Genomic DNA, 57,041 nt, shown 5'->3' on the forward strand with positions numbered 1-57,041 from the left:
CTACCGTCGGGTGGCTCCCCTGGATGGGACCACTGTCGCGCAACACCTCCCGGCAACTCGCCTGCGACTGCCTGCTCACCGCCATCGTCATGGACGAGAACGGCTCCCCGATCAACCTCGCTCGCACCGCACGCACCGTCACCGCCAAACAGAAGAAGGCGCTCATCGCCCGAGACCACACCTGCGCCTTCCCCGGCTGCGGCAAACCCGCCGCCTGGACAGAAGCGCACCACATCCGGCACTGGGCCGACGGTGGCCCCACCGACATGAACAACCTCGTCCTCCTGTGCGGATTCCACCACCGACTCCTCCACCACAGTGACTGGGAAGTATTCATCGGCGTCGACAACCACCCATGGTTCATCCCACCCGCCACCGTCGACCCGTACCGACAACCCAGACCATCCCACGCCCGAGCAGGCCCCCACATCGCCTGACCCGCGCACCACACAAGCCCACAGACGACCCCAGCCCCGCACCGAGAACACGGTGCGGGGCTGGAAGAGACTGTCGTGCAGCTAGTTCGACGAAGATCCGTCAGCTCAGCGCCGCCAGGTTCGCAACGGATTTCTTCACATCGGTATCGAGTGCTCGCGCCACCACCGATCCCACCGGACCGAACAGCACACCCCCGCCGAACTTCGCATCGAGCGTCAGCTCCGATCCACCCTCGGCCTCACGTACATGGACCGTCAGCGAGATTCGCACTCCACCCTTACCTCGGCCGGACATCTCGATCAGCTTGGGTTCGTCGTACTCCGTGAAGGTCCAGTTGATCGTGTTCTTGAAGCCCTTCACCTTCACCAGTGACTCCACTTCGGTGCCCTTGCCGACCTTCTTGGGCGGTGGGCTGCACCATCCACCGTGGATGGTCATCCACTCGTCGAACCGATCGAGTGCGGAAGCTTTGTCCCACGCACCCTGCGGATTCTCGGGCATCTGTACTGAGACACTGATCGTCGCCATAAGAAAAGAGCCTGTCACAACTCCCCCGCATCTTCAGACGGCGGCCGTTAACCTGAGACGATGGCCACCCTCGAGATCGATGGTCGCAAGGTCTCCGTCACCAACCTCGACAAAGTGCTGTTCCCCGAAACGGGGACCACCAAGGGCAACATCATCGAGTACTACATTGCCATCGCGCCTGCGATGCTTCCTCACCTCGTGGGCCGAGCGGTGACCCGTAAGCGTTGGCCCAACGGCGTGGACCAGTCGTCGTTCTTCGAGAAGAACCTCGCCGCCTCCGCACCCGACTGGCTCGATCGGCGTTCGATGCAGCATTCCGACCGCGTCGTCACCTACCCATTGTTCTCCACTGCAGCCGATCTGGCCTGGCTCGGTCAACAAGCGGCCATCGAGGCGCACGTGCCACAGTGGCGGTTCGACGGCACCGAAGCCGGACCGGCCACCCGCATGGTCTTCGACCTCGATCCCGGTGACGACGTGGATCTCGCGCGATGTGCCGAAGTAGCCTGCGAGATAAGGGATCTGATCGGCGATATCGGGATGACCGCATATCCGGTCACCAGCGGCAGCAAGGGAATCCACCTGTACGTGCCGCTCGAGAAACCGCTGTCGACCTCCGGCGCGTCCACGGTCGCCAAACGTGTTGCCACGCTGCTCGAAGAGCGCTCGCCGGACCGGGTCACGGCCACGATGGCGAAGGCGAAGCGAACCGGGAGGGTGTTCGTGGACTGGAGCCAGAACAACGGCAAGAAGACCACGGTCGCCCCGTACTCTCTCCGTGGACGAGCACTCCCCACGGTCGCGGCGCCACGCACCTGGGACGAGCTGGAAGCATGGGGGCTGCAACAACTTCGATTCGAAGAGGTCCTCGAGCGATTCCAGGATTTCGGCGATTTTCTCGCAGAGCTGGACCCCACCGTCGACTCGGCACCCGAAAGCAGTTCTGCCACGGACAAACTCGTCAAGTACCGCAGCATGCGTAGCGCCGACAAGACCCCCGAACCGATACCGGCCGCCACCGAACCGCAGGGCAACAACGACACGTTCGTGATCCAGGAACACCATGCCCGACGGCTGCACTACGACTTCCGACTCGAGCACGACGGCGTCCTGGTCTCGTGGGCCGTCCCGAAGAACATCCCGGTGGACCCGAAGCAGAACCGGCTGGCGGTACACACCGAGGACCACCCACTCGAATACGCGTCGTTCTCCGGTCGGATACCCAAGGGCGAGTACGGCGGCGGTGACGTCTCGATCTGGGACAGCGGAACCTACGAACTCGAGAAATGGCGAGAGGACGAGGTCATCGTCGTTCTGCACGGAAAGAAGGCGACCGGGCGCTTCGCCCTGATCCGCACCAAGGGCAATCAGTGGCTCATGCATCTGATGAAGGACGCACCCGACAAGCCCGAGCCCAAGAACATCTCGCCGATGCTCGCCACCGCGGGCGACATCCTCGATCTCCCGGACGACGAGTGGTCGTTCGAGGGCAAGTGGGACGGGTTCCGCATCATCGCAGAACTGACGCACGGTTCGATGACGCTGCGCACGCGAAGCGGTAACGACTACACCGAAAAGTTCGGCGCACTACAATCTTTCGCAGATGACCTGGCCGAGCACGACGCCATCGTCGACGGAGAAGTCGTGGTATTCGACGACGACGGGGTCAGCAGCTTCGAGAAACTGCAGAACGCCACCCGTGACCAGATCCGATTCATCGCGTTCGATCTGCTTCACCTCGACGGCACGTCACTGCTGCGCAAGAAATACTCGGATCGACGACGGCTGCTCGAACTACTGACCACCGGACTCGACTCGGTGCTGGTGCCACCGCGGCTGACGGGGACCGCTGCGGACGCCATCGCCGAAAGCAGAGAACGAGGCTGGGAAGGCGTCGTCGCCAAACGAACCGACTCCGTCTATCAACCCGGCAAGCGCGCCCACACCTGGATCAAGCACAAGAACTGGCGGACTCAGGAGATCGTGATCGGCGGGTGGCGTCGGGGGCAGGGTCGTCGTTCCGGTGGGTTCGGCTCACTCCTGATGGGCATTCCCGACGGGGACGGATTGCGATACGTAGGGCGCGTCGGAACCGGGTTCGACGACCGTGCGCTCGATACGCTCGCTGCCCTCCTCGCGCCACTCGAGGCGTCGGACAGTCCCTTCTCCTCGGTGCTGCCCGCGGCCGATCGGAACGGAGCGGTGTGGGTCGAGCCGGTGCTCGTCGGCGAGGTGCGGTACTACGAGGCCACGGAATCCGGCCATCTGCGGCATCCGAGCTGGCGCGGTCTCCGCCCGGACAAGGAACCGAAGGCAGTGCATCGGGAATGACGAGAAATGCCTCGGGCGAAAAACTTGGACCCGGTCGGAAAAACCAGGATAGGTAACGTTCGGTTGCCATAAAATGAGCCGATGCGTACCGTTGCGCCCATCGTTTCCGGGGGGAGCGTAACAACTCGAGCATCATCAGCTATAACGGTTTGCGGGCCGGCTCTACGGGGGCTTGCCAGATCGCCGCAGCGCTCGTCGCTTCGGTTCAGGCACGGAGGGGTTTACCACATGCGGGTTCTCAAGTTGGCAGGCGCTGTCAGCATGACTGCGGTTGCAGTTCTGTGTTCGTCACTCGTCGGCGCAGGTCAAGCTGCTGCTGCGCCGCTGTACCCGACACCGATCGCCGACGGCTTCTACGCACCGCCAGCCGATCTCGATGCGCTCGCTCCGGGCGACGTGATCTCCAGCCGCCCGATGCCACCGCCGCCCGGATTCTTCGGCGTGGACGTGTGGCAGTTGAAATTCCGCTCCACCAATTCGGCCGGCGATCCCATCGCCGCAATCAATACCGTGTTGGTTCCACAAAACAAAGCACCGAACGGCCCTTTACTTTCTTACCAACACATCATCAATGCACTCGGTCTCGAATGTGCACCTTCACAAGCGCTCTGGACCAACGATCCCAATTTGATGATTCGTGAGGCGCCCGCTCTGAACGCAGTACTGCAGCGCGGGTGGACGGTCGTCATCGCCGATCACCTCGGACCCAACAGCGCATACGGTGCCGCCAAGCTCGGCGGGCAGATCGTGCTCGACAGCATTCGCGCCACTCAGCGCTTCGATCCCATCCAGGTTCAGCAGAGCCCCGTTGCGTTGGCCGGCTACTCCGGCGGCGGAATGGCCACGGCATGGGCAGCCGCGCTTCAGAGCGACTACGCGCCCGAGCTGAACATCGTCGGCAGCGCGAACGGTGGCGCTCCGATGAACCTCGAGCGGATGGCCCGCGATCTCGGTTTCGCCCCGCACCCCATGTTCGGTCTGGCGTTCGCTGCCGCGCTCGGTATCGAACGCGAGTACCCCACCCGCATCCCGATCAGCTCTCAGCTCAACCCGCTCGGCAAAGAGATCGAGAACAAGATCCAGAACGGGTGCACCAACGACATCATCGCCGCGGGCGCGGGTAAGAGCGCCATGGAGGTCGCAGGCACGCTGGACCTGATCAACAGTCCGGAAGCGATCGCCGCCGTCAACGACAACAGCGTCGAGCTGTATCCCGGTGTACCGAAGGCACCGTACTTCGAGTGGCACAGCCCCACCGATGCGTTGATCCCGGTCAGCGCCATCGACAACACGATCGCCCGATACTGCCGCGCCGGAGTGCTCGTGACCGAGGTGAAGGTGCCCAGCAACGATCACCTGACCGCTGCCGTACTCGGCCTGCCACAGGCCCTCGAGTGGATCGACCAGCGATTCGCGGGAGTGCCGGCCACGACCAACTGCTGATCGCGCCGCCCGACCCCCTTGCACATGATCGACGCATCGGTGGGTCGGTTAGGCTAACCTCGCTAAGTTCAGTAGCGAGGAGATCACATGAAGAAGACCGTCCAGCTCGTGGCCGCCGGTGCGTCCGTCCTGGCTCTGGCAGCGGGCTGTTCGTCCGATGCCGACACCGACGCATCCGGTGGCCCCGGTAGCGCCGCCGGCTTCCCCGTCACCATCGAGCACCGTTTCGGTGAGACCGTTATCGACGCCGAACCCACCCGTGTCGTGACGATCGGCTTCAACGAGCAGGACTTCGCACTCGCGCTGGGCGTCAAGCCCGTCGCGACACGCGGCAACCTGAGCTACGACTACCGACAGCGCCCGTGGGCTCGAGCAGCCCTGGGCGGAACCGAGATTCCCGAAGTCGGCAGTACCGACCTCGAGCTGGAGCAGATCGCGGCGCAAGCACCCGACCTGATCCTCGGCCCGTACTCCTTCATCGACCAGGGCCAGTACGACACCCTGTCCGGGATGGCCCCCACGATCGCCGACATCGGCGGCTACGACGACGTACCCGCCGCAACCTGGCAGCAGGAGTTCGCCGTGGTCGGCGAAGCCCTCGGCAAGTCGCAGGAAGCCCAGGATCGAACGGCCGAGCTGGAGCAGAAGTTCGCCGACACCGAAGCCGCGAACCCCCAATTCACCGGCAAGTCACTGTCTCTCGCGTTCGTCATGGACGACGGCAGCTACCTGCTTCTCGGCAAGGACGACATCCGCGCCCTGTTCTTCACCGACCTCGGCTTCGAGATTCCCGACGCCTCCGAGACCATCAGTGCGGAGAACCTCGATCGACTCGACACCGACGTCCTCGTCATCGCCGGCCAGAGCCGCGAGCAGCTGCAGGCCAACCCTCTGCTCGCCGCCCTCGACGTCGTCCGGCAGGACCGGACCGCCTACATCGGCTCCTTCAGTACGGACCTACCCTCGGCCCTCGGATACTCGAGCCCACTGTCGCTGGACTACGCGATCGACGGATTCACCCCGATGCTCGCCGCCGCAACCGACGACGACCCAGCAACCGTGGTCCCGGACCCGGTTTCGTAGGGTCACTCCGCAGGCTCCGATCCCGGCTTCGCAGGCTCACTCCGCCTGTGCGAATTGCGTCCGATGCAGCTCCTCGTAGCGGCCTCCTGCTGCGAGGAGCTCGTCGTGGGTGCCGCGCTCGGCGACTCTTCCGTCCTCGATCACCAGGATCACGTCCGCAGCTCGGATGGTCGACAGCCGGTGCGCGATGACAACCGACGTCTTGCCTTCCAGCGCCTCGGCCAACGCGGCCTGCACCGCGGCCTCCGACGTCGAGTCCAACGATGCCGTTGCCTCGTCGAGGATGACCACTCGCGGCTGTGCGATCAGCAACCGCGCGATCGTCAGACGCTGACGCTCACCACCGGAGAGTCGATACCCGCGCTCGCCGACGACGGTGTCCAGACCGTCGGGCAGGGAGCGCACGAGGTCCGCGAGCCGCGCCCTCGAGAGCGCATCCCACAGTTCGTCGTCGGTGGCGTCGGGACGCGGCAGCAACAGATTCGACCGAATGCTCTCGTGGAACAGGTGCCCGTCCTGGGTCACCATTCCCACTGTGCCGCGGACGGATTCGGCCGTCAGGTCCCGCACATCGACGCCGCCGAGCCGGACCGAGCCGCCGTCGACGTCGTAGAGCCGTGCGATCAACTGCGCGATCGTGGACTTGCCTGCACCGGATGTGCCGACCAGCGCGACCATCTGGCCGGGTTCGGCTCGGAACGACACACCGTGCAGAACCTCCTCTCCCCCGCGCGAATCCAAGGTGGCGACCTCCTCGAGCGAGGCGAGCGATACTTTGTCCGCGGACGGGTACGCGAACCTGACATCATCGAGTTCGACGGCCACCGGTCCGGGCGGTAGCGCTGTCGCGTCGGGCTTGTCGGCGATCAACGGAACGAGGTCGAGGACCTCGAATACTCGCTCGAAGCTCACCAGTGCGCTCATGACCTCCACGCGGGCGCTGGCCAGCGCGGTCAGGGGTGAATACAGCCGGGCCAACAGAAGTGACAGTGCCACAACCGAACCCGGGTCCAGAGTCCCGCGGAGGGCGTAGAAGCCGCCCAATCCGTACACCACGGCGAGCGCCAGTGCCGAGACCAGTGTCAGCGCGGTGACGAACACCGTCTGCACCATGGCACTGCGCACTCCGATATCGCGTACCCTGGCCGCCCGGACCGCGAACTCGACCGATTCCTGTTCGGGATGCCCGAACAACTTCACCAGGGTTGCTCCCGGTGCCGAGAAACGCTCGGTCATCTGCGTACTCATCGCCGAATTGTGCGCTGCCGCTTCCCGTTGCAGCCGCGCGAGGCGTCGACCCATCCGGCGCGCAGGAAGTACGAACACCGGCAGCAGGACCAGTGCGAGAAGGGTGATCTGCCAGGAGATTCCGATCATGACCACCAACGTCAGTACCAGGGTCACGAGATTGCTGACGACACCGGACAGGGTGGTACTGAATGCGCGCTGCGCTCCGATCACGTCGTTGTTGAGTCGACTCACCAACGCACCGGTGCGGGTTCGCGTGAAGAATGCGATCGGCATCCGTTGCACGTGGTCGAACACTGCCGTCCGCAGATCCAGGATCAGGCTCTCGCCGATGTTCGCCGAGAGCCATCGGTTGACCAGACCGACCGCAGCGTCCACCAGAGCGATCCCTGCGATCGCCGATGCAAGCAGGACCACCACGCGTAGCTCTCGCCCGTCGACGATCGCATTGACCACCCGCCCCGCCAAGACCGGTGTGGCCACTGCAAGAACGGCCAGAGCCACGCTGAGCATCAGAAACCCGCCGAGTGCGCGGCGATGCGGTGCCGCGAACGTCAGGATCCTGCGGGCCGTCTCCTTCGAGAACGACGACTGGGTGTCGGGCCTGTTCATCGTGCGATACATCTGATTCCAGGCGGTCATCTCCATGCTCATCCCACCAACGTAGAACCTCGACACGACTCGAGGTCAAGCGCGGCACCCGAGACCGACGGGAGGGGCAGGCGGCCGAGCCACCTGCCCCTCCCACGACGATCACCGCGGCGCTATGCCGCAGCAGTTGCCGTCGCCGGCTCCAGCGCGAGCGCGAGAATATCCGCGACGTCGGTCATCGGACGAACATCCAACGCCTCCAACACCTCTGCGGGTACGTCGTCCAGGTCCGGCTCGTTGCGCGCCGGAATGAACACGGTCTTCAGTCCCGCACGCTGCGCAGCCAGCAACTTCTGCTTCACCCCGCCGATCGGCAGCACCCGACCGTTCAACGTGACCTCACCGGTCATGCCGACATCCGAGCGCACCGGACGCCCGGTGGCCATCGACACCAGGGCGGTCACCATCGTCACACCGGCCGAAGGACCGTCCTTCGGCACCGCGCCCGCCGGAACGTGCACGTGAATTCTCCGATCCAGAGATTCCTGCGTGACGCCGAATTGCGCTGCGTGCGAGCGCACGTAGGACAGAGCGATCTGTGCGGACTCCTTCATCACGTCACCGAGCTGGCCGGTGAGCTCGAGCCTGGAGTCGCCTTCGGTCGCCGCGGCCTCGATGAACAGCACATCTCCGCCGAGTCCGGTGACCGCGAGACCCGTTGCCACTCCTGGTACTTCGGTGCGCTCGTGCGCCTCGGGTGTGAACCGCGGGCGACCGAGGTACGGCACCAGGTCCGGCTCGTCGATCTTCAGGACACCGGTGGTGCCCACCAACTTCGTCGCCACCTTGCGAAGCGCCTTGGCCAGCAATCGCTCGAGTTGCCGCACACCCGGCTCACGGGTGTAGTCGGCCGCGATCTTGCGCAGCGCGGCGTCGGTGACCGTCACCTCCTCGGATGTGATTGCCGCCCTGTCCATCTGACGGGGAAGCAGGTAGTTCCGGGCGATGACGACCTTGTCGTCCTCGGTGTAGCCGTCGATGGTCACCAATTCCATGCGGTCGAGCAACGGCCCGGGAATCTGGTCGATCACATTGGCGGTAGCGAGAAAGACCACGTCGGACAGGTCGAGGTCCAGATCGAGATAGTGATCACGGAACGTGTGATTTTGAGCCGGGTCCAGCACCTCGAGCAACGCAGCACTGGGGTCGCCGCGATAGTCCGAGCCGACCTTGTCGATCTCGTCCAGCAGGACAACCGGATTCATCGATCCCGCCTCGCCGATGGCCCGCACGATCCGGCCCGGCAGCGCGCCGACGTAAGTACGACGGTGCCCACGGATCTCGGCCTCGTCACGGACGCCGCCGAGAGCGACACGTACGAACTTCCGACCGAGTGCACGTGCGACCGACTCACCGAGTGAGGTCTTGCCGACTCCGGGCGGACCTGCGAGCACCATGACGGCACCGGACCCACGCCCACCGACCGACTGCAGTCCACGCTCGGAGCGACGGGCCCGGACGGCCAGGTATTCGACGATACGATCCTTCACGTCGTCGAGTCCGTGGTGGTCGGCATCGAGAACCGCACGCGCCGAATCGATGTCGTTGTTGTCGGTCGTGGTGTTGTTCCACGGCAGATCCAGCACGGTATCGAGCCAGGTGCGGATCCAGCCCGACTCGGGGCTCTGATCGCTGGCCCGCTCGAGTTTGCCGACCTCACGCAGCGCCTGTTCGCGCACCTTCTCGGGTAGATCCGCTGCCTCGACGCGGCCGCGGTAGTCGTCGGCACCGTCGGGCTCGTCCTCGCCGAGTTCCTTGCGGATGGCCGCCAACTGCTGCCGGAGCAGGAACTCCTTCTGAGTCTTCTCCATGCCCTCGCGGACGTCACCGGAGATCTTGTCGTTGACCTCGACTTCGGCGAGATGAGCCTTGGTCCACTCGATGAGTGAGGTCAGACGCGTTGCCACGTCCGGGGTTTCGAGAAGGTCCCGTTTCTGCACGTCGGTGAGGTACGACGCGTAGCCGGCCGTGTCGGCGATCGCGCCCGGGTCGGTGAGTTTGTTGACCGAGTCGATCACCTGCCACGCATCTCGGCGCTGCAGCATCGCAACGACGAGTTGCTTGTACTCGGCCGCCAGGGCTTTGAGGTCGTCACTCGGGGGCACATCTGCAACGGTCTCGGCCTCGACCCACAGGGCGGCACCGGGTCCGCTGACTCCGTGGCCGATGTGCGCGCGGCGCGTGGCCTTGATGACAGCGGCCGGGCGGCCGTCTGCGAGGCGTCCCATCTGCACGATCGTGGCGAGGACTCCGTATGCGGCGTAGCGGTCCTCGAGACGCGGCGCAACGAGCAGCGTGCCGTCGTTGCTCGCCTTTGCGGCGTCGACGGCGGCACGCGCTGCCTCGTCGAGTTCTACGGGCACCACCATGCCGGGCAGGACGATCGGGTCGGTCAGGAACAGTACGGGGACACGAACGGTTTCGGTCACTTCTCCTCCAAAGGATTGAGCTATAGAGGCTCAACTTCGAAAGCAGTAGTGATGTTCCCGCCGATGTTCCTTGTTCTCCGTGGGCAGAACGCCGACCGCCCCGCACCGGTTACTTCAGCGCGCTGACCAGCTTCTCCGCGAGGGGACGCGTCGACGCCGGGTTCTGACCGGTATACAGGTTCCGGTCGACGACGACCTTCGGTGCCCACGCGTCGGTGGAGTCGAACTTCGCGCCGTTCTCGCGCAACCGGGACTCGAGCAACCACGGGGCCTTGTCGGCGAGACCTGCTTGGGTCTCCTCTTCGTCGGTGAATCCGGTGAGCTCGTACCCGTCGAACGCCCAGGTTCCGTCGCTGCGGACGGCGGGGAGCAGGGCGGCAGGCGCGTGGCACACCGCGGAGACCACCTTGTTGGAGTCGAGGAAGTCGATCACCAGTGCCCCGAAGCTCTCGGAGACGGCGAGGTCCTCCATCGGCCCGTGACCACCGGGCACGAAGACGACGTCGAAGTCGGACGCCTTCTGCTCCTCCAGCTTTGCGGGCGAGGACAGGATCGACTCGATGGAGGCGAGGTAGCTCTTCTGATCCGCCACCTTCTCCTCGTCGCCGCCGTTGGCATCGACGGCCAAGCTGCCTTCGTCGACGACCGGAGCCTTACCGCCCGGCGTCGCGACCGTGATATCCCAGCCTGCGTCGACGAACGTGCGATGGGACTCGACGAGCTCCTCGGCCCAGTACCCGGTGGGGTGCTTGCTTCCGTCGTTCAGGGTCCAGTGGTCGGCAGCGGTGACTGCGAACAGCAATGTTGTCATGGTCGAACAACCTCTCGTCGTCGGTATCTGGTCCTGCATGCCACGCGGGAGCCCGATCGAAACCCTCACCGACTCGGAGTCGAACCGATCACCACGACGGCATCGAGTGCCTCGGATTCGTCGATGCGACCGGTGAAGCCGGCGTCGACTACAGCTCGTAGCGTCGAATGTGCCAGTGCTGCACTGGTTTCGATGAGGAGGTAGCCGCCGGGAGCCAGCCACTGCGGCGCACCGACCGCGACCCGACGATGAATCCCGGCACCGTCCGAACCACCGTCGAGCGCGATGTGCGGCTCGTGGATGCGCGCCTCTCGTGGCATCAGCCCGATGTCGGCCGTCGGAACGTAGGGCGCGTTGACGACGATCGCGTCGAATCTGCCGCGCATCTCCGGCGGCAGGGCGTCGTACAGGTCGCCGCGATGTACGTGACCGACCGGTGCCGTGCCCACGCCTGCGGCGACATTGCGCGATGCACACCGAACCGCCACCGCGTCGACATCGGCAGCATGCAACTCGGTGACACCGTCGACCGACAGGCCTATCGCCCCGGATCCACAGCACAGGTCCAGTAACACCGAAGGATGCAGCGCTGCAGCACATTCAACGAGAAATTCGGTTCGCCGGCGAGGTACGAACACGCCCGGTTCGACGGCGATGCGCCGACCACAGAACGCGACCCAGCCGACGACATGCTCGAGCGGTTCGCCGGCGACGCGGCGTGCGAGCATTGCGGTCAGCTCCGCCGGGGTCGACGCGGACTCGACGAGAATGTCTGCTTCCTCGTCGGCGAACACGCATCCGGCTCTGCGCAGCGAGGACACCACCTCGCCGTACTCGAGTTCCGACATCGACCGTGCCTTCCGGAGTGCTTTCCGCCCGCCTGCCCGCCCGCTGAAATACTGTAGTCCGGTATGTCGCACGACAGGACGAACTGGGAAGCCGCTGTCCGACGGATGTGCTTGGCCCTGCCCGAGACCTACGAGGAGCAGGCATGGGTCGGGACACGCTGGCGAGTTCGCGGGCGCACCTTCGCCCACGTTCTCGAGATCCTCGACGGCGCCCCGCCTGCATCCGCCGCAGCCGCCGGCACCGACGGTCCGGCTCACGTGCTGATCTTTCGCTCCAGCGGAATCGAACTCGACGCACTGTCCGCCCGTGCCGGGTTCTTCAAGCCCGGATGGGGTCCGCAGATCATCGGAATGCTGCTCGACGAGTCCGTGGACCGGACCGAACTCGGCGAACTGATCACCGAGAGTTACTGCGATCGCGCCCCGAAGAAGCTCATCGCACTGCTGAATCGACCGGAGTGACTGCCGCGAACAAACTCGCTTGACGCTGCCTCGCGTCGGGGGACAGAGTGGCCGCATGCGCGCGCCCGAGAACTTGCTGGCCGATTGCGGCAGTTGTTTCGGACTCTGTTGCGTCGCTCTGCCCTTCGCGAAGTCGTCGGACTTCGCTGTCGACAAGGCCGCCGGCGAGCCGTGCCGGAACCTCCTCGGGGACTCGCGGTGCGGCATTCATTCGACGTTGCGGGAGAAAGGCTTTCCCGGGTGCACGGTGTACGACTGCTTCGGTGCGGGCCAGAAGGCATCGCAGTCCACGTTCGCCGGACGCAACTGGCGGCAGCAACCGTCGAACTCGTCGGAGATGTTCGCGGTGTTCCCGATCATGCGTGATCTGCACGAACTGCTGTGGTACCTCGCGGATGTGCGTGACCGGGATTCGACCGCGCCGCTGCACAATCGGATCGGCCACGAGTACGACGAACTGGACGCGCTGACCGAGTCGGCTCCCGAGGTTGTACTGTCGGTCGACGTCTCCGGGCTGCGTTCGCGGATCAACGAGTTGCTGATCGAGGCAAGCGATCTGGTTCGAACCGAAGTGAAGGGCAAGAAGAAGAACTACCGCGGCCGCGACCTGATCGGCGCACAGCTTGCCGGCGCGGACCTGCGCGGAGCGAGCCTGCGCGGTACGTATCTCATCGGGGCCGACCTGCGCAGGGCGGACCTGCGTCTGGCCGACATGATCGGCGCGGATCTCCGGGGTGCCGACCTCCGCGGCACGGACATGCTCGGAAGCATCTATGCCACGCAGTTCCAGATCGGCGCGGCACGTGGTGACCGAGCAACACGGCTACCCGAATCCTTGGCCCGTCCCAGTCATTGGGCCTGAACTTCGCCCGAGCGAGCGACCGGTCTGCTCCAACGCCGCTTGGACGACCGTCAACGCCTTGGGACCGACACCGTGCAGTTTCTTCAGCTCGGCCGCGGGCACCCCAGCAAGATCGTCCAGGCACATGTATCCCGCCGCGCGGAATGCCCGAGACGCAGGATTTCCGGTGCCCTCCGGAAATTCCGGACGTTCGTCGGCTTCTGCTCTGCTCACGGGCAAAGTCTAAAACAGACCGGTAACCTGGCGGCGTGCCCGAAAACAAGCAGAGACGCGTTGTCATCACCGGTGCGAACACCGGTATCGGCTACTACACCGCCCTGGAGTTGGCGAAGCGCGGCGACCACGTAACGCTCGCGTGCCGCAACAAGGACAAGGCCGATGCCGCCGCGGCCAAAATTTCGGCGGAGGCACCCCGCGGAACCGTCGACACCGCCACCCTGAACCTCGCGGACCTGGCCTCGGTGCATGAATACGCCGCGTCGGCACCGGAGTCGATCGACGTACTGATCAACAATGCGGGCGTGATGATGCCGGCAATGCGGACCGAGACGGCGGACGGGTTCGAGCTCCAGCTCGGCACCAATCACCTGGGCCACTTCGCCTTGACCGGCCTGCTGTTCCCCAAGCTCGCTGCGGACGCCAAGATCACCACGATCGCATCCGTCGCACACCGGCAGGGACCCAAGCTCGATTTCGACAATCTTCAGCTCGAGCGTGGGTACAACCCTCAGCGTGGGTACGCCAATTCCAAGCTTGCGAACATCCTGTTCGCTCTGGAACTCCAGCGCCGGATCGACAAGGCCGGACTCAAGATCGCCAGCAATGCCGCGCACCCCGGAATCTCGGCCACCGAGCTGTACTCGAGCCCCGACGGGCTGGGCAGCAACAAGATCCTGTCCACTCTGGCTCCGATCGGACTGAAGATCTTCTCGCAATCCGCCAGTGCCGGATCGCGTCCCACGCTCTACGCCGTCGACGTTGCGGGTGGCGGCACGTACAGCGGCCCCAAATCCCTGTTCGAGACGCGCGGCAAGCCGGGCCCGGCGAGCATGACCAAGACCGCACAGGACCCGGCTCTTGCCGCGAAGCTGTGGGACGCCAGCGAGAAATTGACGGGAGTCGGCTACCCGTTCTGACGGGGAACCGTCACCGGGCGGGCGCGGGCAGAGGAAGTCCGCGCTCGCTCATGACAGTACGAGCGAATTGAGCTCTACATCGTCTCGAGCATCGTCCGATTTCCACCGTCCGCTTTCGCTCGGTACATGAGAGAGTCCGCCGCGCGCGTCGCGTCGTTGACCACATCGACCCCTGATGACCATGCCTCCGAATCAGGAGCGATCACGACAGCGCCGGCACTGACCGTGACCGGTATCGGATCCGAGCAGTCCGTCAGCGTGCCGCTCACGTCGAGCACCAGGTCACACAATTGTTCTGCCTCGCCGACGAGGACGGCCACGAACTCCTCGCCCCCGGTTCTCGCCACCACCCCCACCTTCCCGAGGTGGGCGCGGAGTCGGTCGGCAACGAGGACGATGACGGCATCGCCCTGGTCGTGTCCATAGCGGTCGTTGACGCTCTTGAACCGATCGATATCGACCAGAACGAGAACGAAAGCCAACTGCTCGCGGTGGGCGACCATGCGCAGATCTTCGATGGCATTCTGCAATCCGCGTCTGTTCTTCATTCGGGTCAGCGGATCGATCTCGGACTGCCGCGCATCCTCGCACACCAACGACCAGGCGATCTGGGCGAAGATCGGGACACCCGACGTCGCCCCTGCGGCCACCAGCACGGCGGCGATCGCATCCCACGGACCCCACAAGCCCTGCACATATGCGGCCGCCCCGATGTAGACGATCACCAGATTGGCGAACACCAGGTGCGCGACGAGCAGTCTCGGACCGAGGAAGAAGGTGCACATCGACCCGGTCAGCGCGAAGAGGAACGTGCCGATCAGCGCCGACGTGGGGACATCGAGAAGAATCACCGACGCAAGACCGACGTCGCCGAATACCAGGAAAGCCACCAGCTGCCACTTGCGGTCCGGTAGCGGCCCGACCAGCAACCACAGGATCGCGGCGAACTGCAGAACCAGGATGAAGATCACGTAGGCAACCGGACCCGATCCGGTCGGCCCGTTCGGTGAGGCCAGCATCAACATCGACACGGCGGCGTACAGAGCCACACAGCTCGCGAACACGACTCGGATCAGTCGGTGCAGCGGACGAGTCGACTTGTGCACGAAAATCCAGTCGAAATCGTGCGGGGCAGCGAACCAGTGGCGAAGAACCTGAGCCGCACTGGGCTGAGGTCCGAGCGGCGGAGCGGTGATACTCGAGATCGACCTCGGCGGCGAGGGCGTGCTCGACCGTTTGCGGTGGCGACTACGCGCCTGCCCGTGCGCCCGCGTCGAACGTGGTTGTACCGACGCATTCGATCGCTCGCCGTGCCGCGATGCGGGCGATCGAAAGTCTTCGTACATGAGGCTCCCTCGAGAAACGACCTGCCCAGGTCCGAAAGCGTACCGATCACCGGTTCGACTCGCCGGAAATCTTCCGATCCGGTCTCGGGCGGCGGATCGGGTCGAGCCGAGGGCATCCATCACGATGTGGACGTCTTCCCACACACGAAAAGGGAGACACCCACTACTGACGGCGGTCGGGGGCGACAGCAGTAGCGGGTGTCTCATTGAGCATTCGCAGCCCCTCTCGAGGTGGATGGGTGCCGGATGAGGAATTTTTTCGAAGTTTTTCCACGACCCGAGGAATAGCCTGTGACCATGCCTTTCACCGCAGCGAATCACTACGACTTCACCGGCGACGACATCACCGGGACCGTCGATGCCCATCGATCCGCAGGCGTCTGGGCGGCGCAGCTCGTTCTGAGCGGACAGACGTTCGAGTCCACCGACGTCACCCGATCGGACCTGGGTTTCGAGATTCGCACCGTCGTCGACAATCTTTCGGACGGTAACCGGACCCACCTGCTTGTCGTATTGCCACGCGTGGCCGTCGACTCCGACGACAACCAACCCGTCACCTTCACCTCCTACGCGGTGCTCTACACGGTCCACGGTGGATCGACCGAGGTGCACGGTGCGGCCGAGTCGTACGACGTGCGGCTGCTCAGCGGAACCGCGTCCCTCGTCGGTTAGTCCGGACCGGGAACAGCCCTCGTCGCATTCGGGTTGTTCCACGTAGTCGATTCGAGCGCCAAGACTTTCGTGCCATCAGGAGCAGACGTGATCGAAATTCTCACCCCACGCGAGGTTCCTCTCGGCGGCCCGCGCGCCCTGAAGGTTCGGCGCACGCTCCCGCAACGGCAGCGTTCACTGATCGGCGCGTGGTGCTTCGCGGACCACTACGGCCCCGACACCTCGTCGATGGACGTGCCACCCCATCCACACACCGGACTCCAGACCGTCAGCTGGTTGTTCTCCGGCGAGATCGAACACCGCGACAGCGTCGGATCACATGCCATGGTGCGGCCGGGTGAGCTGAATCTGATGACGGCCGGCTACGGCATCAGTCACTCCGAGACCTCCACCCCGGAGACCGAGATTCTGCACGGCATGCAGCTGTGGGTTGCCCTGCCGGCTCGATCGCGCTTCACCGCGCCCACTTTCGAGCACCACGTGCCACCGACCCACACGAGCCAGGGGCTGACCGCACGAGTGTTCCTCGGCTCGCTGCTCGGTGAGACCTCACCGGTGGCGACGTTCACCCCGCTCCTCGGAGCCGAGCTCGTGCTCGACGCCGGAGCCCGCGTCACCCTCGACGTCGACTCGACGTTCGAGCACGGCGTCATCGTCGATCAGGGCACCGTGACGATGGACGAGACCGTCCTTGCAGCAGCCGAATTGGGCTACCGCGAACCGGGCAGTTCGACGCTCGATCTCCACAACCCGACCCGAGAGCCGGTGCGACTGCTGCTGCTCGGTGGACCGCCGTTCGGCGAGCAGATCGTCATGTGGTGGAACTTCGTCGGCCGCAGCCACGAGGACGTCGTCGAGTACCGGGCCGCCTACGAGCGCGAGAGCGAGCAGTTCGGCACCGTCGAGGGGTATCCGGGATCTCGACTGCACGCGCCACCTCTGCCCAACAGCCGGATGCAACCTCGCGGCTGAATCACATTGCTATGCAGCAGGAGCCGTGGGTAGTACCCGCTTGATGACGTCGGTGAGCGTGACGATGCCGAGGAACCGTCCACCGGTCTCCACGACCGCGAGCTGAACGCTGCGGTTGCGCATCTGCCGTAGCAACTCGTACACCGGTGTCGATCCGTCGACCGTGTAGGCCTCCCGCGCGTAGTCGGCCGCCGGCTCCCCGACGTCGGCCAGCAACGTGTCTCTCACATGGACGACGCCGGGCGTCGCGCCGGAGCTGTCGGTGAGCAGTACCCGAAGGTGACCGGAACGCAGCGCGGCCGCCTGCACATCGGAGACGGTGGCACCGTGCGGCACCGAGGTCGCCTCGGAGTCGGGCACCGTGATCGTCTCGACGGTCAGTGTCTCGAGTTCGATCACCCGGGTGATCTGGGTTTGCAGTTCCGGTTCCAGTACACCGACCTGCGACGAGTACTCGACGAGATTGCGGATGGTCTCGGCGTCGCGTCCGCCGACCGCGGCGCTCTCCACCGGCTCCACTCCCGACCGTTCGACGAGCTTATTGGCGATCTTGTTGACCCACACCAGGAACAGCCGGAAGGGGCGGATGAACGCCCGAGACGGTAGCCCGATGATGGTGGCAGCGAGTTCGGGATGCGCGATGGCCCAGGACTTGGGGGCCATCTCACCGATCACCAGATGCAGGAACGTGACGAGCAACAGCGACAGCGCGAACGCGGCGGTTCCGGCCAACCAACCCGGCACACCCCACGAGGTGAACACCGGCCCCAGCCAGGAATCGACGGCGGGCTTGGTGACGGCACCGAGAGCGAAGGTGCAGGCAGTGATGCCCAGCTGCGCGCCCGCCAACATGATCGTCAACTCGTTCATTCCGCGCAGCGCCGCCCGCACCGATCGGCTCGTTCCGGCTTTCTCCTCCAGTCGGTGCCTTCGGGCACCGAGCAGAGCGAACTCGATGACGACGAAGAACGCACTCAGCGCGATGAGCGCGACCGTCACGGCGACGACGACCCATGCGTTCATCGGTCCGTCTCCTCGTCCGACTCCTGCGAATCCTCGCTGCCGTCCGGTGAATTCTCGTGGAGTCTGATTCTCAGCTCACTCGGCACGTGCCGATCGACCTCGAGCACCTCCACCTCCAACGACGGACGCGGCGGCACCTCTTCCATGAGGTCGGCCCCGAACACCGCGAGGTCGATCCGCACCGTGTCTCCGACCTTGGGCAGATTTCCGCCCTCTGCGATGAGCAGGCCGGCCAGTGTCTCGTAATCGCCTCGCGGCAACAGCATGTCGCGACCGATGGTGCGTTCGACCTCGTCGACGTGGACGTCGCCGTCCATGAGCCACACTCCGTCTTTCCGAACCTCAACGCCGACGATGTCCTCGTCGTGCTCGTCGGTGATCTCGCCGACCAGCTCCTCGGCGAGATCCTCGATGGTCAGCACACCGGCGAATCCGCCGTATTCATCGATCACGCATGCCAATTCGTTCTTCGTGCTCGACAACAGCTCCAAGGCATCCTCGAGCGGCATCAGCTCCGGCACGATCAGCGGTGCTCGCATGATCTCGGTGACCGAACGGCTGTCGTCGGGGACAGCGGCCAACACCTCGGCCAGCTGCACCACACCGATCGGCTCGTCACGGTCGCCGATCACCGGGTAGCGCGTGTGCGCACGCACCATCCGCGCCCGCATCTCGCCGATGGCGGTGGCGGGGGTGACTGCGTCCACCCGACTACGCGGGATCATGGCGTGCTCGACGTCGCGTTCCGGAAAGTCCAGGATGCGGTCGAGCAGCAACGACAGATCCTCGGTGAGATCCCCGCTGGCCCGGGAATCGTCGATGATGCTCTCGAGATCCTTGGCGGTGGCACTGCTGTCCACGTCGTGCACCGGTTCGACGCGCAGCAGACGCAGCATCGCGTTGGAGGACTTGTCGAAGAAGGTGATCAGCCAACCGAACGCGGCCAGGTAGATCAGCGTCGACCGGGCGAGGCGTCGGGACAGCGGATCGGGGTTCGCGATCGCGAGATTCTTCGGATAGAGCTCGCCGAAGATCATCTGCACGACGGTCGCGAGCACGAGAGCGCCCACCGTGCCGATCGAAATTCCCACCGCGATGGGAACTCCGGCGCTGCTCAGCAGCTCGCCCAGCGATTCGCCGATGAACGGCTCGGCCACGTAGCCGACCATCAGACCGGTGACCGTGATGCCCAGCTGCGCGCCCGACAGCATGAACGAGGTGCGCTTGGTGACCTTCAGTGCCCGCTCGGCCGACGCGTCGCCCCTCTCGGCTCCGGTACGCAGCGTCGCCCGGTCGACGGACATGTAAGCGAACTCCTGAGCCACGAAGTATCCGTTGGCCGCGATGATCGCGGCGGTGAGTACGAAGCCGAGGAGCAACGACAGTAGCGCGGTGATCACCATGCGATCACTCGAAATCGGACGGCCGAAGCAGTGGCCTCCGATGGAGCAGCGGCCACGGGCGGCCCAGGGGGATCTATGGAGTGCACAGTGCTCTCGACGCCTCCGGTATCGGACAATCCCGAAATGAGTGGAATGTCGCGATCCTACCGAGTACTGGTGGAGGATTCCGACGTCCAGGCGAACGAGCGATCAGAACAGAGTGGGAACCGCGTCGTCGGACGTCGACGTCTCGCGCGCAGCCGGGGCCTGGACCGGAGACGAGGGAACTGCATCCGCCGGGGCCGGTGTCGATTTGTCGGTCGCGTTCTTGGCCGGCGCTGTCGGACCGCCGGCGGCCACGGCGCGTGCCGCCTCCCCTGCCAAGGCGTCGGCTGCTTCGTTGAAGTGATTGCCGACGTGTCCGCGGACCCACCGGAACCGGACCGGACCTTCGCGTTCGGTGATGGCTCGCTCGATGCTCTGCACGAGTTCGAGGTTGCGTACCGGCGAACCGCCCGCAGTTTTCCAGCCCTTGCGCTTCCAGCCTGCGAGCCACTCGGACGCGCACTTGATGGCGTACTGCGAATCGGATTCGATCAACAGCGGCTCGGGGCCGGGGTGCGCCAGCACCGCCTCCAGCAGGGCCCTGAGCTCGGCGACCTGGTTGGTGCCCGAGGGCTCACCGCCGGAGTTGCTCGGCCCCGTGTGGTTGACCCACGCCCACCCGATTGCTCCGCCGGGGTTACGCAGACACGAGCCGTCCGTACTCACGATGATCACGGTCTCAGACCCTACGTCGGGGCACCGTCAAAGCCCGGGTGACTCGCGCACGAACGCCGCGGGACTTGCCCGATGGGTCCGAGGCACGACCGACCCCGCGTATCAGGGCACGCGGGCGAACCTCGATTTCCTACCGTCCACGGTGAGCAACACGAACGCCAGTCCTGCCAACACGGCGATCACGGCCGAGAACAGTACCCCCGCCGCCACCAGCCCCCACTCGCTCGCCGCAGCTCCCGCGCCGATGACCGGGACCGAAATGGCGACGTAGAGCACCACGAAGAACGTCGACGTCACTTCTGCTCGACGGTGCGGCGGAAGTTCCGCGTCGACGGCCGACATGCCGTTGCTGAACGTCACACCCTGCCCCACTCCGCACAGCACAGCCGCAACGATCAGCACCGTCAGCGATGCCACCAGCAACGACACTGCCAGGCACACCAATCCGAGCATCAGGACCACGCAACCCCACCGCTGCGCCGACGTCGGGTCGGCCTTGCGCACGGTGATCTGCGCGGTCGCCGATGCGGCGAAGACTGCGAACACCACGGCACCCGTCACCGCGTGGTTGTCGATCTGCAGCACGCCGGCGATGAATCCCGGTGAGACCGCGGTGAACAGTCCGAGTACCGCGAACCCGGCGAAGCCACCGATCGAGGCGCGCAGAAACGTGCCGCGGACATCCGCCGGTACGGACAAGCGCTGCATGTGCGGCCGGGCACCGCGTGCGACCCTGACGGTCTCGGGCGCGAGGAACACCGCCACCGCTGCCACGACGAGCAGGATGATATCGACGAAGAACGTCAGGCGCAGCGGTTGGGGAAGGTACTCGGCCAACAGTCCCGCAACCAACGGACCGAGGCCGAGTCCGCCGATGTTGGCCGCGGTGGCGATGGCCGGGGCTCGGTCGCGCCACTTGTCCGGTACCAGTTCGATCAAGGTCACCGTCGCGGTACCCACGAAGATTCCTGCCGATATTCCGGACAGCAGGCGCCCGATCACCAGGGCCGTCAACGACTCGGCGAACACGAACACCACGGCGCTGACCAGTCCGAAAGCGATGGCGGCCAACAGCATCGGCCGACGCCCGAGCGAATCGGACCAGCGGCCGAATGCCAGCAGGGCACCGAGTACACCGACCGCGTACGCCGCGAACACCAGGGTGACGACGAAGACGGAGAAGCCGAACTCGATCTCGTACAGCGCATAGAGCGGCGTCGGCATCGTCGTGCCCATCATCGCCACGACGAACGCGTAGGCAACTCCGACGAACGCGGCTGCGCGCGATCGAGTCACGAAGAACCTCCTGATGGTGTCGATGGAACCGGACGCGGCGAGGGAGTCCGTGCGGTGATCCCGCGTTCCGCGGGGCACTATGTATCTTGCCGTCGGTACTGCGATCGTGCCGATCGACGCCCCGCCGAGGACCCATTCGGGCCACACGGCCACGACCCTTCGGAGGTGAAGAACCGATGCCCGACGACGCCGGTTCCGATGGGGTGGTCCGACTCGTCACCTCCGAACAACGGATCGACGTTCGGATGTCGGTGTCGCCGCTGCGTCGGGGCCGAGGTGATCCCACCTACGAGTCGACGCCGGACGGCGGGATCTGGCGCACGTCGCGCATGAGCTCCGGTCCGGTGACGTACCGCCTGACCCAGACCTCGCCGACGAGTGCCCAGGTTCGAGCGTGGGGCCCCGGTGCACCCGACCTGTTGGACGCGGCACCCGCGCTCCTCGGAGTGGACGACGATGCCTCCACGTTCGCACCCGAGCACCCGATTCTCCAGGAAGCCCACCGGCGGCTGCCGCACCTGCGACTGGGTAGAACGGGGCTGGTGCTCGAGGCCCTGATCCCGGCGATCATCGAGCAACGAGTACACGGACTTTCGGCCTTCGGGTCGTGGCGTTACCTGGTGACCAAGTTCGGCGAGAAGGCACCGGGTCCGACGCCGAAGCCGATGTCCGTCTTCCCGACACCCGACGTGTGGCGCCGTATCCCGTCGTGGGAGTACCACCGCGCCAACGTCGACCCGGCCCGGTCCAAGACCGTCGTCCGCGTTGCCTGCGCGGCCGGTCGTCTGGAGGAGGCGTCGGGAATGACACCCGAGGACGCTGCGCGCAGGCTGCGGGCCATCCCGGGCGTCGGCGTCTGGACGGCGGCCGAGACCGCGCAACGCGCCCTCGGGGATCCCGACGCATTGTCGGTGGGCGACTATCACCTGGCGTCGGTGGTGGGCTGGTCACTGTTGGGTAGGCCGATCGACGACGCGGAGATGGTCGAGTATCTCCGACCCCTGGCACCGCACAGGCATCGCGCGATTCGGCTGCTGTATCTGAGCGGTAAGGCCACCAAGCCCAAGTTCGGTCCTCGCACCGCGCTGGTGGATCACACGTGGCACTGAGCCTTCGCTGCTCGTACAGTCGAGTTGTTCGCCAACGTAAGGGGTTTGACTGTGGTTGCCATCGGTAGTTCCGATCTGGAGATCTTTCCGCTCGCACTGGGCGGGAACACGTTTGGCTGGACCAGCGACGAGGCCGAGTCGTTCGAGATCCTCGACGCGTTCACCGCAGGCGGAGGCAACTTCGTCGACACCGCGGATTCGTACTCGGCATTCGCCGACGGCAACTCCGGCGGTGAGTCCGAAACGATCATCGGCAAGTGGACCAGAGCCCGCGGAAACCGGGACGATGTCGTCATCGCCACCAAGGTCAGCCAACATCCCGACTTCCGCGGACTGGCCCCGGAGAACATCCGTGCCGCCGCAGACGCGTCGCTGGCTCGGCTGCAGACCGACCGAATCGACGTCTACTACGCGCACTACGACGACGAGAAGACTCCGCTGGTCGAGTCCCTCGCAGCGTTCGACGCATTGGTCCGGGCAGGCAAGGTGCGGTACGTGGCCATCTCGAACTACACCCCGGCGCGGGTGCGTGAATGGCTCGGCCTCGCCCGAGACAACGGTTTCGCGGCACCGATCGCACTGCAGCCGCACTACAACCTGGTCGCCCGCCGTGACTACGAAGGCGAGCTGCAGAATCTGGCCGTCGAGAACGATCTCGGCGTGTTTCCCTACTTCTCCCTCGCCGCCGGATTCCTCACCGGTAAGTACCGCACCCGCGAAGACCTGGCCGGCAAGCAACGCGAACGTCTGACCACGGGGTACTTCTCGGACGCCGGTCTCGACGTGGTGCAAGGCCTACGTGAGATCGCCGAATCACGTTCGGCGGAGATTTCGAGCGTGGCCCTCGCGTGGCTGCTCGCGCGACCGGGCGTCACCGCCCCGATCGCCAGCGCGAGCAAGATCTCACAGCTACCGGCTCTGCTCGACGCACCCGCATTGGCTCTGACCAGCCAGGAAGTGGAGAAGCTGACCGTACTGTCCGACGCCGTGGCATAGGACACGAAAGTTGTAGTCAGCAACCGGGAACAGAACGAGTACCCCGGTTGCTGAAAGTCGGGTGGCCCAAGCACCGAACACGACAGCAGCCGAGACACCCGTAGCACCAGCGACGAACACCTCTCCCGAGCCGACGTCGAAGGAACGCCTGCGGGTGATCCTGGTTCTCGGCGCACTCATCGCGCTCGGTCCGCTGACCATCGACATGTATCTGCCGGCTCTTCCGGCCATCGCCGACGACCTGAACACCCCGTCGTCGGCGGTGCAGCTCACCCTCGCAGGCACGTTGATCGGCCTCGCCCTCGGACAGCTCGTCATCGGGCCGCTCTCGGACATCGTCGGCCGACGACTACCGCTCATCGTCGGTACCGGAGTGCACATCCTGGCCTCCGTCGCCTGCATCGTGGCTCCCAACATCGCCGTTCTCGGTGGCCTACGCGTGGTGCAGGGTCTCGGTGCCGCCGCCGCTGCAGTGGTCGCGATGGCCATCGTGCGAGACCTGTTCAGCGGCCGCGCGGCCGCAACCGTGTTGTCCCGGCTGATGCTCGTCATGGGCGTCGCACCCGTGCTGGCACCCTCGCTCGGCGGTGCCGTGCTGCTGGTCGGATCGTGGCGTCTCGTGTTCGCCGCGCTGGCGATCATGGGTGTCGCCCTGATAACACTGGCGATCGTGTCGCTACGCGAGACGCTGCCGCCCGAGCGCCGTCGGGCGAGCGGAGTCATGCCGGTGTTGCGCACCTACCGCTCTCTGCTGCGCGACGCCCAGTTCGTGGTGCTCGTTCTCGTCGCGGCCCTCGCGATGTCCTCGTTGTTCGCGTACATCGCCGGTTCGTCGTTCGTTCTGCAGGAGGAATTCGGCCTCGACGAGCAGCAGTTCGCCATCGTCTTCGCCGCCGGTGCGATCTCGCTCATCGGTGCATCTCAGCTCAACGTCCTCCTGCTCGGACGCTTCGCTCCGGTGCAGATCGTGCTGGCCGCGCTGTCGTTCGCCGTGCTCGCGGGCGGAGTCATGGCCGTGCTGGCGATCGCCGAGATCGGTGGGATGGCCGGCTTCGTGATTCCGCTGTGGTTCGTGCTCGGTGCCGTCGGATTCGTCATGCCCAACGCACCTGCGCTCGCGCTGTCCAGGCACGGTGAGGCCGCAGGCGGTGCCGCTGCCCTTCTCGGAGCAGCTCAGTTCGGGCTCGGTGCCATCGTCGCGCCGATCGTCGGTGCCCTCGGAAACGACGCCGTTGCCGTGTCCACCACGATGGTCGCGACCTCTGCCGCCGCACTGGCAGCTCTGGGTGTCATCACCGCACGCACGTCGTCGCGACTGTGAGCTCGGAGCGGGCCACCACCCGCTAGGGTTTCCGCCATGGCCGAACGTGAACGTGATGCGCACGGTAAGCCCCTGAACGCCAGGCCTCGGGACGGTCTCGGGCGGCCCCTCGCTCGCGGCGGCAACGGAACTCCACGCGTGCCCGACGACCTCCGGCTTCCGCCCGCCGCCGCACTCGTCGAAGCCCAGAGATTCCTCGACGCGAACATGCCGTTCCATGCGCACGAGGTACTGGAAGGCACGTGGAAGAGCTGCTCGCCCGACGAGCGTCCGTTGTGGCAGGGCCTGGCCCAACTCGCCGTCGGTTTGACCCATCTGATGCGTGGCAACCGCGTCGGTGCCGGTTCGCTGCTCCGGCAAGGACACGACCGGCTCATCGGTTTCGAGGCCGACCCTCCGCATCGTGTCGATGTCGCCGGTCTGCTGACCTGGTCCGAGGGCCTGCTCGGCGAGCTCGAGACCGGAAGGTTACCGGCCTCTCCCGGCATTCCGGCGCTGCGCACCACCGACCGAACCGATCCCGACGGGGGCGTCCTGGCGTCCGATTCCGGCTCGAGCTAACCTGAGCAAGGTTAGGTAAGGCTAGGACAATCCGATCGGAAGTGGGGTCGCCGGCATGAGCGTGTTCGGACCGCTGAGACTCGTGCACCGCGAGGCGATCAGCCCGGCCCAGCTCGGACGCACTCTCTGCACCGAGGTAGCCGAACAGGTCCCGTACTGGGTCGCCGTCCTGACCCCGGCGGAGCGACCGTTGCTCACCGAACAGTTCACGAGATTCGAGCAGACGTCGATGACGTTCGCACTGCCCGACGGTGCGCATCACCGCCGCGTTCTGCTGCTGGCCGCCCTGGGCTCGGCCGTGTCCACGTGGCAGAGAAACAACCGTCGCGGCTCCTCGGCCGGCGCGTTGGTCGACCTCGATCTCGATCGCACCGGTGCCGTTCACCCGGTCCGACTCCCCGCGGTCCACACCGACGCCCTCACCGTGCCCTCCCACGCCGAACACCTTCTCGACGATGTCGCGAGGCGGCTCGCCTCGGTGCCGAACGCCGGCCGCGACTATGCGCTGACCCGCAACTATCCCGCGCTGGCCTGCCGCGCGGGAGCTCAGATCATCGTCCGTGACTCTGCCCTGGCCGAGCCCAGCCGCGACCACGCCATCGACATCGGAATCACGGTGACCGACACAGGCATTGCCCTGGCACGAATCACCTGGGCGCACGGCCTGCAGGGAGCCGACGAGCTGATCCGGTTGTGGTCGGACACCGCTCGCCAGCTGGCGACGACGACGCCCGCCGCTACAGGCTCTTCAGCAGCCTGACGTCGTCTTCGATCCCCTCGGGCGGAGTCTCGAGGATCACCGGCGCGTCGGCCGCCAACGCGACTGCCGTCAGGATCTCGGCGTCGATCGTTCCGGTGCCCAGATTCGCGTGCCGGTCTCGCGCCGAGTCGAATTCGTCGCGTGAATTGTTCAGGTGCACCAGATCGATTCGTCCGGTGATGGCCTTGATTCGGTCGACCACGTCGACCAGGTCCTCACCCCCGGCCCACGCATGGCAGGTGTCCAGACAGAATCCGGCACCGAACTCACCGATCGCGTCCCACAACCGGGCGATGTCGTCGAAGTGGCGTGCCATCGCGGAGTCTCCGCCCGCGGTGTTCTCGACGAAGATCGGCACGGCGAAGCCGCCCTGCTCCGCCTGGCGCTCGAACAGCTTGCGCCAGTTGTCGATTCCCTTCGCGGTGTCCTCGCCCTCACGAACGTGGCCGCCGTGGACGACCAGACCGATGGCCCCGATCTCGGCCGCAGCAGCAGCCTGCTCGACGACGGCCTTGCGCGAGGGAATGCGGATCCGATTGTTCAAACTCGCCACGTTGAGCACGTAGGACGAGTGCACCACCACGTCGACGTCGCCGGTCAACAACGCCTCGCCCTGGGGGTGCGGGGAAAGTTTGTTCCACTTCTGCGGATCGGTGAGGAACATCTGGACGAGGTCGACGCCGAGCGCCTCGGCGGTACCGAGAGGGTCGCTGCTGTCGCGGACGTGGGCTCCGATGCGCATGACGCCCATCATAGGGGTGGTGTTCAGGGTCTCCCCTGATAGCGACGGGCGCGGAACGCTGGAACACTGGCACGCATGAGCGACATTGCCGCACGTGCGGTCGACGTATCGAAGGTTTACGGATCCGGGGACACCCAGGTTCACGCACTGTCGGGGGTGAGCGTCGACTTCGCGCGCGGCGAATTCACCGCCATCATGGGACCGTCGGGTTCGGGCAAGTCGACGCTGATGCACTGCCTGGCCGGATTGGACAACGCATCCTCGGGCACGGTGACCATCGGCGACACCGAGTTGACGGCACTCTCCGACAAGGAGATGACCGGATTGCGCAGGGACCGAATCGGATTCGTGTTCCAGGCGTTCAATCTGGTGCCGACACTGACCGCGCTGGAGAACATCACGTTGCCGCTCGACATCGCGGGCCGCGCAGCGGACCAGGCCTGGCTCGACACCGTGGTCGACAAATTGGGCCTGCGCGACCGCCTCGATCACCGTCCCAGCGAACTCTCGGGCGGGCAGCAGCAGCGAGTGGCGTGCGCGCGTGCGCTGGCGGGCAGGCCCGACATCGTGTTCGGCGACGAGCCGACCGGTAACCTGGATTCTCGCTCGTCCGGCGAGGTGCTGTCGATTCTGCGCACTGCCGCAGACGAATTCGACCAGACCGTCGTCATCGTCACGCACGATCCACGCGCGGCCAGCTACGCCGACCGCGTCGTGTTCCTCGCCGACGGTGCGGTCATCGATCAGCTGAACTCGCCCACGGCCGACGCCGTACTCGAACGGATGAAGAAGCTGGAGACGGTCCGATAATGGCGCATTCCGTTTCCAACAAACCTCCTCGACAAAAGCCGTCGGGCAATCCCATGCGCAAGGTGTCGTTGAGAAACCTTGCAGCACACAAGGTTCGGTTGGCGTTGACCGTGCTGTCCGTCGTGCTCGGCACGGCGTTCGTCGCGGGTTCGTTCGTCTTCACCGACACCCTCCAGCGCACCTTCTCCTCGCTGTTCGCCGACACCGCACAGGGCGCGGACGTTCGAGTGAGCCCCGAGGACGCGCGCTCTTCCGGCGTGCCGAACGAGGACATCGCAGCGATCTCGGCGTTGCCGAACGTGCGCGCCGTGTCCCCGTACGTCGGCGGACAGTTGGTACTGCTGGGCTCGGACGGTGCCGCCGTCCAGTCCGGCGGCGCACCGACCATCGGTGAGTCGTACCTCCCGGACGACCAACGACTCGGCGATCCGACCACCTTCGTCGACGGTTCGGCTCCCACCGCTCCCGGTCAGATCGCCATCAACGCCGGTGGCGCCGAGCGCGCAGGCCTGAAAGTGGGTGACGCCACCCAGGTCCTCGTGCCGTCCAAGGGCATCACCGACGTCACCGTCAGCGGAATTTATTCCACGGCAACCGAATCCGGCGGCTACATCGGAATCCAGTTCGTGCAGAGCCAGGCGAACGAGCTGTTCACCGACGGCGCTCACGTGCAGTACATCGACGTCGCGGGCAACGATCTCGCCGCGCGAGGATTGGGTCAGAGCGATCTTCGCGACGAGATCGCCGCGGCATTCCCCGATCTGAAGGTCCAGACCGCCGCGGACGTACAGGCCGAAACTCAGGCCGAGGTCGAGTCCGCGCTGTCGTTCATCAACTACTTCCTGCTCGCCTTCGGCGGGATCGCCCTGCTGGTCGGCACCTTCATCATCTACAACACGTTCTCGATGATCGTCGCGCAACGCGTCCGCGAACTGGCACTGCTGCGCGCCATCGGAGCCAGCCGCGGACAGGTCAGCCGGTCGGTCGTCCTCGAAGCCCTCGTCGTGGGCGTCATCGGCAGCGTCCTGGGCTTCGTCGGCGGAGTCGGGCTCGCCTACGGCCTACGAGCACTGCTGAACGCCTTCGACCTGGGCCTGCCGTCGGGACCGCTGGCACTGGAGCCGCGCACCGTTGTCGTCGCCTTCGCCGTCGGCATCCTCGTCACCGTGCTGAGCGCGTACGCACCGGCCCGACGAGCGGCCAAGATTCCGCCGGTCGCCGCGATGCGAGAGGAGTTCGCCTCTGCGGGCGACACCCTGCGCACCCGGACGTTCGTGGGCGTCGGCCTGGGAATCGCAGGCGCAGCCGCACTGATCATCGGCGCGCAGTCGACCGGCGGGGCTGCCGCTGCCACGGTCGGCGCGGGAGCCGTCGCGCTGATCGTCGCCACCGCACTGGCCGCACCGTCGCTGTCACGGCCGGTGGTCGGCGCGCTGGGTGCCGTCATCACCCGTCCGTTCGGCGCGATCGGACGCTTGGCCAGGACCAACTCGGTACGCAACCCGCGACGCACCGCGGCCACCGCCTTCGCGCTGATGCTCGGACTCATGCTCGTCACCGTCATCGGCGTGCTCGGATCCACCGCCAAGGCCAGCGTCGACTCACTCGTGGACACCGGCGTCGAGGCGGACTACATCCTGTCCGGTCCGCAGTCGATCGGCGTTCCGACCGGTGCCACGACTGCAGCACAGCAGGTGACCGGCGTGGACCGCACAGCGGTACTGCACCCGGTGTTCGTCACCATCGCAGGCCAGGAGGAGTACGGCGCCGCCATCGACGGCTCACCCGAGGGACTGCTCGAGCTGTCGATGGTTCAGGGCACTGCAGACCTCGACAGCGAGGGATTCTCGGTGTCGGAGACCGAAGCGGCGACGCGCGGGTGGACGGTCGGAACCGAGGTCACCTTCGACACCGTGGACGGGGCGTCGGTCCCGGTGACCGTCACCGGCGTGTTCACCGACAATCCGCTCATCGGGAGTTGGATCGTCTCGGGCGACATCTACCAGGAGGTGACGCCGTCCATCACCCGGTCCGACATCCTGGTTCTGGTCAAGGCCACGCCCGGAACAGACCTGGACACGCTGCGGACCGACCTCGAGGCCGCGACCAAGCCGTTCGTCGTCGTCCAGGTCCAGGACGTGGAGGAGTTCAAGGGTAGCCAGGGTCAACAGATCGACACCCTGCTCGCCGTTCTGTACGGATTGCTGGCACTGGCCGTCGTCATCGCCGTGCTCGGCATCGTCAACACGCTGGCCCTGTCGGTCGTCGAGCGGCGTCGGGAGATCGGCATGCTGCGCGCGATAGGCATGCAGCGGCCTCAGGTACGACGCATCATCTATCTCGAGTCGCTGCTCATCGCACTGTTCGGCGCGATCGTGGGCGTCGTCCTCGGCATCGCGTTCGGGTGGGGATTCGTGCAGACTCTCCGCGACGAGGGCCTGGGCACCATGACCGTGCCGTGGGGCCAGGTGGTGGCGATGCTGGTCGGATCCGCTGTCGTCGGTGTGTTGGCGGCGCTGTGGCCCGCCGTCCGAGCCGCACGCACGAAGCCGCTCGAGGCCATCGCGGACCTGTAGGGGCGTACCCGAAACCGACCGGACATTCCGCAACGTCACCCTATTGTTGGGAATGTCCGGTTTTCCGCTTGCGTAAAAAGGCTGTTCACGTCTACCTTTGGAGCGGTAAAACAGTCTCGAAGCCGGTTTAGAGGTATCAAACCGACTTCGCAATCACGGGTCGGGCTCGTGCAAGGAGAATCATGTCTATTCAGGACATCGATGCGCCGACCCGACTGTCGCTGGCCCCGCTGTGTCGGCCGGAACGTCGCGACACCCTGATGGCCCGCTACCGCGAGGTGGCCCACGCTCTGCCGCACGCCATCGCACTCGACGTCGACGGCACCTCGCTCACCTTCGACGAGCTCCTGCATCGCGCCTACTCCTCGGCACGGAAGATCGCCACGCTCTTTCCCACCGATTCTCGGCCGCTCGCCGTGGAGACCGACGCGACGACGCATTCGATCGAGTTGATGCTCGCCGTCGTCGCAGCGGGCCATCCCCTGGTTCCACTGGACCCCATGCTTCCCGCCGAGCGCCGCGCCACGATCATCGACCAGGCGGGCGCGACAGCGTTGGACCCCGCCACCGTCGCCGCAGCCATCGACTCCTGTGTTCCACTGCCGACGCTGTCGGGCGACCACACTGCGGTGATCAACTACACCTCGGGATCCACCGGCACCGCCAAGGGTGTGATCCTCAGCCACCGCATGTGTCTGACCAAGGCATACGAGGTCGCCACCGCGTTGGCACTGAGCCCACACGACCGCGTCGGAAACTCCCTTCCGGTCAGCTTCGGTGCCGGCTTGAACACCCTGTTCGCGGGGTTGCTCGGCGGTGCCGCCGTGTACTGCCGCGACCCCAGGTCCGGTGTCCCCAGCAGCACCGTCGAGTGGGCAGCCGAGCATTCCCTGACCACGCTGCACTGCTCGTCGTCGCTGCTGCGCGCAGTCTCCGGAGCCGATCACGGACCCATCGGGCGCGGGGCCGTGTCCACGCTGCGGGTGGTCGTCACGTACGGGGAATCCCTGCACTCCGACGATGCCGACGGCTTTCGGCGGCGATTCGACAGCCGCGCCACGGTGGTCAACTGGTACGCGACCACCGAAGCCGGTGCCGTCGCGTACAGCGAATACCCGCCCGAACGAGCGCTGCCGTCGGGCTTTCTCCCTGCAGGCAGACCCATCACGGGCAAGCTCGTCGAAGTCGTGACCTCCGACGGTTCCACGTGTGCACCGGACGTGATCGGCGAAGTACGGGTGACGGCGAGCTGCCTGGCCGACGGCTACCTCGGCGGTGCCGGTCTGGACTCCCAACGATTCACCGCCCTCGGCGACGGTCTGTTCCGGTATCGCACCGGCGATCTGGGCCGACTCGACGACCACGGGACGCTGCACCTGGCCGGACGCATCGACGACGCCGTCAAGGTGCGCGGATACCTGGTGGAGCCGGCCGAGGTCGAGGCAGCACTGCGCGCCATGCCGGAGATCGGCGACGCAGCGGTGATCGGTCGGACCTCCGGCACCGACACCGACCTGGTCGCCTACGTGTGCTCGGCTCGTTCCGGTCGGCGACCGTCCGTGGGCGAGATCCGAGCGTCGCTGCGCCGGACGCTGCCGGAATGGATGGTCCCCACCCACATCGTCGCGCTCGACGCGATGCCGCGAAACGAGCGCGGCAAGCTCGACCGAAGTGCACTGCCCGAGCCCGCCGATCGACGCGTCGAGCGCACGGCGGTCGGCCCGACCGAGTACATCGTGGCCGAGGCCGCGCGCACCGCGATCGGGCTGGACACCATCGGCCGGGACGAGGATTTCCTGGCGCTGGGCGGCAACTCGCTGACCACAACGGCAATGCTGGCTCACCTTCGTGAGAGCCTGAAGATCGATCTGACGCCGGAGGACGTGTTCACGGCGACCACCGTTCGAGCATTGGCCGTGACAGTCGATGCTCGCCTGGAGGAAGCAGCGACTGCGCGTCGGCGTACAACCGGCGAACACGACGTCCTCGTGCCGCTGCGCACCGAGGGCAGCAAGGCACCGATCTTTCTGATCGGCGGTGCAGGCGTCGGTGCGATGGCCTTTCTCAACCTCGTCAAGCACATCGACGAGGACCGCCCGGTGTATGCGCTGCAGGCGCACGGCCGAGGCAAGCGCGGACGCCCGGACCGAACGATTCGGCGAACCGCGAAGCGCTACGTCGACGCTGTTCGTACGGTCCAACCCGAGGGCCCGTTCCATCTGATCGGCCACTCGCTCGGCGGCTGGATCGCCATCGCGATGGCGGAGGAGATCCGAGACTCCGGCCTCGGCTCCCCGCACCTGCTGCTTCTCGACACGCGGCTGTTCCGGCATCTGCTGGACAGGTTGCCCGGTGGTACCGAGGTTCCGGCTGCGCCGCCTGCTCGTACGCGAGAAGAAGCAGGCTTCCACCTCGGTCGCATCGGCACCGCCGCCCTCTGGGTACGGATGCAGTTCGCCGGGCTGCTGCGGTACCCGACGACAATGGAATGGTTGGTCTTCGCAAGCATCGGGTACGTGGCGTTGAACAAGCACGTGCCGACACCGTGGTCGGGTTCGATGACCGTGGTTCGCACAGCGGAGAACGTGAAGGATCTCAGGTCGTGGCAGGCGGTCGGCCGTGGTGAGCTGAGCTTCGTCGACATCCCCGGAGATCACGTCGACATGTTGCGCGAACCGATGGCCGAACACTTGGCCGAGACGATCGCGAACACCTTCGACGAGGCGGGGCTCGCGCGCTGACCGAGGGTCTGTCGCAGTGTCGGCTCAGCTTGTACGTTTGTGCCAGCGGCTCGCCGAGCCACGCGACGACCCGGGAATCACACGACGAGGAGGTCGACCATGAGTTCATCGTACGAATTGCAGTCGGTAGAACTACACAAGGACGTCCTGCGATACGTGGACATGGGCGACGGCCCTCCCGTGATTCTGGTGCACGGCCTGCTCGGATCGCATCAGTCCTGGGGCACGCAGCTCGAACGTCTGTCGCAGAAGTATCGGGTCGTCGCGCCCGACCTGTTCGGCCACGGTGAATCCGACAAGCCCACCGGCGACTACTCGCTGAGTTCGCACTCGGCCACCATTCGCGACCTCATGGATCACCTGAACATCGACTCGGCCCCGATGGTCGGTCACTCGCTCGGCGGCGGCATCGTCATGCAGCTGACGTACCTCTTCCCCGAGCGGGTCGATCGCCTGGCGCTGGTCAGCAGCGGCGGCCTCGGCCCGGAAGTGAGTCTGCTCCTCAAGGCCGCGACGCTGCCCGGCAGTGAGCTGGTACTGCCACTGCTCGCATCGGACTGGTTCCGCAAGAACACCGAGGGCGCGCTTGCGCAGCTGGGCAAATGGGGTCTGCCGGTCAAGCCTGGTCCCAGCATGGCCGAGACCTGGCGGTCGTTCCGGTCCGTGGCCGACCGCTCCACCCGCGGCGCATTTCTGGCGTCGACGCGTGCCGTGGTGGGCCCGCGTGGTCAGACCGTCAGCGCCAAGCAACATTTCGAGAAGTTCGAGTCGATTCCGTCGCTGCTCGTCTGGGGCGGCAAGGACCGGATGATTCCCGCCAAGCACGCCGACAACATTCGACGCGAGGTCCCGAACAGTCGCGTCGAGATCTTTCCCGACGCCGGCCACTTTCCCCAGCTCGACGAGCCGGACTTCTTCTTCCGACTGCTCGACGAATTCCTGGACTCCAACCGGACCGAGAAGAGCGCAGCCGAGGCGATCGCCCCGGCGGCTGTTCCGTTGCAGCACCCGTGAGCGTGACCCCGATGTTCCCGCTCGGCAGCGTGCTGCTCCCCGGCGAACGTCTGCCACTGCACATCTTCGAGCCGCGCTACCAGGCTCTGGTGCACGACTGCCTGAAGCAAGAAGATCCGAGCTTCGGTGTGGTGCTCATCGCGCGTGGGCACGAGGCCGGCGGCGGCGACGTACGGCACGACGTGGCGACGACCGCACACATCATCGGGCACGAGTCCATCGGCAACGGCCGATACCTGCTCGAGTGCGTCGGCGGTGAACGGATCAGGATCGACGCCTGGCTGCCGGACGATCCGTACCCACTGGCCGACGTCCGAGCGTGGCCGGACGAGGACACCGACGCGGTGATCGCCGACACCGAATTCGACGCCACCTGGGCGCGGGTCGAAGATCTCTACGAGCTGATCGGTCGACTCGAATCGGCGGAAAGCGTTGTCACACCCGGTGTTCCGGACTTCCTGGGCCTGCCCATCTCGGCCGCCGAGAAAATCTGGTCGCTGGCAGCACTGATTCCGATGGGTCAATCCGATCGACTGGACATCCTGTCTGCGCCGGACGCCCGAGCACGCATGACCGCTCTCGACGACGCCATCGAGAATGTGACCGCTGTCGTGCAGTTCAGACTGCAGCCCTGATCGACGAACCCCGCGGCACCACAGACGAGGGCACCACAGACGAGTCAGGCCCGACATCATCGATGTCGGGCCTGACTCGTGTAGTAGCGGGGACAGGATTTGAACCTGCGACCTCTGGGTTATGAGCCCAGCGAGCTACCGAGCTGCTCCACCCCGCGTCGGGTGTTCACTACGCTACATGCCATCTCGGCAGTCTCCCAATCGCCTGGTCAGCCGCACGCTCTACGGTTCAGGTATGCCCACCGAGCCTTCGCCTGTCCTGACCTTTCCGCACGCGGCGGTCGCCCAGATCACCTTGAGCAACCCGCCGGTGAACGCGCTGACCCGACCGGCGACGCGTCGACTGCGCGCCGTCCTTCGAGAGTTGGCCGACAGTGCCGCGGTTCGGGCGGTCGTTCTCACCGGCGACCGGGTGTTCAGCGCCGGTTCGGACATCACCGAGATGCCCGAGATGCAGAACGACGGTGACGTGCTGGCCCGCAAGAGCAATCTCGAGAACGCCACCCTGGAATTGCTCGACGATCTGCCGCTGCCCACCGTCGCGGCAATCGGCGGATTCGCGTTGGGCGGCGGTCTCGAGCTGGCGCTGTGCTGCGACCTCGTCGTCGCCGACGCGGGAGCTCGACTCGGACTCCCGGAGATCGACCTCGGTGTGATCCCCAGCAGCGGCGGCTCCATGCGTGCGCTGCGTCGGGTGGGTCAGGCCCGCGCCGCCGAGCTGGTGTTGCTCGGCGAGCCCGTATCGGCCGAGACTGCTCTGGAGTGGGGCCTGATCAATCGCGTCGCTCCGCGTGGACAGTCCTTGTCGATGGCCCTGGACTTGGCGCAGGCGCTGGCGCGAAAATCCCGCTCTGCTGTTCGGGCGAACAAGCAGGCCCTCGCGCTCACGTTCGGAGAGTCCCCCGGCCTACCGGCGCGACGGGCGTTGCCGGTGTTCGAGGAGGCGTTCGAGTCGGCGGACGGCAGGGAGGGTGTGCGCGCGTTCCTCGCCAAGGAGTCACCCGACTTCGGATAGGCGGCGCTTGGCCAGAATCGTTGCGCCGGTGACGATCTCCCATCCGATGATGGTGTAGACCGAAATGCGCTCGAATGTTCCGCCGCCGAGGATTCCGGTGTCGGCGAGAAACAGGGCCAGCCCCACCAGGCCTGCCACTCCTGCGGTTGCACTGCTCACGGTGTACCAACGCGGCGCGCCGACGCGGCCGCCGTATCGGCCCGCCGCCAGCAGTACCAGGTTGCCGCCGACGATCGCCATGCCCGCACCCACCGCATGGGGCGTCGAGGCCCCGTCGACGGAGGCGTGAGCGAGCCCGACGACGATGCTGCCGACACCGTGCACAACGGAGGTGCCGGCCACGATCCACCGCGCGCGGCCCTCGAAGAGAACCGACAGTCCCAGCCCCGCCAGGACGAACAACGTGCCGTCGACGACGAAGCCGGTGTTCATCACTGCGTGCAGCGGCGAGATGTCCGGGATACCGAGGTCGCTGATGTTGTTGCGGGCGTAGCTGTACGGCCGATCGGTCCACCCCAGCGCGGCGACGGCCTCGGCGGCCAGATAGGTCAACCCGCCGACGAGGAACGCACCAGCGGCCAGGACGGTCGTTCTCTTCACAGCTGTACGACCCATCTCGGCTCGACCCCGATGGGTCATTTCGCAGGCTCCACTCCCGGAGCCCCGATACACCTGGCGTGTACCGATTGGTACAGTACCGGCTCATGAGCGATCGCCACAACGTGGTGCCGATACTCGCAGGGGTGTTCCGCGACCACGGATTCGACGGATCGTCCCTCGCGGTCATCAGCAAACGGACCGGCCTGGGGAAAGGCAGCCTCTACCACTACTTTCCGCGGGGAAAGCAGGAGATGGCCGAGGCCGTCCTCGACGACGTCGAACTGTGGTTCCACCACAACGTGTTCGAGCCGTTGCGACACGGCACCGATGCCGCGTCGACCACCCACGAGATGTTCGAGCAGATCGCCCGATACTTCCGGTCCAATCGACTGGTGTGCCTGTTCGGAGCGTTCACACTCGGTCTCGACCGTGCCGTGTTCTCGGGCCGCGTCGCAACGCATTTCGCCCACTGGATCGACGCACTCACTCCGGTACTGAGCCGTATGGGACACGGCGACTCGGCCGCCGAACTGGCCGAGGAGATCGTGGCCGGAATACAGGGCGCGTTGGTGCTCTCGCGCGCCTCCGACGACGCCACCCGGTTCGATCGACTGCTGGCGCGCCTGGAAGCCTCGGCGGCGCGGGTTCCTGCTGGGGTGAACGCATGACGCCCGAGCCCCTGACCCCGAAGCCGGCACCCGAGCTGAGGAAGTTCGGGGTACGAGAACTGTTGCGGCTCATCGTCATCGGCTCGGTGTTGGCGTACTTCCAATTCGTCGCGATCGGCCGCTGGGTGCGCGCGCCGCGGCGCGGGTGGCCGCTGCACGCCTCGGAGGCCGTCGTCGACGCCTTCTTCGTTCTCGGTCCCACCTTCGTCAAGGTCGGGCAGTTGATGGGGTCCTCACCGGGGCTGTTTCCCAAGGTCCTCGCCGACACCTGTCTGCGCTGCCTCGACGAGGTGCCACCGTTCCCCGGGGCACAGGCGCGCGCCGTGATCGAGGCCGATCTGGGCCGCGGAATCGACGAGCTGTTCTCCTCGTTCGACGACGTGCCGCTCTCGTCCGCCTCGGTCGCTCAGGTGCATCTGTGTGTGCGCCGCGACAACGGCCGTGAAGTGGTCATGAAGGTGCAACGACGAGGCATCTACCACCGAATGAAGATCGACCTGCGTATCGCGTACCTCATCGCCCGCGGACTCGAGAACTTCATTCCGTTCTTCGCCACGGCCAACGCGTCGGCCATCATCGTCGACCTGCACGCTGCCACCTTCGCCGAACTCGACAGCGCCGTGGAAGCCAAGCGTCAGGACAGCTTTCGCGCGGCAATCGGCGCGTTCGGCGACAACGAGCACGTCACCGCTCCCGAGGTTTTCCTCGACTACTGCGGTGGCCGTGTCATCTGCATGGAGCGCATGCACGGTTCCCCACTCGACCGCTACGAGCCGGGGGATCAGTCCGAGCTCATCGTTCGTCGCGCAGCCAAGGTCTGGATGGAAGCCCTTGTGCTGCACGGCCTGTTCCACGGCGACGTGCATGCGGGCAACGTCTGGGTTCTCGACGACGGCAGGGTGGCGTTCCTCGACTTCGGAGTCATGGGCGAGGTGGACGAGCAGTGGCGCGCGCTACTGCTCGACCTGTTCCACGCCACCGTGATCGACGGCGACTTCACCCGACTCGCCGGCACCGTCAAACGCCTGGGAATCGTTGCCCCACAGATGGGTTCGGACGCCGAAGTCGGTGCGATCCTACAGTCGGTCTTCGCTCCGATGCTCTCGGCAACCCTCGCGCACTTCAGCCTGGCGGACTTCATTCGAGCGCTGGTTGGCATGGGCAAGCAGTACAAGACGTCGAGCCCGGAGGAGTTGATCCTGGTGGCCAAGCAGCTCGGCTACTTCGAGCGGTACGCAATCGAACTCGCGCCCGACTGGGCTCTGGGAACCGATCCGTTCGTGTTCAAGAACGTCTTCCCTGCCGAGATCGCAGCCCTGGCCGAGGCAAGAGGCGTCGAGCTGCCGGAGTGAACCGGCAGCCCGACCGCAACTCAGCGCGTGAAGTCGAGCACCACTTTGCCTGCGGCAGTGCGGTTCTCCAGTGACGCGATAGCGGCGGCAGCGTCGGCGGCCGGGAACACCGACGGCTCGGGTGCGCTGAGCGATCCATCGGCGAGCAGCGGTTCGATCTCGGCCCACTGCGTGGCGAGGTAGCCCGGGCGCGTCATCCACCATGCACCCCAACCGACTCCGACGACGTCGACGTTGTTGAGCAGCAATCGGTTGACCTTGACCGTGGGGATCTCGCCACCGGTGAAGCCCAGCACCAGGATTCGGCCCGACGGCGCGAGCGAGCGAATGCTGTCGGTGAACCGGTCACCGCCGACCGGGTCGACGACGACGTCGACGCCACGGCCGCCGGTCAGTTCCTTGACCGCGTCCTTCCACCCGTCGACGAGCACCACGTCGGTGGCTCCGGCGGAACGGGCGATGTCGGCCTTGGCCTGCGAGCTCACGACGGCGATGACGCGAGATGCCCCGAGTACCGGAGCCATTCGCAGTGCGGAGGTTCCGATGCCCCCTGCTGCGCCGTGCACCAGGACCGTCTCGCCCGCAGCCAGACGGCCGCGTTCACGAAGTGCGAAGTGCACCGTCAGGTCGTTGAACAACAATCCTGCCCCCGCGGACAGGGACACCGACTCGGGTAGCGCGAAGACGGTGTCGGGTGAGACCACGGCGACCTCCGCCATACCGTCGCTCAGTCCCGTCAGCGCCGCGACGCGATCCCCGGCCGAGAAGCCGGATTCCGGCGGTGCCGACCGAACGATGCCGGCGATCTCGCTGCCGGGGACGAACGGCAACTCGGGCTTGTACTGGTAGAGGCCGCGGGTGAGCAACGCGTCGGGAAAGGCGACGCCGGCGGCATGAACCTCGATGACCACCGATCCGTCGCGCGCGGCAGGCTCGTCGACGTCAACCACGGTCACCGAATCGGGTCCGTCGAGGCTGGAGATCTGTACCGCACGCATGAGTTGTCCTCTCGGTCGGGATCGTTCCCTGCACGCCACCGTACAAAACAGCGAGTCCGACCGACGCTACCGGCATGTACTACGTGCGGTGTGCTCCAATCGAGGGATGAACACCACTCCCCTCACCGTCGTTCGGCCCGATGGTGATGCCCGCGGCGGCGTCATCGTCATCCAGGAGGCCTTCGGGGTCACCGACCACATCGTCGACGTCTGCAATCGCGTCGCGGCCGCAGGGTGGGTCGCGGTCGCCCCGCACCTGTTCCACCGGCAGGACGGCGTCACCGTGCTCGACTACTCGGACATGGATTCGGCCATGGCGGCCATCGGAGAACTCGAGGCGGACGAGGTGGACGCCGACGTGGACGCAGCGGCGACCGCACTGGCCGAACTCGGCTTCGAGCCCTCGTCCATCGCGATCGTCGGCTTCTGCATGGGTGGCAGTGTGGCGTTCCAGACTGCTGTTCGACGCCCACTCGGTGCGGCCGCGACGTTCTACGGCGGCGGAATCACGCAGGGCCGCTTCGGCTATCCCGCGATGGCCTCGGTGGGCGACGCACTCCAGACGCCGTGGCACGGGTTCTTCGGGGATCTGGACGAGGGCATCCCGTTCCAGGATGTGGAGACGCTGCGCGAGATCACCGCGACGGCACCGGTGGCCACCGAGATCACTCGCTACGCCCACGGCAAGCACGGATTCCACTGCGACGACCGCCCTGCCGTGTTCGACGCCGACGCCGCCGCCGATGCCTGGGGCAAGACTCTCGCGTGGTTCGACGCCCATGTCGCACGCTGAGCCGCCACGCTCCGACGCCGAACTTCTCGACGAGACCGAACGGATCGTCGCCTTCTGGACCGAGTTGTCCCTGCCCGGTCTGTTCGACGTCCACACGCACTTCATGCCGAAGAACGTGATGGACAAGGTGTGGAGCTATTTCGACAGTGCCGGTCCACTGACCGGCAGCGTCTGGCCCATCTCCTACCGGTTCGCCGAAGAACAACGGCTGGAGGTCATTCGGGGGTTCGGAGTACGGCGGTTCACGTCGATGATCTACCCACACAAGCCGTCGATGGCGGCCTGGCTCAACTCGTGGGGTGCCGACTTCGCGGCCCGGACCCCCGACTGCCTGCAGACCGCCACCTTCTATCCCGAGGACGGGGCCACCGGGTACGTCGAGCAGGCGTTGACGAACGGTGCTCGAATCTTCAAGTCGCACATCCAGGTCGGCAACTACTCACCGAACGACCCCTTGCTCGACGGTGTCTGGGGTGCCATCTCGGACGCGCAGGTACCCGTGGTGATCCACTGCGGTTCGGGCCCGGCACCGGGAACCCATACCGGACCGGAGCCCATTGCCGGACTGCTGCAGCGGTTCCCGACGCTTCCGCTGATCATCGCGCACATGGGCATGCCGGAGTACAGCGACTTCCTCGATCTGGCCGATCGCTACCGGAACGTGCGGCTGGACACCACGATGGCGTTCACCGACTTCTCCGAGGCGGGCGCACCGTTCCCCGAACACGAGCGGCCACGGCTGCTCGAACTGCAGGATCGCATTCTGTTCGGCAGCGACTTCCCCAACATCCCGTACCCGTATCTGCATGCGCTGCAGGCCGTGAGCCGACTCGATCTCGGTGACGACTGGGTGCGTTCGGTCTGTTGGGGAAACGGCGCTGCACTGTTCGGCTAGAGAGGTCCTCTAGACCCAGAACTCGGCGATGCGTTCTGCGATGGCATTGCCCTGCGCTCGTCCGGCCACGGCTGCAGCCGATCGAACTGCGATGTCGGTGGCATCGGGGCCGATGGCGGCCGACGAATCGGCGTCGGGGGCAACGACCTCCACCTTCGAGCCACCCTTGATCAGCCGCTCTCGTTCGACGTCGAAGGGGTCGTGCTCCAGATCGAGGGCACCGACCCTGAACACCAGCACCTTCTCGAAACCGACTGCCAGATCGGCGTTCTCGCTCGCCCGGATACCGCCGTCGACATAGCGGTGATCGCCTATGGTCACCGGCGGCCACATTCCCGGGATAGCGCAGCTCGCGGCCACGGCGTCGATCAGCTGGACGCCCGAGCCACGATCGAGTACCCGATGCCGACCGGTCACGGCATCGACAGTGACGATCCGTAGATCGCGATTGGGCCACGTGTGCGACGGCAGCCGGCGTTCGATGATCGCCCTGCGCTCACGCTCGGAGATCGTCGAGGCCGCCAGAGCTTCGGTGCCGATACGCCGACGCGTGTCGATCGCACTGCCGTCCGAGTTCTGGGCCGCCCGAGCCAGCATGGCGACCAGCTCGTCGATCGTCGCCTCGGCATGCGGTTCGTGGTCCTGCTTGGCCTCGTCCGCCTGACGCTCGAACAGCTCGGCCAACGTGGCTCCGCTCGAGATCTGGGCTGCGACCGAGGACCCGGCCGAGGTCCCCAGCAGCATCTCGGCGTCGCTGACGTCTGCTCCCGATTCGGCCAATCCCAGTAGGACACCCGTCTGCCACGCAATACCTGCGACTCCGCCGCCGCCCAATACGAGTGCTCGCCTGGTCATGGTCGTACCCCCTTCTTCGAAAGATCCGTCAGGAACTTACAGCGCCGGTGTGTACACGGGGACGTAGCCAAGCGATGAGGTCGTCGAGTACGCGCTCCTTCTCCGGTTCGTTGAACACTTCGTGGAACAGTCCGTCGTACTTCTTCAGGGTGAGGTCGTCGGATCCGGCGCGCTCGGCGATCAGTTCACTGCCCGAGACATCGGCCAATCGGTCTGCAGTTCCGTGCTGCAGCAGCACGGGAATCCTCAGCGCAGGCAGTCGCGTCGGGAAGGTCTCACCGACGCCCAGCATGGCTGCGGCCAGGCCGGCCGAAACCGCGCCGTGGTAGCCCAGCGGATCGGCGACATAGGCATCGACGACGTCGCGATCGCGGGAGACGAGAGCGGGGTCGAGCTTCAGCACGGGAACTGCCGGTAGGAAACGTCCGAGGACCTTACCCACGGCCACCAGGGCTTTCGGCTGACCGACACTGGGGGCCACCGCGGGCCCGGACAGCATCAGGCCGTCGAGGTCGTCTTGGTGGTCGAGGGCGTACGACAGTGCGATGGCGCCACCCATGCTGTGGCCGAGCAGGAAGGTGCGCTGATTCGGATGCTCGGCGGCGGCGATGCCGAACAGTGTGTGCAGGTCGTCGGTGAAGTCGGACCACTTCTCCAGCGACACCCGTTTGCCGCCGGATCGTCCGTGGCCGCGGTGGTCGGGTGCATAGACGACGAGCCCGAGGGAGCCGAGTCGTTCGATGACGTGCCGGTACCGGCCGGCGTGCTCGGCCAGGCCGTGAGCCAGCACCACGATCCCGGTCGACGTGGTCTCCGGTGTCCAGACGTCGTAGACGATTCGGGTTCCGTGAACGCCGACGAACGACGACTCGACATGCTTCATTCGGTCACCGTACAAGGGCGGCGGGGCCTTCGACGGCTCATCGGCGAACCCACAGATTTTTGCTTGGGTAACTATCATCGTGGAACGGGCGATGTAGTTGTGACACGCCACTACCGATCAGTCCTCGCATCCCGGGGGCACGGCACCGACCAGGAGTGAAGAATCAAGAATGCGTGACGAGTCCGCCACGAGCACGTCGCCGCGGTGGCGCGACCCCAAACGCTACCTGTGGCCGCTGGGGTTGATCATTCCTCTGAGCCCGTTCCTGGCCTGGGGGCTGGTATCTCTCCTCGGCCCCGGGGCGTTCTGGACCCTCGGCCTGATGATCATGGGTGTCGCCCTACCGCTGGTGGACAGGTTCGCCGGGGTGGATCGCAGCAATCCTCCGGACGAGGCGATCGCCGCGCTGGAGAACGATCCGTACTACCGCTGGTGCGTCTACCTGTTCCTGCCGCTGCAGTACGCGGGGCTCGTCGCGGCCTGTTATCTGTGGGCGCACGGGCCGTTGGGAGTTCCCGAGCGAATCGGCCTCGCGATCACCGTCGGAATCGTCGGTGGAGTGGGCATCAACGCCGCGCACGAACTGGGTCACAAGCGGGCGCGCCTCGAACGTTGGCTCTCGAAGGTGACGTTGGCGCAGACTCTGTACGGCCACTTCTACGTCGAACACAACCACGGACACCATTTGCGTGTGGCGACCCCGGAGGACCCGGCATCGGCGAAGTTCGGCGAGTCGTTCTGGAAGTTTTTGCCGCGCACCATCGTCCACGGCCTGCGCTCGGCCTGGACGCTGGAATCCCGACGCCTCGCCCGGCAGGGCCTGTCACGGTGGTCGTACCGGAACAATCTGTTCAACGCCGCGGCCATGAGCGTCGCGCTGTTCGGCGTGCTGATCGCCGTCTTCGGCACCGTCATCGTTCCGTACCTGGTGCTGCAGGCCGCGATCGCCATCGTTCTGTACGAGGCGGCCAACTACCTCGAGCACTACGGGCTGCTGCGTCGGAAGCGGCCGAGTGGGCGATACGGCAAACCGACTCATCGGGACAGCTGGAACAGCGATCACCTGTGGAGCAATCTCTTTCTGTACCACCTGCAACGCCACAGCGATCATCACGCGAATCCGGTTCGCCGCTACCAGGCCCTGCGCACCGTCGACGAGTCCCCGCAGCTACCGGCCGGGTACGCCGTGATGATCTTCTGCTCGCTGGTTCCGCCACTGTGGCGCCGGGTGATGGACCGACGACTGATCGACTTCTACGACGGTGACGCAGACCTCGTCAACGTCGATCGCACCGACCCCAGGGCAGTGCGGAAGCTCGAGCAGCTGTGTGTCGAACGAGCCGAGGCGCACTGACAGTTCACACCACTGCAGGCTCGTCGGTCTGTGCGCGCAGGTAGCGACCGAAGTGCGGGACCGTGAACGCGATGGTTCCGCGCTCGGCGGAGTAGATCAGGCCCTTCTTGATCAGGCCGTCGCGTGCCGGCGACAGTGACGCCGGCTTGCGTCCCAGCTCGGTGGCCACGGCCGAGGTCGGCACCGAACCGTCGTCCACGGACAGTTCGGCCATCGCGCGCATGTATTCGCGCTCGGCCGGTGTCGCCCGTTCGTAGCGAGAACCGAAGAATCCGACGGCCAGTTCCTCTTCCGCCGTCGGGGCGGCGACGCGCACGTCCTCGACGGTGATCGGGGTATCGGCTGCCAGATCCCAGGTCGCCTTGCCGTAGGCCTGGACGAAGTACGGGTAGCCGTCGGCGGCCGCGTACAGCGCGTCCAGAGCTTCCGGAGTGAACTCGACGTCCTCTCGGTCGGCCGGAGCGATCAGCGCCAGATCTGCAGCGGCCCGCTCGAGCCGTCCGATGCGGTGGTAACTGAACAGGCGCTCGGAGTAACTCTTGGATGCCGACAGCACCGCGGGCAGGTGCGGCAAACCGGCCCCGACGATGATCAGCGGGGCCGTGTCCTGACTGAGTTCGTGGCAGGCCGCACACAGCGCGGAGATGTCTGCGGGCCCGAGGTCCTGCATCTCGTCGATGAAGATGGCAATGCCCACGCCCACGTCCCCGGCCAGCGCGGAGGCGTCGAGCAGCAGTTCCACGAGGTCGATCTCGATGTCGCCGGAGTCGGCGCGGCCGGTCTTGGCCGGGACGTCGATGCCTGGTTGCCACCGCTCCCGCATGCCCTTGTCGGCAGTGGAGCGCAGTGCGAAGGCCTTGAGCACGCCGAGGAATTCGTCGACGCGTTCGGGATCGCGATGCGAGGCCGCGATCCCGCGGACGGCCATGTGCAGCGCCGAGGACAGTGGTCGACGCAGTTCCTGGTCGGGACGAGCCTCGATCTTGCCGGTGCCCCATCCGCGCGCAATGGCTGCGGATCGGAGCTGATTGAGCAGCACCGTCTTCCCGACGCCTCGCAGCCCGGTGAGAACGACACTGCGTTCCGGTCGGCCGCGGGTGATGCGTTCGAGCACGACGTCGAAGGCGTCGAGCTGCTTCTTTCGGCCTGCGAGCTCGGGTGGGCGCTGGCCGGCGCCGGGAGCGTAAGGGTTACGCACGGGGTCCATGGGGCCAAAGTTACAACGAATCGTGCGATATATGCGGACATCTAGCTCGTGTCCTAGAGATCTGTATTCGCTCGATACTTGCGCGGCAGTCCAGGTCGCGGCTAAGTTCGTCGCTGTGAAGCGCATTCTCGTAGTACGCCGCCGTAGCGGGGTCTGATTCGGACCGACCCCTCGCTGCGGGTCGTCGTGCTATCTCGGTCCTCCCTTCACATTCGGAAGACCACTCCCATGAATGCACTTGCTTCTTCTCTCGCCACAGATCCGTTCCACGCCCGATTCGGTTGCCCACTGCCGCGCACCATGTGCGACGCGATCACCTGGCAGCACATGTCGTGGGCGAGCTTCACCGAACGCTTCTCACCCACCACCGGACCACTCCGACTGGGGTCATGGACTGCCTGCAGGGCACCTGGTGGCAGAACCGAATTCGACGCCACCTTCGGTATCGGCGACACCATCATCAACTGTGCCGCAACGACGTACGGTCCGATCGAGGCACTGACGTCGATGTTGCACGATGCCGGATTCCGCATCGAGATTCTCTCGTTTCACCAGCAGAGTATCGGCGACGAGACAGCCACCTTCGTGCTGGCCGAGCGTGACGGTCGACGCGAATGGTCGATGGGCGTGGATGCCGACGCAACCCTGTCGTCCATCAGGGCAGTCGTCGCCGGGGCCAACCTTCTGGGCCGGTAGCGCTTTCTTCGCCTGTCTAGCACTTGTGCAAGACAGGCGAAGATCTCGCTAGGGCATCTCGATCGTCTCGGCTCGGTGAATTTCGGCCACTGCCCGGCCCAGGTAGGTCTCGGCGCGGCCGCGACGCACCGCGAGCAGGTCCGCGACCACCAGCAACGCATGCGCCGGACGCGGCCTCGCACGCGACTGCTCCTCAACGTCGGATACCCCCAGGGCTCCGGTGAGCACCTCGACGAACCCCGCGATATCCAGATCCGGCAGCCAGTGCGCGCCTCGCACGGTCCGACCGAGTACCTCCTGGACGTTTTCGCCGGTCAATCCATCGCTGTATACCTCCTCGAGCAACGTGCGTACCATTTCGGCATGCACGTGACCGGCTTGCGCCGAGTCCGAGCGGCCCAACAGCTCGACGGCGTCGTCGAACGCGATCGGATCCTCCGCCGCAACAGCGGCCAGGGCATCGTTCGTGGCATCGGCGATCCGTCGAACCTCGGCCGGCCACTCGGCAGGCCACGTGACGGGGACGGTGCTCGGGGGAACAGCCGCTGGGGAGGGGTCGGTCATCACAGAAGTCTCTCATCGAGGACCGACATGGTTCCTTTTACCTGTAACTGGTGTTTATACTAAGTTGCGCACTGTGGCATCGGCCACACATGCGGAGTGGAGGAGGTGGACTCGATGAGCCAACGGAACACTGTTGCATCGGATCCCGGCGAAGTGATGTTGCAAGCCAGGAACGTCAAGTTCGACTGGAGCGATCTGCCGATGCACTGGGTGCCGGGCGATCCGTACACCACGCACGTTCTCAACGTGCTGCACCTGTTGCTGCCCGCCGGCGAGCACTGGTTCGTCGACACCTTCAAAGAAGCTCTGCCCTACATCGACGACGAGAAGCTGCGCGACGACGTCATCGGGTTCATCGGGCAGGAAGCCGTTCACGCCGAGGCGCACACCGGCGTGCTCGTGCACCTCCAGGCCAAGGGCCTCGACCCGACACCCTTCACCGACCAGATGGAGTGGGCCTTCGGCAAGGTCCTCGGATCCGACTCGGTGACCAGTCTGCGATCGAAGAACAACCTGGTCGAGCGACTGGCTCTGATCGCCGCGATCGAACACGTGACGGCATTTCTCGGCGACTGGGTACTCAACGCCGACGGTCTCGACCGCGCGGGCATCCACCCGACCATGCTCGACCTGCTGCGCTGGCACGGTGCCGAAGAGGTCGAGCATCGCTCGGTTGCGTACGACACGCTGCGCTACTTCGACAAGCGCGAAGTACGTCGGCTGCGCACGTTCGTGGTGGTCGTGCCGTTGATGGCATACATCTGGATGCGCGGCATCATCTTCTTGATGAAGAACGATCCGGAGCTGCAGTCTGCACCCAAGTCCGTCCGCAAGCCTCGGTCGGCTCTGTGGCGGAAGTCGGTCAAACGCGGCACCCTTCCCGCGCTGACGCACGTCGGCCGCAGCATGTCGCGCTACCTCAAGAAGTCGTACCACCCCAGCCAGGAAGGCTCCACCGCACAGGCCGTCCGGTACCTCGCGTCCTCGCCTGCCGCGCAGGCTGCGGCACGGTGAAGCTCAACGCACGACGCGTGCCGCGGCTGCTTCCCAAGGATGCACCGCCCGACCTGCGCGGACGAGCACGTCCCGACCGCTCGATGCAGCTGCTCGGTACGTTCCTCAACGGGTACATGCAGGCGGCTGCCGGTGCGGAGTACAACGACGCCGTCGCAGGCCACAATCCCGATTCCGCACTGAAGTTGGTCGTGACCGAGCGCGAGATCGTCGCCGAGGACAACGATGTCGCTGCCCTCACCCTCGCGTCGCCGACGGGCGACCAGCTCCCGATCTGGCACCCGGGCTGCCACCTCGATCTGCACCTACCGTCGGGCCGCCGTCGGCAGTACTCACTGTGCGGCGACCCTGCCGATCGCAGCTCCTACCGGATCGCGGTACGCCGAATCCCCACCGGCGCAGGTGGATCCATCGAGATGCACGGACTGCAACCGGGCACCGAGGTCATCGTCCGCGGGCCGCGCAACGGGTTTCCGTTCGTCGGCGACGGCAGTGCACTGTTCGTCGCGGGCGGAATCGGCATCACTCCCATCATCGCGATGGTCAGAGCTGCAAGGATTCTCGGCATGGACTGGCAGTTCGTGTACTGCGGTCGATCTCGCGACACGATGCCCTTCCTCGACGAGATCGAGAGCTGGGAATCGGATCGGGTGTTCATCCGGACCGACGACATACACGGCTACCCCTCCGAGGGCGAACTACTCCGGCGTGCACCGGCAGGCGGTGCCGTCTACTGCTGTGGACCCACCCCCATGCTCGACGCCGTCCGCCGCGATTTTCGCCAGTGCCCGGCCACGGCACTGCATTTCGAGCGTTTCGGCCCGCCGCCCATTCTCGACGGCACTCCGTTCGAGGTGCAGCTGATCAGCACCGGTGCCGTGCTCGACGTCGCGGCCGACGCGTCGGTGCTGACCGCGGTCAAGGAACAGAAACCGAACATCGCATACTCGTGCCAGCAGGGCTTCTGCGGTACCTGCAAGGTTCGGGTGCTCTCGGGTGAGCCCGAACATCTCGAATCTCGGCTCACTCCCGAAGAACAACGTGATCACATGCTCATCTGCGTCTCCCGGGCACGCAGCGGGCGTCTCGTACTCGATCTATAGAACGGAAAACACTGTTGAGCAGCAACGCAGTTCGGACGACGGTCGTCAACGAGGGGATCAGCCTGGCGGTGTTCGAGAGCGGCAACCCCGAGGGTGATCCCATCGTCCTCGTCCACGGGTGGCCCGACACCCACGATTTGTGGAGCCACATCGTGCCCCGGCTCGAGGACCGCTTTCGGGTGATCAGCTACGACTCCCGCGGAGCAGGCGAGAGCACGGTTCCCACCGAGCAGTCCGCCTACAAGCTGGCGCGTCTGGCCTCGGATTTCTACGCTGTCGCCGACGCCGTCAGCCCCGACGCCCCGGTACACGTGCTCGCCCACGACTGGGGTGCCGTGGAGGTATGGGAAGCCGCCGCCCAGCCGCGTGCGAAGGACCGAATCCGCTCGTACACATCGATTTCCGGCCCGAACCTCGATCACCTCGGCAAGTGGTCGCAGTCGCGGCTGCGCACACCCACTCTCACCGGTATCAAGCAGGTGCTCGCCCAGGTACGCGCGTCGTGGTACACCGTCACCTTCCACATCCCCCTCCTCGCCAAGCTGCGGATCAAACGGCAGTTCGCCAAGGGATGGCCCGCGTTTCTCGAAGAGTTCTCGGGCGTCGATCCCTCCCTCGTCACCCAGAACCCCACGCTGTGGTCCGACGCCACCAACGGCACCAATCTGTACCGCGCAAATATTCTTCCCATTCTGGGCAATCCACGCGACCGACACATCGACATCCCCGTCCACCTCATCGTCAACACCGAGGACGTCGCCGTGCGGCCGTACCACTACGACGACACCGGCAAGTGGGTGAAAGACCTGACCCGCAACGACATTCCCGCCGGTCACTGGTCGCCGATCTCCCATGCCGACGACATCGCGAGGTTGACGCGAGAATTCATCGACTCGCTGGACGCGCGAGCCGGTCAGGGGACCAATATCAGTTTGTGACGGGTGAGTGGGGCTCGCTTCCACGCGCTCGCCACCTCGGCCAGCGGGACGTTCTCGTACTCCACGGTGATCTTGCCTGCCACGGCCCACTCGGTGAGGGTTCGGTAGGCCTGCGCCGTGGCATCGGGCCCGTAGTGCAGCGGCATGAACCCGACGACGGTCGCCCCGAGCGATCGAAGGAGCTGCGCTGGAAGGGTGACCTCCGCACCGGCCCGGTCTCCGACCTGAACCAAACGAACGAGCCGATTTCCTGCGCGCAGTGCAGCCAGAGCGACTGTGCCCCAGGTGTAGTCGACCACGACGTCCGCGCCGGCGGATGCGTGCCGAATGGCGGACGACAGTTCGTCGACGCTCTTGTCGCCGACGGCCACCGTCGCTGTGGCACCGAGTTCGCGGGTGGCGTCGAGCGCGCCCTCGTCGCGGCCTACCACGGTGATCGATCCGGCCCCGAGCAGCGTCGCGGCCTGCACGGCCAATCGTCCGACGACCCCGGTGCCACCGAGAATCACCACGCTCTCCCCGTCCTTCATCCGGCCGCCGTGGGTCAGCGGCATCAGCGCTGCCAGTCCGGCGTTGCCGAGCGTCGCGGCGGTCGAGAAATCCAGCCCATCGGGTAGTTCCACGAGCGACGCCGTCGGTACCAGCGCCTGCTGGGCCATCGAACCGTAGGGCGGGACCGGCGGGCAGAAATAGACTCGGCGACCGTCCTGCGTGGTGCCCGTGCCTTCGATACCGCTCACGGTCGGCAGTGACTGCGGGCTGAGGTAGTGGGTGCCCGCGGCGATGATGATGTCGACGGCATTGAGTGTCGCCGCCGCCACGTCGACCACCTCCATGCCGGGTGCCGGTTCCGGGTCGGCGTGGTCTGCGTACGTGGGCACTCCGAATTCGGTCAGAACTGCGGCTTTCATCCGTCCCCCTATGAAGCGAATCGATATTCACTGAATCAATATTCAGTGTGTATCGTGACGGCAGAGGTGTCAACAGGGAGGGTGTGACGATGGCGGCCACGAGCCGGGCGCAGCAGGCCGAACAGACGCGCATCGAGCTGGAGAACGCCGCCCGCGTCGTGTTCGCCCGGTCCGGTTACCTCAACACCAAGATCGTCGACATCACCCGGCAAGCCGGCCGCGCAGCGGGGTCGTTCTACAACCATTACTCCGGCAAGGACGAACTACTGCTGGCGTTGGCCGAGCAAATCGGTGTGGATGCCGACATCATCGTCGCCACTCAGGATCCGACGGCCCGCGACCGCCCCACGATGCGGCCACACGTGGAAGTCTTCTGGCAGTTGATGACTCGACACCGCGTGGTGATCGATGCCCTCCGCGACGCCGCACTCGTCAATGCGGACTTCGCCGAGCGAGTACACCGATTCACGCAGATCCAGTTCGAGCCGTGGGTGAACCGCCTGGCGAATATCGAGGAGGCGGGCGTCGAGCTACCGGCCTCCCCGGCCACCACCGCCATGCTCATCGGCGGCGCGGCCGAGAACTTCGCCCGGCTGTGGCAGGGCTCGCCCGAGGACGGTCTCGATGCGCTGGTGACGTTCGTCGATCGGGGCGTCTTCGGTCCGGCCGCTCGGTGAATCCACTCAGTGAGCCAGGTGCCCACGCAGCGTCGACGCGGTGTACTCCGATCGAAAGAGACTGCGCTGCTGCAATATAGGGACCACCTGATCGACGAAGTCGACGAGCGAGTCCGGGTAGCGAGGGCACATCAGGTTGAACCCGTCGGCACCACGACCGATCCACGACTGCATCTCGTCGGCGATCGACTCCGGTGTGCCGATCATCGTGGCGTGGCCGCCGCCGGCCGCGAGGGTGCCGAGCAGTTCCCGCACGGTGGGAGCATCCTTCTCGATGATCCGCAGAATCGTCTCGTAGCGCCCCTGCGGTCCGGTGAACGCCGCTGCCGGTGGCAGAGTCGGTACCGGAGCATCGAGTTCCCAAGCAGCGCAGTCCTGCCCGGTGAACACCGACAGCATCGCCAACGACTGCTCGGTGGGGAGCAGCAGATCCAGTTCGGCTTTCTTGCGGCGGGCTTCGTCCATGGTCGACCCGATATAGGTCACCAGACCCGGCATGATCCCCACCGTCGCGCTGTCGCGACCCGCATGGCGGATTCGCGTCTTCACGTCCTCGTAATAGCGTTGCGCTGCCACGAGATCGTAGGCTACGGCGTAGATCGCCTCGGCATACTTGGCCGCCAGTTCGCGGCCCGGTCCCGACGCTCCGGCCTGAAACAGGACCGGACGACCCTGCGGCGACCGCGGTACCGTCAACGGCCCGTCGACCCGAAAGTGCTTGCCGTCGTGATCGATCGAGTGCACCTTGGCCGGATCGGCGTAGTTGCCGCTCCGATCGAGTGTCAACGCGTCGGCATCCCACGAATCCCACAGCGCCAGAGCCGTATCGACGAATTCCTCGGCGCGCGCGTAGCGCTCCTCACGAGCCGGAATTGCGTCCATTCCGTGATTGCGCGCCTCGGCGTCGAACATGGAGGTGACCACGTTCCAACCGGCCCGGCCGCCGCTGATGTGGTCCAACGACGCCAGCATGCGCGCAGCATGGAACGGGGTGTAGAACGTCGACGACACCGTGGTGACGAGCCCGATGCGCGTGGTGGCCCTGGCCATGGCCGACAGCGCGGTGATCGGCTCGAGGAACCAGGTACCGGCCCCGGCTGGATCGCGCACCGAATGTCCGTCGGCGAAGAACACGGCGTCGAACTTTCCCCGTTCGGCGAGCTGCGCGAGTTCCTCGTAGTACGAGATGTCGCCCAGGTCCTCCACCCGCGAATCGGGGTGCCGCCACGCCGCACTGTGGTGCCCGCAACCGTAGAGAAAAGCGTTGAGGTGCATGTCAGTCCTTGACCAGGCCGCCGTCGACGACGAGGTTCTGACCGGTGACCGACCGCGCCCACGGCGAGGCGAAGAACAGCAGTGCGTCGGCGAATTCCTCGGGGGTGGTGACGCGTTGCAGCGGAGTCGACGCAGCGATGAAGTCGAACACCTCGGCCGGAGTGGCCGCGCTGGCGTCGGTGGTGCGCAGCAGTCCACCCGAGACCATATTGACGGTGATGTTGTCCGCGCCCAGATCGGCGGCAAGAGTGCGGGTCAGGGAGAGCAGAGCCGCCTTGGACGCCGTGTAGTCGTGGTACGGCACCACCGGATTCTGGAACAAGTTGGTGCCCACGTTGACGATTCGGCCGAACCCGGCCTCGCGCATACCCGGCAGCGCAGCCTGGGTGGTGAGCAACGCCGCGCGGACGCTGCCGCGCAGTTGCGCGTCGAAACGCTCCCAGGTGATGGTGTCGGCCTTGGGGCGGGCATCGCCGTCGAAGGAGAAATCGGCCAGTGCGTTGTTGACGACGGTGGTGATCGGGGTGCCGAAGTGCTCACGTGCAGTGCCGAACAGCGCGGCGACGGCCGACTCGTCGGTGACGTCACCCTGCACTGCGATCGCGTTCTCGCCGAGCCGGTCTGCCAGCGCCTCGGCGGCATCTTTGCTGTTGCGGTAATCGATCACCACACGTGCGCCCTGACCGGCGAACGCCGCGACGATCGCTGCTCCCAGTCCGCGTCCACCGCCGGTGACCAGTACCGTCTGCTCGTCGAGTTTCATGCGCCTCGCCTCTCGTTCGAGGTCGGGACCGTCACGAGGGGACAGGAATACCGAACGTCACGACATTCCCTTCGCTGGTCCTAACCAGATCAGGTTCGACGGGTGTGTTCTCAGCCCCTGGGGGCACCCCGTGTCGCGCTCGACTGTACCCACCGGTCTCGGCAGGACGCTGCATAGCCGTCGATACGGTTCTCTAGCTCAGTTGATAGATACCCGAATACGACGATGACAAGTTACTGTGCCGCCATGGCCGAACGCGTCTACCTGGAGTATCGCCTCGACGAGAACGTCATCTTCGTTCTCGACCACCGCACCGTCGAGGTGTTCGACGCCGCCGTGAGGATCGCATCGGGCGGGCGCTGTCGGTGGCATGTGGATCAGCTCGGCGTGGACGCGAAGCCGACCCGGGACGGCACCAAGATCGTCCTCGGTCTGCGAACATCCGACGGCAGCATCGGCTACTCGGGCGACCGAATGAAGTTCACTGTCACCGACGAGCAGTTGCCGCACCTGCTGGCATTCTTCGACCGCGCGAAAGCGGCCAGGGCCCTCAACCGATGACCGCCCAGCCGTGCGGCGGAACGTTCACCCGCCCGTCGTTCAGGCCCGCTTCCCCGGCCAGCACCTCCCTGCCCTCGACCGCATAGTCGATCGCGTCGTCGCCGAGATTCAGTGCCACGGTGATCGACTCGCCGTCCGCAGAAGCTCGGTAGACGAGTGCGGTGTTGGTGAGCTCGAGAGTTTCGGTGCGGGCGGAGTACAACCACGGGTTTCGGCGTCGTAACCCGATCAGCTCCTGGTGAATTCGGAACACGGGCCAGCCGTACGGGGCCAGATCGTCCGGGGATTCGGGGTACTCCGGACGCACGTCGTCGTCGCCGCCTACGCGGTCTTCCTTGATGCCGCGGAACGCTTGCTCGTCGCCGTAGTAGATCATCGGCATACCGCCCACCGTGAACAGAACCACCAACGCGTGCAGCAGATGTCGCTCGTCCTCGATGACGCTGGCGATGCGATTGACGTCGTGGTTTCCGACGAATGTGGCGGGTACGAAGGCGTCGAGCCAGCCGTTGTGACGCTCCAGTGCGTGCGAGAGCTCGAAGAAATTCTTCTCGCTCAGACCGCTCCAGATCGCCTTCCACAGCTCGTACTGGGTGACCGAATCCAGCGTGGAGGCCGAGACGATTCGGTCGTAGTCACCGTGAATCACCTCGCCCAGAAAGTATGCGTCCGGGTGCTTTTCGCGAACCTTCGGCAGTACCGCCGCCCAGAAGCGGGGCGACACCACATAGGCCGCGTCGAGTCGCCAGGCGTCGACGCCGCGTTCGAGCCAGTGCGAGAGCACGTCCACGACGTACTGCTGCACGTGTGGGCTCTCGTGGTTCAGCGCAACCAGTTCGTCGTGCCCCTCGAAGTTGCGATGCGTCGGCTCGTCGCCGGACCAATCCAGATGGAACCACCCTGCGGCCTCGGAGTCCGGTCCCTCGGCCAGGGCCTGACGGAACTTCGGAAAGCTCTGTGCCACATGGTTGAAGACGCCGTCGAACATGATCTTCAGGCCACGGGAGTGCGCTGCGGCGATCAGTGAGTCGATGTCCTCGTCGGTGCCGAGCCTGCCGTCGACGTGGTGGTAGTCGACCGTGTCGTAGCCGTGCTTCTCGGATTCGAAGATCGGACCGAGGGCGATGCCCGACGCGCCGAGCTCGAGTGCGTAGTCGAGCCACTTCTCGATTCTGTTCAGCCGGTGCAGATCCGACTGGGATTCGCCGTCCCAGCCGTGCACCGGCGCTCCGGTGAAGCCGAGCGGGTACAGGTGCCACCAGATGGCGTGCTTCGTCCACTCCATCAGGACTCCATGATCGAGTCGAGGCCCAGTTCGCCCGCACCGGTGTGACCCGAGAGGCTCGTCACCAGATCGAATTCGGCCAGCAGGCAACGCAATACGTGCGCCACTCCCTCCTGTCCACCGAGTGCGAGTCCGTAGAGGAACGGTCGGCCGAGCAGTACCGCATCGGCCCCGAGCGCGAGGGCCTTGGCCATGTCGGCTCCGGTGCGCACGCCCGAGTCGAACAACACTGTCAGTTGGTCGCCCACGGCGTCGACGATCGAGGGCAATGCGTCCAGTGATGCTCTTGCCCCGTCGATCTGACGACCACCGTGATTGGAGACGACGATGCCGTCGACGCCGTGCGCTGCGGCCTCTCGCGCGTCGCCGACGGTGCAGATTCCCTTGAGCACGATCGGGCCGTCCCAGTGCTCCCGCAGGAACGCGAGGTCCTTCCACGACAGCCCGGGGTTGGGGAACATCTGCGCCCAATGCATCGCGGCGGCAACGGGGTTCTCCTCGACGGGCTGGGCCAGTCCGGCCTGGAACGCCGGATCGCTGAGGTAGTTCTCGATGCCGAGGTTGGCCAGGAAGGGAAGATACCCGCGGTCGAGATCGGCGGGCCGCCAACCCAACAGGGTCGTGTCGAGGGTCAGCACCAGGGCGGTGAAGCCGGAATCCTTTGCGCGCTGCAGGAAGCTCAGCAGCACCGATTCGTCCGTCGGCCAGTACAGCTGGTACCAGCGGGGAGCGTCGCCACCCGCCTCGGCGACCTGCTCGAACGAATGTGATGCCTGCGTCGAATGTATGTACGGCACACCGAGTTCCGCAGCTGCGCGGACGGTGGCGAGCTCGCCGTCGGGGTGGGCGAGGGTCTGGATTCCCACCGGTGCGATCAGCAACGGAGCGGGCATGGCGGTGCCGAGCACGGTGCACGCGTGGTTGCGGGCCGCTGAGCTCCGCAGCATCCGCGGCGTGATGGCCCACCTGTCGAACGCCGCCCGGTTCGCACGAGCCGTCGAGCCACTGCCCGCACTGGCGACGATGTAGCCGAGAGCCTCGGGCGAGAGCTTCTCGGCAGCCTGATCCTCCAGCCGCGCCAGGTTGGTGGTGATCGACGGTGTCTGTTGCGCGAACATCCCGGCGGCGTAGATGCCGAGTTGGTGATCGCTGAAGTTGCTGGGCCTGGCCTCGGTCATCGTTCGACCCTACCGGGGCACCGTCGAGGCTCGGGCGAGAAACGAGTCCAGCAGAGCCGAGCACCGCAACCGAGCTGCAGGTTCGGCGTCGGCGATGGCTCGGCGAATCTCGTGCACGTCCACCTCGTGTTCGACGCCGTCGCGGTCCCATGCGGCCGCCCACGCGTCGTACGTGTCGAGGTCGATTTCGGGGTGGAACTGCAGTCCGAGGTGCGGTCCGTGGACGAACGCCTGTTGTGCGGCCCCGTTGCGGGCGATCACCGTCGCCTCCGGGGGAGCGACGAAGGTGTCTCCGTGAAACTCCATCCACGGGCCGGCGGCAATGAGCTCGGGATCGGACGACTCGACGTCGACGAAACCGTACTCGGGATGCTCGGACTTGCGCACGCTGCCGCCGAGCACCCGAGCGAGCAACTGACCTCCGAAACAGACACCCAGGATCGGGACCTG

Annotated in this window: 55 protein-coding genes, 1 tRNA gene and 1 riboswitch (1 of these 57 running past the window's edge); of the genes, 31 read left to right on the forward strand and 25 right to left on the reverse strand. The window is 65.8% G+C overall.

Annotated elements, in window-relative coordinates; translation table 11 throughout:
* The coding region (locus tag CH274_RS01675; RefSeq protein ID WP_143546513.1) for an HNH endonuclease signature motif containing protein at positions 1-437 on the forward strand (437 nt) is incomplete at its 5' end.
* Between the two features lie 100 nt (positions 438-537).
* Here the strand turns inward: CH274_RS01675 and CH274_RS01680 are convergent.
* Positions 538-966, reverse strand: coding sequence for a type II toxin-antitoxin system Rv0910 family toxin (locus CH274_RS01680; RefSeq protein ID WP_032396781.1), 429 nt, complete (start codon positions 964-966; stop codon positions 538-540).
* 60 nt (positions 967-1,026) lie between these two features.
* Between CH274_RS01680 and CH274_RS01685 the strand changes: the two genes are divergently transcribed.
* The 3 genes from CH274_RS01685 to CH274_RS01695 all read left to right on the forward strand — a co-directional run bounded on the left by CH274_RS01685 (position 1,027) and on the right by CH274_RS01695 (position 5,823).
* Complete coding sequence (locus CH274_RS01685) at positions 1,027-3,297, forward strand: ATP-dependent DNA ligase (protein ID WP_094656576.1); 2,271 nt, start codon at positions 1,027-1,029, stop codon at positions 3,295-3,297.
* A gap of 228 nt (positions 3,298-3,525) precedes the next feature.
* The gene (locus CH274_RS01690; protein ID WP_094656577.1) at positions 3,526-4,740 is read left to right on the forward strand and encodes a lipase family protein; all 1,215 of its coding nucleotides are present in this window, start codon (positions 3,526-3,528) and stop codon (positions 4,738-4,740) included.
* An 87-nt stretch (positions 4,741-4,827) separates the two neighbouring features.
* Positions 4,828-5,823 carry an iron-siderophore ABC transporter substrate-binding protein gene (locus CH274_RS01695; protein ID WP_094629167.1) on the forward strand — a complete coding sequence of 332 codons (996 nt, stop codon included), beginning with the start codon at positions 4,828-4,830 and terminating at the stop codon, positions 5,821-5,823.
* Positions 5,824-5,859: 36 nt separating this feature from the next.
* Here CH274_RS01695 and CH274_RS01700 read toward each other — a convergent pair whose 3' ends face one another.
* From CH274_RS01700 to CH274_RS01715, 4 genes are all read right to left on the reverse strand, one after another.
* Positions 5,860-7,725 (reverse strand): ABC transporter ATP-binding protein, encoded by a 1,866-nt coding sequence (locus tag CH274_RS01700; protein ID WP_094656578.1) that lies wholly within the window; start codon positions 7,723-7,725, stop codon positions 5,860-5,862.
* Between the two features lie 110 nt (positions 7,726-7,835).
* Positions 7,836-10,151, reverse strand: coding sequence for an endopeptidase La (gene lon / locus CH274_RS01705; protein ID WP_094629166.1), 2,316 nt, complete (start codon positions 10,149-10,151; stop codon positions 7,836-7,838).
* A 109-nt stretch (positions 10,152-10,260) separates the two neighbouring features.
* A complete protein-coding gene (locus CH274_RS01710) occupies positions 10,261-10,962 on the reverse strand; it encodes a type 1 glutamine amidotransferase domain-containing protein (RefSeq protein WP_032396787.1) in 702 nt (233 codons plus the stop codon).
* Positions 10,963-11,027: 65 nt separating this feature from the next.
* Positions 11,028-11,810 (reverse strand): putative protein N(5)-glutamine methyltransferase, encoded by a 783-nt coding sequence (locus tag CH274_RS01715; protein ID WP_094646135.1) that lies wholly within the window; start codon positions 11,808-11,810, stop codon positions 11,028-11,030.
* A gap of 63 nt (positions 11,811-11,873) precedes the next feature.
* Here CH274_RS01715 and CH274_RS01720 point away from each other — a divergent pair, with 63 nt between their 5' ends.
* Both CH274_RS01720 and CH274_RS01725 read left to right on the forward strand, forming a co-directional pair.
* Entirely contained in the window at positions 11,874-12,272 is a 399-nt protein-coding gene (locus CH274_RS01720; protein ID WP_045197485.1) for an MmcQ/YjbR family DNA-binding protein, read from the forward strand.
* 55 nt (positions 12,273-12,327) lie between these two features.
* Entirely contained in the window at positions 12,328-13,134 is an 807-nt protein-coding gene (locus CH274_RS01725) for a pentapeptide repeat-containing protein (RefSeq protein ID WP_094656579.1), read from the forward strand.
* On the opposite strand, the gene CH274_RS01730 is transcribed toward CH274_RS01725, so the two are convergent.
* Entirely contained in the window at positions 13,096-13,347 is a 252-nt protein-coding gene (locus tag CH274_RS01730) for a DNA-binding protein (RefSeq protein WP_094656580.1), read from the reverse strand. The genes CH274_RS01725 and CH274_RS01730 overlap by 39 nt on opposite strands.
* Before the next feature lie 35 nt (positions 13,348-13,382).
* Here CH274_RS01730 and CH274_RS01735 point away from each other — a divergent pair, with 35 nt between their 5' ends.
* The gene (locus CH274_RS01735) at positions 13,383-14,270 is read left to right on the forward strand and encodes an oxidoreductase (protein WP_094656581.1); all 888 of its coding nucleotides are present in this window, start codon (positions 13,383-13,385) and stop codon (positions 14,268-14,270) included.
* 74 nt (positions 14,271-14,344) lie between these two features.
* On the opposite strand, the gene CH274_RS29040 is transcribed toward CH274_RS01735, so the two are convergent.
* Entirely contained in the window at positions 14,345-15,376 is a 1,032-nt protein-coding gene (locus CH274_RS29040; RefSeq protein ID WP_179272823.1) for a GGDEF domain-containing protein, read from the reverse strand.
* A gap of 537 nt (positions 15,377-15,913) precedes the next feature.
* Here CH274_RS29040 and CH274_RS28815 point away from each other — a divergent pair.
* The gene (locus tag CH274_RS28815) at positions 15,914-16,288 is read left to right on the forward strand and encodes a hypothetical protein (protein WP_143544362.1); all 375 of its coding nucleotides are present in this window, start codon (positions 15,914-15,916) and stop codon (positions 16,286-16,288) included.
* Positions 16,289-16,375: 87 nt separating this feature from the next.
* Positions 16,376-17,260, forward strand: a complete 885-nt coding sequence (locus tag CH274_RS01745) for a pirin family protein (protein WP_094629159.1) — start codon at positions 16,376-16,378, stop codon at positions 17,258-17,260.
* Positions 17,261-17,269: 9 nt separating this feature from the next.
* Here the strand turns inward: CH274_RS01745 and CH274_RS01750 are convergent, their stop codons facing one another.
* From CH274_RS01750 to CH274_RS01765, 4 genes are all read right to left on the reverse strand, one after another.
* Positions 17,270-18,283 (reverse strand): hemolysin family protein, encoded by a 1,014-nt coding sequence (locus CH274_RS01750; protein WP_094646140.1) that lies wholly within the window; start codon positions 18,281-18,283, stop codon positions 17,270-17,272.
* The gene (locus CH274_RS01755; RefSeq protein WP_094656771.1) at positions 18,280-19,683 is read right to left on the reverse strand and encodes a hemolysin family protein; all 1,404 of its coding nucleotides are present in this window, start codon (positions 19,681-19,683) and stop codon (positions 18,280-18,282) included. The genes CH274_RS01750 and CH274_RS01755 overlap by 4 nt, the downstream gene beginning before the upstream one ends.
* 192 nt (positions 19,684-19,875) lie before the next feature.
* Positions 19,876-20,445 (reverse strand): ribonuclease H family protein, encoded by a 570-nt coding sequence (locus tag CH274_RS01760; RefSeq protein WP_094656583.1) that lies wholly within the window; start codon positions 20,443-20,445, stop codon positions 19,876-19,878.
* 102 nt (positions 20,446-20,547) lie between these two features.
* Positions 20,548-21,741 (reverse strand): MFS transporter, encoded by a 1,194-nt coding sequence (locus tag CH274_RS01765; RefSeq protein ID WP_094656772.1) that lies wholly within the window; start codon positions 21,739-21,741, stop codon positions 20,548-20,550.
* A 176-nt stretch (positions 21,742-21,917) separates the two neighbouring features.
* Between CH274_RS01765 and CH274_RS01770 the strand changes: the two genes are divergently transcribed.
* From CH274_RS01770 to CH274_RS01790, 5 genes are all read left to right on the forward strand, one after another.
* Complete coding sequence (locus tag CH274_RS01770; protein WP_094656584.1) at positions 21,918-22,850, forward strand: DNA-3-methyladenine glycosylase family protein; 933 nt, start codon at positions 21,918-21,920, stop codon at positions 22,848-22,850.
* Positions 22,851-22,901: 51 nt separating this feature from the next.
* Entirely contained in the window at positions 22,902-23,846 is a 945-nt protein-coding gene (locus CH274_RS01775) for an aldo/keto reductase (protein WP_094656585.1), read from the forward strand.
* A 61-nt stretch (positions 23,847-23,907) separates the two neighbouring features.
* Positions 23,908-25,167, forward strand: coding sequence for a multidrug effflux MFS transporter (locus CH274_RS01780; RefSeq protein WP_373453898.1), 1,260 nt, complete (start codon positions 23,908-23,910; stop codon positions 25,165-25,167).
* A 36-nt stretch (positions 25,168-25,203) separates the two neighbouring features.
* Positions 25,204-25,728, forward strand: coding sequence for a DUF309 domain-containing protein (locus CH274_RS01785; RefSeq protein WP_045197506.1), 525 nt, complete (start codon positions 25,204-25,206; stop codon positions 25,726-25,728).
* Positions 25,729-25,783: 55 nt separating this feature from the next.
* A complete protein-coding gene (locus CH274_RS01790) occupies positions 25,784-26,488 on the forward strand; it encodes a hypothetical protein (RefSeq protein ID WP_094656586.1) in 705 nt (234 codons plus the stop codon).
* Here the strand turns inward: CH274_RS01790 and CH274_RS01795 are convergent.
* Entirely contained in the window at positions 26,466-27,230 is a 765-nt protein-coding gene (locus tag CH274_RS01795; protein WP_045200588.1) for a deoxyribonuclease IV, read from the reverse strand. The two genes, CH274_RS01790 and CH274_RS01795, sit on opposite strands and share 23 nt — an antisense overlap.
* 75 nt (positions 27,231-27,305) lie before the next feature.
* On the opposite strand from CH274_RS01795, the gene CH274_RS01800 reads away from it, so the two are divergent.
* The 5 genes from CH274_RS01800 (at position 27,306) to CH274_RS01820 (ending at position 35,006) form a co-directional block, all read left to right on the forward strand.
* Positions 27,306-28,040, forward strand: a complete 735-nt coding sequence (locus tag CH274_RS01800; RefSeq protein WP_032396800.1) for an ABC transporter ATP-binding protein — start codon at positions 27,306-27,308, stop codon at positions 28,038-28,040.
* 53 nt (positions 28,041-28,093) lie between these two features.
* Positions 28,094-30,616 (forward strand): ABC transporter permease, encoded by a 2,523-nt coding sequence (locus CH274_RS01805; RefSeq protein WP_094656587.1) that lies wholly within the window; start codon positions 28,094-28,096, stop codon positions 30,614-30,616.
* Positions 30,617-30,798: 182 nt separating this feature from the next.
* Positions 30,799-33,357, forward strand: a complete 2,559-nt coding sequence (locus CH274_RS01810; protein WP_094656588.1) for an alpha/beta fold hydrolase — start codon at positions 30,799-30,801, stop codon at positions 33,355-33,357.
* Positions 33,358-33,456: 99 nt separating this feature from the next.
* Positions 33,457-34,371, forward strand: a complete 915-nt coding sequence (locus CH274_RS01815; RefSeq protein WP_256993451.1) for an alpha/beta fold hydrolase — start codon at positions 33,457-33,459, stop codon at positions 34,369-34,371.
* Positions 34,368-35,006, forward strand: coding sequence for an LON peptidase substrate-binding domain-containing protein (locus CH274_RS01820; protein WP_032396804.1), 639 nt, complete (start codon positions 34,368-34,370; stop codon positions 35,004-35,006). Before CH274_RS01815 ends, CH274_RS01820 begins: the two co-directional genes overlap by 4 nt.
* A gap of 84 nt (positions 35,007-35,090) precedes the next feature.
* Here the strand turns inward: CH274_RS01820 and CH274_RS01825 are convergent.
* Positions 35,091-35,164: transfer RNA gene (locus CH274_RS01825), tRNA-Met, on the reverse strand.
* A gap of 77 nt (positions 35,165-35,241) precedes the next feature.
* Here CH274_RS01825 and CH274_RS01830 point away from each other — a divergent pair.
* Positions 35,242-36,021, forward strand: coding sequence for an enoyl-CoA hydratase/isomerase family protein (locus CH274_RS01830; protein WP_045197513.1), 780 nt, complete (start codon positions 35,242-35,244; stop codon positions 36,019-36,021).
* On the opposite strand, the gene CH274_RS01835 is transcribed toward CH274_RS01830, so the two are convergent.
* Positions 36,004-36,621 (reverse strand): DUF998 domain-containing protein, encoded by a 618-nt coding sequence (locus CH274_RS01835; protein ID WP_179275610.1) that lies wholly within the window; start codon positions 36,619-36,621, stop codon positions 36,004-36,006. The two genes, CH274_RS01830 and CH274_RS01835, sit on opposite strands and share 18 nt — an antisense overlap.
* A gap of 104 nt (positions 36,622-36,725) precedes the next feature.
* Between CH274_RS01835 and CH274_RS01840 the strand changes: the two genes are divergently transcribed.
* Positions 36,726-37,289, forward strand: a complete 564-nt coding sequence (locus CH274_RS01840) for a TetR/AcrR family transcriptional regulator (RefSeq protein WP_179275611.1) — start codon at positions 36,726-36,728, stop codon at positions 37,287-37,289.
* Complete coding sequence (locus CH274_RS01845) at positions 37,286-38,641, forward strand: ABC1 kinase family protein (protein WP_094656591.1); 1,356 nt, start codon at positions 37,286-37,288, stop codon at positions 38,639-38,641. The genes CH274_RS01840 and CH274_RS01845 overlap by 4 nt, the downstream gene beginning before the upstream one ends.
* A gap of 20 nt (positions 38,642-38,661) precedes the next feature.
* Here the strand turns inward: CH274_RS01845 and CH274_RS01850 are convergent, their stop codons facing one another.
* Positions 38,662-39,639, reverse strand: coding sequence for an NADPH:quinone oxidoreductase family protein (locus CH274_RS01850; protein ID WP_032396807.1), 978 nt, complete (start codon positions 39,637-39,639; stop codon positions 38,662-38,664).
* A 106-nt stretch (positions 39,640-39,745) separates the two neighbouring features.
* Here CH274_RS01850 and CH274_RS01855 point away from each other — a divergent pair, with 106 nt between their 5' ends.
* On the forward strand, positions 39,746-40,432 hold the full coding sequence (locus CH274_RS01855) for a dienelactone hydrolase family protein (RefSeq protein WP_094656592.1): 687 nt from the start codon (positions 39,746-39,748) through the stop codon (positions 40,430-40,432).
* Positions 40,419-41,327 (forward strand): amidohydrolase family protein, encoded by a 909-nt coding sequence (locus CH274_RS01860; RefSeq protein ID WP_094656593.1) that lies wholly within the window; start codon positions 40,419-40,421, stop codon positions 41,325-41,327. Before CH274_RS01855 ends, CH274_RS01860 begins: the two co-directional genes overlap by 14 nt.
* Positions 41,328-41,336: 9 nt before the next feature.
* Here CH274_RS01860 and CH274_RS01865 read toward each other — a convergent pair whose 3' ends face one another.
* Positions 41,337-42,182, reverse strand: a complete 846-nt coding sequence (locus CH274_RS01865; protein ID WP_032396808.1) for a patatin-like phospholipase family protein — start codon at positions 42,180-42,182, stop codon at positions 41,337-41,339.
* A 28-nt stretch (positions 42,183-42,210) separates the two neighbouring features.
* The gene (locus CH274_RS01870) at positions 42,211-43,065 is read right to left on the reverse strand and encodes an alpha/beta hydrolase (RefSeq protein WP_045197517.1); all 855 of its coding nucleotides are present in this window, start codon (positions 43,063-43,065) and stop codon (positions 42,211-42,213) included.
* A gap of 169 nt (positions 43,066-43,234) precedes the next feature.
* Between CH274_RS01870 and CH274_RS01875 the strand changes: the two genes are divergently transcribed.
* Positions 43,235-44,419 carry an alkane 1-monooxygenase gene (locus CH274_RS01875; protein ID WP_094656594.1) on the forward strand — a complete coding sequence of 395 codons (1,185 nt, stop codon included), beginning with the start codon at positions 43,235-43,237 and terminating at the stop codon, positions 44,417-44,419.
* Positions 44,420-44,423: 4 nt separating this feature from the next.
* On the opposite strand, the gene CH274_RS01880 is transcribed toward CH274_RS01875, so the two are convergent.
* Entirely contained in the window at positions 44,424-45,626 is a 1,203-nt protein-coding gene (locus CH274_RS01880; protein ID WP_094656595.1) for an ATP-binding protein, read from the reverse strand.
* 228 nt (positions 45,627-45,854) lie between these two features.
* On the opposite strand from CH274_RS01880, the gene CH274_RS01885 reads away from it, so the two are divergent.
* A complete protein-coding gene (locus CH274_RS01885; RefSeq protein ID WP_094656596.1) occupies positions 45,855-46,322 on the forward strand; it encodes an alpha-isopropylmalate synthase regulatory domain-containing protein in 468 nt (155 codons plus the stop codon).
* Between the two features lie 48 nt (positions 46,323-46,370).
* On the opposite strand, the gene CH274_RS01890 is transcribed toward CH274_RS01885, so the two are convergent.
* Positions 46,371-46,886, reverse strand: coding sequence for an HD domain-containing protein (locus CH274_RS01890; protein WP_094656597.1), 516 nt, complete (start codon positions 46,884-46,886; stop codon positions 46,371-46,373).
* A 114-nt stretch (positions 46,887-47,000) separates the two neighbouring features.
* Here CH274_RS01890 and CH274_RS01895 point away from each other — a divergent pair, with 114 nt between their 5' ends.
* The 3 genes from CH274_RS01895 to CH274_RS01905 all read left to right on the forward strand — a co-directional run bounded on the left by CH274_RS01895 (position 47,001) and on the right by CH274_RS01905 (position 49,941).
* Complete coding sequence (locus tag CH274_RS01895; RefSeq protein WP_094656775.1) at positions 47,001-47,900, forward strand: metal-dependent hydrolase; 900 nt, start codon at positions 47,001-47,003, stop codon at positions 47,898-47,900.
* An 83-nt stretch (positions 47,901-47,983) separates the two neighbouring features.
* Positions 47,984-49,003 (forward strand): PDR/VanB family oxidoreductase, encoded by a 1,020-nt coding sequence (locus tag CH274_RS01900; protein ID WP_256993473.1) that lies wholly within the window; start codon positions 47,984-47,986, stop codon positions 49,001-49,003.
* A gap of 14 nt (positions 49,004-49,017) precedes the next feature.
* Entirely contained in the window at positions 49,018-49,941 is a 924-nt protein-coding gene (locus CH274_RS01905; RefSeq protein ID WP_094656598.1) for an alpha/beta fold hydrolase, read from the forward strand.
* Here CH274_RS01905 and CH274_RS01910 read toward each other — a convergent pair.
* A complete protein-coding gene (locus CH274_RS01910; RefSeq protein ID WP_094656599.1) occupies positions 49,917-50,852 on the reverse strand; it encodes a quinone oxidoreductase family protein in 936 nt (311 codons plus the stop codon). The genes CH274_RS01905 and CH274_RS01910 overlap by 25 nt on opposite strands.
* Positions 50,853-50,941: 89 nt before the next feature.
* Here CH274_RS01910 and CH274_RS01915 point away from each other — a divergent pair, with 89 nt between their 5' ends.
* On the forward strand, positions 50,942-51,529 hold the full coding sequence (locus CH274_RS01915) for a TetR/AcrR family transcriptional regulator (protein ID WP_094656777.1): 588 nt from the start codon (positions 50,942-50,944) through the stop codon (positions 51,527-51,529).
* Between the two features lie 6 nt (positions 51,530-51,535).
* Here CH274_RS01915 and CH274_RS01920 read toward each other — a convergent pair whose 3' ends face one another.
* Positions 51,536-52,804, reverse strand: coding sequence for an LLM class flavin-dependent oxidoreductase (locus CH274_RS01920; RefSeq protein ID WP_094656600.1), 1,269 nt, complete (start codon positions 52,802-52,804; stop codon positions 51,536-51,538).
* Position 52,805: 1 nt separating this feature from the next.
* Entirely contained in the window at positions 52,806-53,567 is a 762-nt protein-coding gene (locus CH274_RS01925; RefSeq protein ID WP_094656601.1) for a 3-oxoacyl-ACP reductase, read from the reverse strand.
* 48 nt (positions 53,568-53,615) lie between these two features.
* Positions 53,616-53,708: riboswitch (TPP riboswitch) on the reverse strand.
* A gap of 105 nt (positions 53,709-53,813) precedes the next feature.
* Here CH274_RS01925 and CH274_RS01930 point away from each other — a divergent pair.
* Entirely contained in the window at positions 53,814-54,128 is a 315-nt protein-coding gene (locus CH274_RS01930) for a hypothetical protein (protein WP_032396819.1), read from the forward strand.
* On the opposite strand, the gene CH274_RS01935 is transcribed toward CH274_RS01930, so the two are convergent.
* The 3 genes in view from CH274_RS01935 to CH274_RS01945 are tightly spaced (at most 9 nt apart) and all read right to left on the reverse strand, a layout consistent with a single transcriptional unit that may run on beyond the window.
* Complete coding sequence (locus CH274_RS01935) at positions 54,118-55,413, reverse strand: alpha-amylase family glycosyl hydrolase (protein WP_094656602.1); 1,296 nt, start codon at positions 55,411-55,413, stop codon at positions 54,118-54,120. The two genes, CH274_RS01930 and CH274_RS01935, sit on opposite strands and share 11 nt — an antisense overlap.
* Entirely contained in the window at positions 55,413-56,591 is a 1,179-nt protein-coding gene (locus CH274_RS01940; protein ID WP_094656603.1) for an alpha-hydroxy-acid oxidizing protein, read from the reverse strand. Before CH274_RS01940 ends, CH274_RS01935 begins: the two co-directional genes overlap by 1 nt.
* 9 nt (positions 56,592-56,600) lie before the next feature.
* On the reverse strand, positions 56,601-57,041 hold the 3' portion of the coding sequence (locus tag CH274_RS01945; protein ID WP_094656604.1) for a type 1 glutamine amidotransferase. It continues 273 nt past the right edge of the window; the window shows 441 of its 714 coding nt (coding positions 274-714); the start codon falls outside the window, past its right edge; its stop codon occupies positions 56,601-56,603.

It is taken from the genome of Rhodococcus sp. 06-418-5 (assembly GCF_002258285.1).
Classification (GTDB): domain Bacteria; phylum Actinomycetota; class Actinomycetes; order Mycobacteriales; family Mycobacteriaceae; genus Rhodococcoides.

Coding starts and splice junctions, on each gene's coding strand:
- CH274_RS01680 (WP_032396781.1), bottom strand. CDS start 966: ATGGCGACGATCAGTGTCTCAGTACAGATGCCCGAGAATCCGCAGGGT.
- CH274_RS01685 (WP_094656576.1), top strand. CDS start 1,027: ATGGCCACCCTCGAGATCGATGGTCGCAAGGTCTCCGTCACCAACCTC.
- CH274_RS01690 (WP_094656577.1), top strand. CDS start 3,526: ATGCGGGTTCTCAAGTTGGCAGGCGCTGTCAGCATGACTGCGGTTGCA.
- CH274_RS01695 (WP_094629167.1), top strand. CDS start 4,828: ATGAAGAAGACCGTCCAGCTCGTGGCCGCCGGTGCGTCCGTCCTGGCT.
- CH274_RS01700 (WP_094656578.1), bottom strand. CDS start 7,725: ATGAGCATGGAGATGACCGCCTGGAATCAGATGTATCGCACGATGAAC.
- CH274_RS01710 (WP_032396787.1), bottom strand. CDS start 10,962: ATGACAACATTGCTGTTCGCAGTCACCGCTGCCGACCACTGGACCCTG.
- CH274_RS01715 (WP_094646135.1), bottom strand. CDS start 11,810: ATGTCGGAACTCGAGTACGGCGAGGTGGTGTCCTCGCTGCGCAGAGCC.
- CH274_RS01720 (WP_045197485.1), top strand. CDS start 11,874: ATGTCGCACGACAGGACGAACTGGGAAGCCGCTGTCCGACGGATGTGC.
- CH274_RS01725 (WP_094656579.1), top strand. CDS start 12,328: ATGCGCGCGCCCGAGAACTTGCTGGCCGATTGCGGCAGTTGTTTCGGA.
- CH274_RS28815 (WP_143544362.1), top strand. CDS start 15,914: ATGCCTTTCACCGCAGCGAATCACTACGACTTCACCGGCGACGACATC.
- CH274_RS01750 (WP_094646140.1), bottom strand. CDS start 18,283: ATGAACGCATGGGTCGTCGTCGCCGTGACGGTCGCGCTCATCGCGCTG.
- CH274_RS01770 (WP_094656584.1), top strand. CDS start 21,918: ATGCCCGACGACGCCGGTTCCGATGGGGTGGTCCGACTCGTCACCTCC.
- CH274_RS01785 (WP_045197506.1), top strand. CDS start 25,204: ATGGCCGAACGTGAACGTGATGCGCACGGTAAGCCCCTGAACGCCAGG.
- CH274_RS01790 (WP_094656586.1), top strand. CDS start 25,784: ATGAGCGTGTTCGGACCGCTGAGACTCGTGCACCGCGAGGCGATCAGC.
- CH274_RS01795 (WP_045200588.1), bottom strand. CDS start 27,230: ATGCGCATCGGAGCCCACGTCCGCGACAGCAGCGACCCTCTCGGTACC.
- CH274_RS01800 (WP_032396800.1), top strand. CDS start 27,306: ATGAGCGACATTGCCGCACGTGCGGTCGACGTATCGAAGGTTTACGGA.
- CH274_RS01805 (WP_094656587.1), top strand. CDS start 28,094: ATGCGCAAGGTGTCGTTGAGAAACCTTGCAGCACACAAGGTTCGGTTG.
- CH274_RS01810 (WP_094656588.1), top strand. CDS start 30,799: ATGTCTATTCAGGACATCGATGCGCCGACCCGACTGTCGCTGGCCCCG.
- CH274_RS01815 (WP_256993451.1), top strand. CDS start 33,457: ATGAGTTCATCGTACGAATTGCAGTCGGTAGAACTACACAAGGACGTC.
- CH274_RS01830 (WP_045197513.1), top strand. CDS start 35,242: ATGCCCACCGAGCCTTCGCCTGTCCTGACCTTTCCGCACGCGGCGGTC.
- CH274_RS01840 (WP_179275611.1), top strand. CDS start 36,726: ATGAGCGATCGCCACAACGTGGTGCCGATACTCGCAGGGGTGTTCCGC.
- CH274_RS01845 (WP_094656591.1), top strand. CDS start 37,286: ATGACGCCCGAGCCCCTGACCCCGAAGCCGGCACCCGAGCTGAGGAAG.
- CH274_RS01850 (WP_032396807.1), bottom strand. CDS start 39,639: ATGCGTGCGGTACAGATCTCCAGCCTCGACGGACCCGATTCGGTGACC.
- CH274_RS01855 (WP_094656592.1), top strand. CDS start 39,746: ATGAACACCACTCCCCTCACCGTCGTTCGGCCCGATGGTGATGCCCGC.
- CH274_RS01860 (WP_094656593.1), top strand. CDS start 40,419: ATGTCGCACGCTGAGCCGCCACGCTCCGACGCCGAACTTCTCGACGAG.
- CH274_RS01865 (WP_032396808.1), bottom strand. CDS start 42,182: ATGACCAGGCGAGCACTCGTATTGGGCGGCGGCGGAGTCGCAGGTATT.
- CH274_RS01870 (WP_045197517.1), bottom strand. CDS start 43,065: ATGAAGCATGTCGAGTCGTCGTTCGTCGGCGTTCACGGAACCCGAATC.
- CH274_RS01875 (WP_094656594.1), top strand. CDS start 43,235: ATGCGTGACGAGTCCGCCACGAGCACGTCGCCGCGGTGGCGCGACCCC.
- CH274_RS01880 (WP_094656595.1), bottom strand. CDS start 45,626: ATGGACCCCGTGCGTAACCCTTACGCTCCCGGCGCCGGCCAGCGCCCA.
- CH274_RS01885 (WP_094656596.1), top strand. CDS start 45,855: ATGAATGCACTTGCTTCTTCTCTCGCCACAGATCCGTTCCACGCCCGA.
- CH274_RS01890 (WP_094656597.1), bottom strand. CDS start 46,886: ATGACCGACCCCTCCCCAGCGGCTGTTCCCCCGAGCACCGTCCCCGTC.
- CH274_RS01895 (WP_094656775.1), top strand. CDS start 47,001: ATGAGCCAACGGAACACTGTTGCATCGGATCCCGGCGAAGTGATGTTG.
- CH274_RS01900 (WP_256993473.1), top strand. CDS start 47,984: ATGCAGCTGCTCGGTACGTTCCTCAACGGGTACATGCAGGCGGCTGCC.
- CH274_RS01910 (WP_094656599.1), bottom strand. CDS start 50,852: ATGAAAGCCGCAGTTCTGACCGAATTCGGAGTGCCCACGTACGCAGAC.
- CH274_RS01915 (WP_094656777.1), top strand. CDS start 50,942: ATGGCGGCCACGAGCCGGGCGCAGCAGGCCGAACAGACGCGCATCGAG.
- CH274_RS01920 (WP_094656600.1), bottom strand. CDS start 52,804: ATGCACCTCAACGCTTTTCTCTACGGTTGCGGGCACCACAGTGCGGCG.
- CH274_RS01925 (WP_094656601.1), bottom strand. CDS start 53,567: ATGAAACTCGACGAGCAGACGGTACTGGTCACCGGCGGTGGACGCGGA.
- CH274_RS01930 (WP_032396819.1), top strand. CDS start 53,814: ATGGCCGAACGCGTCTACCTGGAGTATCGCCTCGACGAGAACGTCATC.
- CH274_RS01935 (WP_094656602.1), bottom strand. CDS start 55,413: ATGGAGTGGACGAAGCACGCCATCTGGTGGCACCTGTACCCGCTCGGC.
- CH274_RS01940 (WP_094656603.1), bottom strand. CDS start 56,591: ATGACCGAGGCCAGGCCCAGCAACTTCAGCGATCACCAACTCGGCATC.